The organism is Acidovorax sp. GW821-FHT10A04 (assembly GCF_059415825.1).
On the sequence record NZ_JBWKNZ010000005.1, the window covers coordinates 1 to 56254 of the forward strand.

Below are 56254 nucleotides of genomic sequence, written 5' to 3' on the forward strand. Positions count from 1 at the left end.
TTAGCTGCGATCAGCTGAGCCTTGAATTCTAGCACGGTTTTTTAAGTTCCGTCAAACTTTTTGGAAGTTTTTGATTCACTCAGCATCTCTGCCAACCACCATCAACCACCCCCACACACCTTCAAGTTCAACCACCTCTCAGCAGTCAGCTCTTGTCAGCGCAGCCTTAGATTGTATACCGAGAAATCAGCGACTTTTCTAAAACCACCGAAGTTTTTGCAAACTTCCTTCTTCATCCACCCAGACATCCCTAACAAGGACCTCCGTGCAGCGAAGCCCTCGACTATAGCACCACTTTACAGGGGCTGCAGGGAAAACCCGAAGAATTTGCGCCTTTGCCCAGGCTCACAGAGCCATCCCAGGGGCTGCAGACCCCAGGGAGGAGGCCCTCTTATATATAGCTACGCCCCCGCTCCAGGGCGCGCCGAAAAATCCCCAGGCGTAAGCCCGTGGCGTTGCAGCTTGTCGTACACCGTCTTGCGGGGCATCTGCAGCATTTCGGCTGCGCGTGCCACATTGCCCTGGGTCAGGCGCAGCGTATCGCGCAGCAGCTTGCGCTCGAAGGCATCGACCCGCGCCGCGAGCGACGGGGCCGAGGCATCGCCCTCCCCCAGCGGCTCCATGGGCAGGCCCAGGCACAGGCGCTCCGCGGCGTTGCGCAGCTCGCGCACGTTGCCGGGCCAGTCGTGGGCCAGCCAGGCGGCCAGGTCGCGGTCGGTCCATGCGGGAGCCGGCCGACCGTGGCGCGCCGCGGCCTGGGCGATGAAGTGGGCCATGAGCACGGGGATGTCCTGCGGGCGATCGCGCAGCGGCGGCAGGGCGATGCTGGCCACATGCAGGCGGTAGTACAGATCGGCACGGAACTGGCCCTGTGCGGCCAGCGCCTTGAGGTCCACCTTGGACGCCGCCACCACGCGGCAGGTGATGGGCACGCTCAGATTGCTGCCCAGGCGCTCGAGCTCGCGCTCCTGCAGCACGCGCAGCAGGCGCATCTGCAGGGCCTGCGGCATGGACTCGATCTCGTCGAGCAGCAGCGTGCCCTGGTTGGCATGCTCGATCTTGCCGATGCGCCGGCGCGTGGCACCGGTGAAGGCGCCGGGCTCGTGGCCGAAGAGTTCGCTCTCGATGATGCTCTCGGGCAATGCGCCGCAGTTGATGGCCACGAAGGGACCGCTGCGCCCGCTGGCGGCATGCAGCGCGCGCGCCACCACTTCCTTGCCGGCACCGGTCTCGCCGTGCAGCAGCACATCCACGCTGAGCGGCGCCAGGGCCGCCACCAGCCGGCGCACCTCGGCCATGCCGGGCGATGGGCCGACCAGCGTGGCCAGTGCATCGCGGGGATTGCGCTCGCGCAACTGGCGCAACTCTTCGGCCAGGGCTCGGCGCTCCAGCGCGCGCCGCACGGTGGCCACCAGGTGCTCGGAGGAAAAAGGCTTTTCGATGAAGTCATAGGCGCCGTCGCGCATGGCGTCCACGGCCAGGGCCACGTCGCCATGGCCGGTGACCAGCACCACGGGCAGGTCGGTGTCTTGCGCGCGCAGGGTGCGCAGCAGGTCCATGCCGCTCATGCCCGGCATCTGGATGTCGGTGACGACCACGGCGGGCCGGTCCTGGCCGAAGGCGTCGAGCGCGGCCTGCGCGTTGGCGAAGGCGCGCACCCCGATGTCGGCCAGCGACAGGGCCTGCGCGTAAGCGCGGCGCACCATGGCGTCGTCTTCGACGAGGTAGACGCACGGGCTGGCGTCTGGGGAGGGGGTCATGGAATGTCCTGTATCGCGGGGGTGGCGGCCACGCCAGGCACGCCTGGCAGGCCCACGGTGAATTCGGCGCCGCCTTGCGGCAGGTTGGCGGCGACCAGGGTGCCGCCCATGCCTTCGACGATGATGCGCGAAACGGCCAGCCCCAGGCCCAGCCCTTCGCCGGCCTTGGTGGTGTAGAACGGCTCGAACAGATGGGTCTGCACCTCGGGTGCCATGCCGCGGCCGGTATCGGCCACGCGCAGCTGCACGCGCCCATCGGCCTGCACCTCGGCGGCAAAGCGCACCTCGCGCACGGCCTGGTGCTGCACGGCGTCGAGCCCGTTGCGCAGCAGGTTCACCAGCACCTGCTCGAGCCGCGTGGCATCGGCCAGCACGCACAGCGCCTCGTCGAAGGCATCGACCGCGATCTGCGCATCCACCGCCTGGCAACGCGGGGCCAGCAGCAGCAGGGCATGGTCCAGGGCCTCGCGCACGCTGCAGGGGTGCAGGGCCGGCGGCTCCTTGCGCGCAAAGCTCTTGAGCTGGCGCACGATGCGGCCCATGCGCTCGGCCAGCTGGCCGATGAGGCGCAGGTTCTCGGCCACGTCGTCCCCGCGCTGGCGCTGGTGCAGGGCGATGGCGTTGTCCGACAGGGTCTGCAGGGCGGCCAGGGGCTGGTTGAGCTCGTGGCTCATGCCGGCCGCCATCTGGCCCAGCACGGCCAGCTTGCCGGCCTGCACCGCCGTGTCGCGCGTGCCGCGCACGATCTGTTCGGCCTGTTGCAGGTCGCGCACGCGGTCTTCCAGGGCGGTGTTCGCGGCAGTGATCTCGCGTGTGCGCTGGGCGATCTGCTCCTCCAGCATGCCATGCGCTTCGCGCAGGCGCTCGGCGTTGGCGGCGCGCTCGGCGCGGCCCTGCCGGTCGAGCCGGCGCAGCAGGGCCAGCCCGAGCACCAGGGCCGCGCACAGGCCGCCGGCCAGGCCGGCGACCAGCGCCTCCTGCCGGGCCGGGCGCTGGTCGGCCAGCAGCAGCATCTGCCAACCCAAGGGGCCCACGCTGCGCGCCGCCACGCTGAAATCGCGCTGCGGGCCCGCCTGCTGCAGGCGCAGGGTGTCGCCATCGACGGGGCGGGCGCCGCGGCCTTGCAAGGGGAGCAGCGGGTGGTTGCCATACTGTTGCACGCCCTGCAGGCGGGTGCGCACCTGCGCCGGGATCGGGGCCAGCGTGCGGTAGCGCCAGGCGGGCTCGGTGCTCACGAAGACCACGCCCTCCGCATCCGCCAGCAGCACGGTGTCGCCACCCTCGGCCAGCGCCGCCTCGAAGGCATCGAGCGAGATCTTGACCGCCACCACACCAGGCGCCGGCGCCTCGGGCGGCAGCGCCGAGGCCATGAAATAGCCCGCGCGGCCGGTCGTCACGCCCACGCCGAAGAAGCGGCCGACCTGCCCCTGCATGGCCGCCTCGAAATACGGGCGAAAGCGGTAGTTCTCGCCGACGAAGCTGCTCGGCAGGTTCCAGTTGCTGGCCGCCAGGGTGAGGCCTTCGGTGTTCATCACATAGGCCGTGTCCACCCCGGCAAGCGCCACGGCCGAGGCCAGGTAGGCGTTGGCGGCCTGCAGGTTCTGCGCCGTGGGTTGCTGCAGGGCCAGGTTGGTGCGGCTGTTGAGCGCCAGCAGCGCAGGCAGCGCCTCGTTGCGCTGCAACAGCGACTCCAGGCTCTGGGCCGCAAATGCCAGGCGCTGGCTGGCAGCGCGCTGCTGCGCGGCCAGTTGCGCATCGAGCGACCAGCGGTAGGCCAGCGCGCCTGCGAACACGCAGGCCAGCAGTGCGATGCCGGAGCTCAGGAGGGAACGGGTGGGTTTCAAGCGAGGGGCAAAAAAGATTCAACAGCGCAGCCACCATCCCGGGCGGCCAGGGCGCATTGTGCGCGGCCGCTGGCCCGCCGGCAGCGGGGCTATTTCGCTTGACAGGGCCTGCTGTCTGGAAATCCGCACAAAACGCTGATTCGCGTGTGGAAATCCGCCGCTTTTTCGGCACATCGGCGATGGCTGGCGCAGCCCCGACGCCGCCGCAAACCCAAGCCTGGCGCGGCCTGGGTGGCCGCAAGCACCTGGGTCGCGGCGCCTGGCACACAAGCTGCAAAACGCCAGGGCGGGCGGCACAGCCAACGCCGCCCGGCCTTTTCAACACCACAACCCGTCCGGAGACACCCTATGACGACATCCCCCTCCTTCAAGCTCGGCAGCGCCGTGGCCATTGCCGCCAGCCTGCTGGCCGGCGCCGCGCCCGCGCTGGCCCAGGACTACCCGAACAAGCCCGTGCGCCTGATCGTGCCCTTCGCCCCCGGCGGCACCACCGACATCGTGGCGCGTGTGGTCAGCCAGTCGCTGGGCACGGCACTGGGCCAGCCCGTGGTGGTGGACAACAAGGCCGGTGCCGGCGGCGTGGTGGGCGCGACCGAGATCGCGCGCTCCCCGGCCGACGGCTACACCCTGGGCGTGGCCACCGTGTCCAGCGTGGCTTCGGCCCCGGCCATCAACCCGGCGGTCAAGTACAACCCGCTCACGGACTTCACCTCCATCGTCAACATGGCCGCCACGCCGAATGTGCTGGCCGTGCACCCGAGCTTCGTGGCCAAGGACTTCAAGGCCTTCATGGCCGAAGTGAAGGCGCATCCCAACAAGTACTCGTTCGCCACCTCGGGCACGGGCGGCATCGGGCACCTGCAGATGGAGCTGTTCAAGTCGCTCTCGGGCCTGGAGCTCGAGCACATCGGCTACAAGGGTGCGGGCCCGGCCCTGAACGACGCGGTGGCCGGACAGGTGCCGATGATCTTCGACAACCTGCCCTCCGCCCTGCCCTTCATCAAGGAAAAGCGCCTGGTCGCGATTGCCGTGGCCGCGCCGCAGCGCCTGCCCTCGCTGCCCGACGTGCCGACCTTCAAGGAAGTGGGCTTCGAGCCCGTGAACCGCATGGCCTTCTACGGCATCCACGGCCCCAAGAACCTGCCGCCGGCGGTGGTGGAGCGCATCTCGCAGGCCGTGCGCAAGACGCTGGAAGACCCGGCCGTGAAGAAGCGCATCGAGGAAACCGGTTCGCTGGTGGTGGGCAACACCCCGCAGGAATTCACGGCCCAGACCAAGGCCGAGTTCGAGCTCTACAAGGGCGTGGTCGCCAAGCAGAAACTCAAGCTGGATTGACAGAGCGGCCTGCGGGGCGGCAGCCGCCCTGCATCGCCCGAAAAAACCGCCCGCGCCACACAGGCCCCGGGCGGTTTTTCACAGGAGGAAGCTCAGCGCGGGCCGGCAGGCGCCGGTGCCGAACGCACCCAGGCCACCAGGGGGGCCAGCAGGCGCGGCTTCCAGGACAGGGTGAAGGCAATGGTCAGCGCCGAGCCGGCCAGCACCATGAACCACACCAGCGAAGCCATGGAGCCGTGGTCCACGGACAGGCACACGGCCAGAGAGGCCGCCACCACGGCGGCGCCCAGCCAGCGCAGCAGCACCACCGTGCCACGGCCCGCAGGCACGGGGCCGCGCACCTGCTCCCAGTGCACGTCCATCGACAGCGCCAGCCAGGCCAGACCAGTCACGTTGGCCAGCAGGGCCACGAGATAGAGCAGCGCATCAGGCATTGGCGACCTCCGGCGACGAGCCCCCCGCGGCCGCAACCGTGGCGCCCATCTCGCGGCGCCGCAGCCTGCGGGCTGCAACCACCGCGAGCGCGGCGGCCGTCAGCAACGACAGGTCCACCCCCGCCACGGGCCAGTAGCCATTGCCGATGGTGCGCAGCAGGTGGTCGCCGGTGGTCACCCAGTTGAGCAGCACGGCCGCCACAGCCAGTGCAGCCACAGCCCAGCACTGCTCGGCCCAGGCCGGGGACATGCGCCCCTCAGCCATGGGCGCGGTGCGCCAGAGGGCGTGCGCGCAGGCCAGCACCCAGGCGCCCCAGAAGATGGTCTGCTCGACACTGCCGCGCGCCGGCAGGTCGGTGGGCAGCAGGCGGTTGCCGATCAGCATCGTGAAGGCCGCAATGAGCATGCCGGTGACGGTGGTGACGGCAAAGGCATCCACCCAGCGCGCCCCGCTCACGCCCTGCTTGGCATGCTGGCGCTTGCGCTTTTCCACGAAGAAGATGAAGCCCGTGGCAATGCACACGCAGCCCGAGAGCCCGCCCAGCACGTAGAGCCAGCGCAGGAGCCAATGGCGGAAGTGCTGCAGGTGCAGGCCCGTGAGGAAGTTGTTGATGCCGGCCACCACGGTGACGGGCGGGTCCTCGCGGATCAGCTCGCCCGTCAAGCCCTTGAAGTGGATGCCCTCGCCCGTAAGTGTCACGCGGTCGGTGCCGGCTCGGTACACGCTGACATAGGCGTTCGCATCGCCCACGTGCTGCACGGACAGAAAGCCCACGTCGCCCGCCATGCCCTTGGCGGCCCAGCGGCGCTGGGCCTCGGCCACCATGGCGTCCACCGACGCGAGGGTGGCGGGCACGCCGGCCTTCTCGTGCGGCAGGCCGGTTTCCTTGGCTTCGTGCTTTTCATGCAGCTCGTGCAGCGGGTCGAGCTGGGTGTGGGTGACGGGGAAATAGATGCCCCCGAAAATGACCAGCCCCGACAGCGCGAAGATGAAGTGGAATGGCAGCGCCACCACGCCCGTGAGGTTGTGCAGGTCGAGGGCGCTGCGCTGGGTGTGCTTCTTCGGGCGGAAGGTGAACAGCTCGCGGAAGATCTTGCGGTGCATGACCACGCCGCTGACCAGGGCCACCATCATGATGAGGGCGGCAAAACCGACGATCCAGTAGCCCAGGTTCTTCCACTCCAGGTGCAGGCTGTAGTGCAGCGGGTAGAAGAACTGGCTGCCGATCTTCAGGTGGTCGTCGGGCAGCGCCGCACCCGTGCGCGGGTCGATGGTGCGGATGCCGAAGACCTCATCGTCCTTGTTCTTGGCATTGGGCAGCTCGTGGCCCGAGAAGATGCCCAGCACCGGGTCGCGGTGGGTGGTGTAGGCGCCCCAGCGCTTGACCGGGAAGGTCTCGGCCATGGCGCCGTTGACACGGCTGCGCGCCTGCTCGATGGCCTCGGGCGTGGGCTTCATGTCCTGGAACACGGGCAGCAGGATCTTGTCGAACGAGGGCATGGGCTGCGGCGCAAAGCGCGTGCCGGGGATGGCCCAGCGGTCGATCTCGCGGTCGAACACCGACAGCGAACCGAAGAAGAACACCACCATGAGCACGAAGCCCATCACCAGGCCGAACCAGGTGTGCAGCCAGGCCATGGTCAGCCGGAAATTGGGGAACATCGAAAAATCTCCTGGCGCGCGATCCCTCTCTTCGGAACCGCGCCGCAAAAAAGGATCAGAGCAGGGCTCTCTGGACCAGGGACGCAGCCCCCGCCATCAGGGCACCGCCACCGGCCAGCACCAGCCACACGCGCAACAGGCTGGCGGAGCAAAAGGCCCACAGAAAAGCCACCAGCAGCACCACGAAGCCCAGGATGTAGCTCAGCGCCTCGGCGTCATGGAACGGCATGCCCGCCGCGAACATCGTGCCCACCACCAGCGCGATGAAGCCCCAGGTGAACGCGTAGCTGCCCAAGGTGCCCGCAGCGATGCGCGAGACGAGGTGCAGACGGGAAGCGGTGCTGGTGGCCATGGGGTGCTGGAGGGCGAATCAAGGAATGCGAGTGACTCGCGATTATGCAGTGCACCCCCGGGTAACCCCTTGGTGCGTAGGGGCTGCCGCGCTTCTTGCCGCGTCATGTCCGTAACACCCTGGCACTAACATTTCGTCACACATACACCAATACGCGGCACAATGGTCGCAACGCAGCACCTGTGGCCTTGCCTCTGAAGGCCACCCCGCTTCCATGCACAGCATTTCCTCAGAGAACGTCGTCGACCTGCTGCTCGACGCCGTCTGCATCGTGGACCCCGACAGCCGCGTGCTGTTCGTGAGTCCGGCATTCGAACGCATCTTCGGTTACCGGCCCGACGAAGTCGTAGGCCTGCGCATGCTGGACCTGGTGCACCCCGAGGACCGGGGCACCACCGAACGCCAGGCCCAGTCCATCATGCAGGGTGAACTGCAGTTGCATTTCGAGAACCGCTATGTGCGCAAGAACGGCGGCATCGCGCACATCCGCTGGACCGCGCGCTGGCTCGAGGAGCGGCAGGTGCGCCTGGCCGTGGCCCACGACATCACCGAGCGCAAGAACATCGAGGTGATGCACGCAGCCATCTACGCCATCTCGGAGGCGGCCCACACCGCCAAGGACCTGATCGCGCTGTTTGAGCACATCCACCAGGTCATCGGGCAACTGCTGGCAGCCGTGAACTTCTCGGTGGTGCTGTACGACGCGAACCAGGACCTGCTGAGCTACCCCTACCATGTCAACGAGCGCCACCCCACCCCCGGCACGCTGGCGCTGGCGGGCGATGCCCTGTGCGCCGAGGTCATCCGCAGCGGGCAGTCGCTGCTGCTCACCCCCGCCACCCGCGCCGCGCTGCCTGCCCACCTGCAGCCCGCCGCTGGCGAAGGGGCGCCCCTGTACTGGCTGGGCGCACCGCTGCACACGCACAAGGGTGCCATCGGCGCGCTGGTTCTGCAGAGCTACACCGAGCACGCACCCTACACCGAGAAGGACAAGGAGCTGCTGCAGTTCGTCTCCACCCAGGTCGCGGCGGCCATCGAACGCAAGCAGATGCACGAACGGCTGGCGCACATGGCGCAGTACGACCAGCTCACGCACCTGCCCAACCGCCAGCTGTTTCTGGACCGGCTCAAGACCGCCCTGGCGCGCGCGCGGCGCGACCAGAGCCTGCTGTCGCTGATGTTCATCGACCTGGACCGCTTCAAGGAGGTGAACGACACCCTGGGCCACGCCATGGGCGACCTGCTGCTGCAGCGCGTGGCGCAGCGCCTGCTCGAATGCGTGCGCGGCTCGGACACCGTGGCGCGCATCGGCGGCGACGAGTTCGTGGTGCTGCTCGAAGGCGGTCACGCGCGCGAGCACGCCCACGCCGTGGCCGAGAAGATCCTGGCGGCGTTCGGCCCCCCTTTCGACCTGGAGGGCCGGGCGGCGCACATACAGCCCAGCATCGGCGTCGCCATCTACCCCGACCATGGCCGCGAGGAGCACCACCTGCTGGTGCATGCGGACGAGGCCATGTATGTCTCCAAGAAGAACGGCGGCAACCAGGTGCACACGGCGCCGCCCCCGCAGTCGCCATCTCCAGCCCCCGCGGCCAACCAGTTCGCCTGATACGGCTGGGCCAGAATGCGGGTATGCCGCACCCACCCGAAGCACCAGCCCATGAGGACACCCCCACCCGCCGGCCCCGCCGTGGGCGGCTGCTGCGCGCGCTGCTCACCCTGGCCTGGGTGGTGCCAGCGGGGCCGGTGCTCACGCTGCTGCTGTTTCCCTGGTGGTCCTGGCTCGAAGCCACGACCGGCTGGGAATCCGTGGGCCACTCCGGGCCTGCGGACTGGTGCTACGTGGCGGTGTGGTGCGCGCTGTTGGCCCTGGCCGTGCTGGTGCCCAGGCTGGCCCGGCGATTCACACGCGCTTGACGACCTTCCCACCATGAACACATCTGCAGCAGCCCACACAGACGACGCACCGATCGAGGTGGTCGACTACCAGCCTGCCTGGCCGGCCCTGTTCGAGGCCGAGCGCCAACGGCTGCAGGAGGTGCTGGCGCCCTGGCTGGCAGGGCCGGTGGAGCATATCGGCAGCACCGCCGTGCCGGGCCTGCCCGCCAAGCCCATCATCGACATCATGGCGCCGGTGCACTCGCTGGCAGGGTCGACCGAGGCCATCGCCGCACTCGGCACGCTGGACTATCTGCACCACCCCTACAAGCCGCAGCAGATGCACTGGTTCTGCAAGCCCAGCCCGGCCCATCGCACCCACCACCTGCACCTGGTGCCCATGGGCAGCGCCCTGTGGCAGCAACGCCTGGCATTCAGGGATGCGCTGCGCGGCAGTGCCGGGCTGACCGCACGCTATGCGGCACTCAAGCGCCAGTTGGCGCTGCAGTACCGGCACGACCGCGAGGGCTACACCGAGGCCAAGGGGCCGTTCATCGCCGAGGTACTGGCCCTGCCCGGCCCAGGAAAGCCTGCGTAATCCCCTCGCCGCAAGCGGCCTCCGCGGGGGCCGAGGGCCACACACCGCACAATCGGCGCACTACAACCATCCCACGAGGGCGCCCTGCCCCGCCTGCCATGCTCTACGCCGCACTCAAGTTCGTCCACGTCCTGTCCCTCATCGTCTGGATCGGCGGCATGGTCTTCGCCCATTTCTTCCTGCGCCCCGCCACCCTCTCGCTGGAGCCGCCGCAGCGCGTTCAGCTGATGCACGACGTGCTGCAGCGCTTCTTCGCCGCCGTGTCGGTGGCCGTGGTGCTGGTGCTGGGCTCGGGCCTGTGGATGATCGGCAACGTGGCCCGGGCCGCAGCCCAGTCGGGCGGGCGCTTTGCCATGCCGCTGTCGTGGACGATCATGGCCACCATCGGCCTGGTGATGATGGCCATCTTCGGCCATGTCCGCTTTGCGCTGTTCAAGCGGCTGCGCGTGGCCGTGGCGACCGCGGACTGGGCGGCGGGCGGCAAGGCGCTGGCCTCCATCCGCACCCTGGTGGGCGTGAACCTGGCTCTGGGAGTGCTCACCGTGGCGCTCGTGTTCCTGCTGTAATCCGTATCCATGCACCTCACCCGGACCCTGCTGCTGCGCGTCTCCCTTGCGTTCATCGCGGGCGGCCTGCTGGCGGCCGGTGCCGTGTGGTGGGCCGCACGCGAGCGGGTGGCCCTGCTGCAAAGCGAGGTGCGCGCGCAAAGCCAGGAGCTGTTGGGCTATACGCGCTACACCAGCTACCTCACGGTGGGCAAGCAGTCGCTGGCCGAGCAGATGAAGCTGCTCTCGGCCACCGTGGTGCGCGAGGAAGGCAGCACGCAGATCATCGAGAAGTCGCTGCTGGGCCTGGCCTCCACGGGCGTGGTGGCGGTGACATACACGGCCGAGTACGCCTTCGGCTTCGACCTCGGGCCCGACCAGTACGACCTCAAGGCCACGGACAAGGGCATCGAGGTGCACGTGAACCCACCCCGGCTGGTGGCCACGCCGGCCGTCACCAACCTGCGCCACCGCGTGGTCTCGGGCGGCCTGCTCACCGACGAAAAGGCGGCCATCATCCGCTTGCAGGAAGAAGCCGCCAAGCGCGCCCGGCAACAGGGCCAGGCCATGGCCTCCGAGCCGGCGGTGGTAGCGCTGTGCGAGAAGAGCCTCACGGCGTTTCTCTACGCCTTTCTTGAAAAGCAGCCCGGCGTGAAAAGCGTGCCGCGCATCACGGTGGTCTACCGCCAGCCGCCCAAGGCGGCCTCCACCGCACAGTAGGCAGTAGGCGCAGCTCAGGGAACGAGCAGGTGCATCGAGTGCGCGGCCTGCAGCACCAGCAGCGCCGACAGCAGCGCGGGCGGCATCACCATCAGGCCAATCTTGAGGAACTGCCAGGCCCCCACGTGCAGGCCCTCGCGCCGCAGCGCGGCCAGCCACAGGATGGTGGCCAGCGAGCCCGTGACCGAGAGGTTCGGCCCCAGGTCGATGCCGATCAGCGCGGCCGCGCGCACAGTGCCTGACGCGGAAGCCGCGTCGAGCGAGGCCCCCGCCAGCAGGCCCGCAGGCAGGTTGTTGACCAGGTTGGTCGCCACGCCCAGCAGCGCGCCCAGCACCGTGCCCGCCCCTTGCGGCCAGGCAGCGGCGGCGTTGCGCAATGCCCCCGCCATCAGGCCCACCACGCCTGTGTGCTCCAGCGCCTGCACGAAGACGAACAGCCCTGCCACCAGCGGCAGCACGTCCCACGAGACGGAGCGCAGCGCCTGCCAGGGCGCACGCCCGCAGGCAAAGGCCAGCAGCGCCAGCGTACCCAGCGCGGCACCCAGCGTGGGCCAGCCCAGCGGGATGCGCAGCCAGGCACAGCCCACCAGCACCAGCACCGACACGGCCAGCCCGCCGGCCGCCACGCGACCGCCCAGGCCCAGCGGGTGTTCGGGCACCGTGGTGGCGATGGTCTCGGGGATGCTGCTTCTCAAAACCCAGCGCAGGGCCACATAGGTCACGCCGATGGAGGCCAGCGAGGGCAGCGCAAACAACGCCAGCCAGTGCGCCAGCGACGGCATGCCGCTGCCCCAGAGCACCAGGTTGGCGGGGTTGGAGATGGGCAGCACGAAACTCGCCGCATTGGCGATGAAGGCGCAGATGAACAGGTAGGGCAAGGGCGAGGCGCCCACGGCGCGCGCCACCGCGAACACCGCCGGGGTCAGCACCACGGCGGTGGCATCGTTGGACAGGAACACCGTGACCAGTGTGCCCACGGCATACACCCAGACGAACAGGCGCCGCCCCGAGCCCCGGGCCTGCTGGGCCGCGAGCGTGGCGAGCCAGTCGAAGACGCCTTCGCGCCGCGCCAGTTCGGACAGCAGCATCATGCCGGCCAGGAACAGGTAGACGTCGTGCCCGCGCATCACGCCCTCCCAGGCCAGGGCCGGGCTGAGCAGGCCGCACGCCAGCAGGATCAGCGCGCCGGCCACGGCCCAGACGGCCTCGGGCAGCCGGAAGGGCCGCACGATCACGGCAGCCGTGGCCACGCCGATGATGGCCCAGGTCCAGGGAGCGGCGGCCATCATGCGGCGGCCCCTTGGCGGCAGGCGGCGTGGCCAGGGAGATGGCACAAAGGCACGGCAGTGGCGGGACAGGGTTGCATGGGGGCGGATTCTATGCACTGCCTGCCCATGGCAGCCTGCCGCAATGCCCTTGCCGGTGCGCCGGGTCACAAGGCCCCTTACCATGTGGTCAAAAGAACGCGCCTGCGATGCGTTCCATAGGAGCCCTCCCATTGTTCGGATTTTTTGAGAAACGCGTAGCGCCCTACCCTGTCGAAGAACCCCATCTGCCGCCGAAGGACTTCATGGCCTTCGTGTGGGACGGCACGCGCGGCCTGCGCGGCTACGTGGTGGCCATGGCCGCGCTGTCGGCAGCCATCGCCATCTATGAAGCCCTGCTGTTCGCCGTGCTCGGCCACGTGGTGGACTGGCTCTCGAGCGTGCCGCCCGCGGCCCTGTGGGCCACACGCAAGACCGAGATCGTTGGCATCACGGTGCTGCTGCTCGCCTCCATCGCGCTGGTGGCCGTGCAGACCAGCGTCAAGCACCAGGTGCTGGCCATCAACTTCCCGCTGCGCCTGCGCTGGAACTTCCACCGGCTGATGCTGGGCCAGAGCATGGCCTTCTATGCCGATGAATTTGCGGGCCGCATCACCACCAAGATCATGCAGACCGCGCTGGCGGTGCGCGACATGATCTTCACAACCACCGACGTGGTGATCGGCATGGGCGTGTACCTGGTGACCATCCTGGCGCTGCTGGCGGGGTTCGATGCGCGACTGCTGGCGCCCTTCGTACTCTGGATGGTGGCCTACGGCCTGGCCTGCTGGTACTTCGTGCCGCGCCTGGGCAAGGTGGGCAAGGCGCAGGCCGATGCACGCTCGGCCATGACCGGGCGCATCACCGATGCCTACACCAACATCGCCACGGTGAAGCTGTTCTCGCACACCCGGCGCGAGTCGGAGTTCGCGCGCGCCGCGATGGACGCCTTCAAGCTCACCGGCTATGCGCAGATGCGCCTGGTGAGCCAGTTCGAGATCGTCAACCACATCCTGGTGGTGGGCATGATCCTGGGCGCCTGCGGCACTGCCCTGTGGCTGTGGTCGCTGGGCCAGGTGGGCGCCGGTGCCGTGGCCGCCGTGACGGCGATGACCTTGCGCGTCTCGGGCCATGCCCACTGGGTGATGTGGGAGATGACCACGCTGTTCGAGAGCGTGGGCACCATCCAGGACGGCATCAACACCCTGACGCGCCCGCGCGCCGTGGTGGACGCGCCCGACGCCAGGCCGCTGCAGGTGACCCAGGGAGAGGTGAAATTCGAGAGCGCGACCTTTGCCTATGGCAACGGCCGGCCGGTCATCGACGACCTGAACCTGACCATCCGCCCCGGTGAGAAGATCGGCCTGATCGGCCGCTCCGGGGCCGGCAAGTCCACGCTGGTGAACCTGCTGCTGCGCTTTCACGACGTGCGCTCGGGCCGGGTGCTGATCGACGGGCAGGACATCGCCCATGTCACGCAGGACAGCCTGCGCCGCTCCATCGGCATGGTCACGCAGGACACCTCGCTGCTGCACCGCTCGATGCGCGACAACATCCTCTACGGCCGCCCCGATGCCAGCGAAGAGGACCTGCAGGCCGCCGCCCAGCGGGCCGAGGCTGCCGAATTCATCGCCACGCTGAGCGACCTGCAGGGCCGCACGGGCTATGAGGCGCATGTGGGCGAGCGCGGCGTGAAGCTCTCGGGCGGGCAGCGCCAGCGCGTAGCCATCGCGCGCGTGATGCTCAAGGACGCGCCCATCCTGCTGCTCGACGAGGCCACCAGCGCCCTCGACTCCGAGGTGGAGGCCGCCATCCAGCAAAGCCTGGACGGCCTGATGCAAGGCAAGACCGTGATCGCGATCGCCCACCGCCTGTCCACCATCGCGGCCATGGACCGGCTGATCGTGCTGGATGCCGGGCGCATCGTCGAAGAAGGCACGCACGCGCAGCTGCTGGCGCAGGGCGGTGTGTATGCCCGGCTGTGGGGCCACCAGAGCGGCGGCTTCCTCGGTGAGACCGATGAGGAAGACCAGAGCGCGCTGATGCCTGGGTGACAGGCCAGGGCCTTCGCGACCCCGAAATTGGTGTTGACAGGCCCTAACGTGTCGCGCAGGCGGCTGCCTGCCCAGGCCGTGCGCCCTAACGTGCAGGGCACCGCGGCCATACCGGCTGCCCCTCATCGGAGAACCCCTGCATGATCAAGATCACGGCCCTGTACCGCTGGCACGAAGGCGCCCGCTTCGACCACGACTACTACCACGGCGAGCACATGCGCATTGCGCGCGAGGCCCTGGGCCCGCTGGGCCTGGTGCGACTGGAGAGCGACCGCGTCATGTACCCGGGCCCGCCGCGCCCGGGCCAGGTGGTGGCGCTGACCAATGCCTTCTTCGAGACGGCGGAACAGGCCCAGGGGGCGGCGCAAAAGACCGCGCCCGTGCTCACGGCGGACGTGCCCAACTACACCGACATCAAGCCCGAGTCGTACATGGCGCAGATGAAGGCGCACCCGTTGGGGGCCTGAGCCTACATGCCGCGCCGCTCCTTGGCGCGGTAGACCTCGATCGCGCCGACGGACCCCGCCTGGTTGCCCCAGCTGTTGCGCACGAAGGTGGCAACGGCGGCCACATCCTCGTCGCTCAGCACATGGCGAAACGGGGGCATGCCATGGGGGCGCGGGTTGCCGGCCGTGGCCGGCAGGTAGCCGCCCTGCAGCACCACGCGCACCAGGTTGGTGGTGTCGGCCAGCAGCACGGCGCGGTTGCCTGCCAGCGCCGGGAAGGCACCGGGCCCGCCCTGCCCCTGGCCCTGCTCGCCATGGCACTGCGCGCACTGCTGCTCGTAGACCTTGGCGCCGCGCGCCATGGCCGATGCGGCGGGTGGCGCAGCGGGAGGTGGTGACACGGTGTGCTGCTGCAGGTCCTGGAGGTAGACCGCCATGGCGCGGGCATCGGCATCGGTCAGGTACTGGGTGCTGCGGAACACCACCTCGGCCATGGGGCCCATCACCGAGCCGTGGGGTGCCACACCGGTCTTGAGCAGGGCCACCACGTCCTGCACCGGCCATTCCTTCACGCCAGCCTCGGCCGCGGCATTGAGCGCCGGGGCATACCAGTTCTGCACGGGGATCAGGCCGCCGTTGAAGGCCATGGCTTCCGTCGTGGCGCCCAGGGCGTTGCGCGGGGTGTGGCAGGCCGTGCAATGGCCCAGGCCGTTGACCAGGTAGGCACCGCGGTTGTACTCGGCCGTCTGCGTGGGTGCGACCAGCGCCGTACCCGGTGCGAAGAACAGCGCCCTCCACACGGCCAGCGCCGCCTGCGTGCTGTACGGAAAGCGCAGCGCGTGCGGCCGGTTGGCCTCGCCCACGGAGGGCAGGCTTTGCAGGTAGGCGTAGATGGCGTCCGAATCCTCGCGCGTGACCTGGGTGTAGTTGGGATAGGGAAACGCCGGGTACAGCAGGCGCCCGTCGCGCGAGCGGCCATGGTGCATGGCGCGCCAGAACTCGGCAGACGACCACTGGCCGATGCCGTGCGCCTTGTCGGGCGTGAGGTTGGAGCTGTGCACCACGCCGAACGGCGTCTCGATGCCGCGCCCGCCGGCAAAGGCGGCCCCGCCCTGCGTGGTGTGGCAAGCCATGCAGTTGCCCACGCGCGCCAGGTACTCGCCGCGCACCACCTGTTCGGGGGTGGAGACAAAGGCCTCCGGGCTGGAGGGCAGCGGCTCCTCGCCGCGCAGGTTCAAGGTGATCACCGCAGCAGCGCCGATGCCCAAGGCCGCCAGGGTGGAAGAGATCGTCCAGAGGATGGTTCGTGCGTTCATGGCCATGCCCCCTTCAGCGCCCGGTCGCCTGGACGACAGGTACGCCATCCACCCCGCCACAGCGCATCGGCATGGCACCGGCCAGGCTGGCGGCCGGTTTGCCACCGCCGGGCACGGGCTGGGCGGCCAGCCAGGCCGAGACGGCGCTCACGTCGTCGGGCGTGAGCTGGCGCGCGATGTCGGCCATGCAGTCGGGTGCGTGGGCGCGGCGCTGGCCGGTCTTCCAGGCACCGAGCTGGCTGTTGAGGTAGTCACGCGGCAGGCCCAGCAGGCCGGGGATGAAGGGGTTGACCCCGGTCATGGCCGGGCCATGGCACTGCACGCAGGCGGGAATGCTGCGCGCCGCATCGCCTTGCTGCACCAGCAGGCGGCCGCGCTCCAATGCGGCAGGCGGGGCCTGGGGTGCCGGTGGCGGCGGGTACGGCAGCTCCAGCGCCGCGAAGTGCGCGGCCATCTCGCGCAGGTAGTCGTCGGTCAGGTGCTCGATGAGACTCGTCATCTGCGGGTAGCTGCGCCGCCCCTCGCGGAAGTTGAGCAGCTGGTTGGCCAGGTAGCCGGCCGGCTTGCCTGCGATGCGCGGGAAGTAGCCCTCCTGGGTGGCCCGGCCTTCCTTGCCATGGCAGGTGACGCAGGCCAGCACGCGCGGCGCCATGCCGCTGGCGACGGAAGTGGCGGCCACAGGGGCCGGTGGGGTCGCCGGTTGCGCAGCCGCACAGCCCAGACTGGCGACCATCCACATCGGGACTAGAACAGGACGCAGCAGGCTGCGCAAACGATCGATCATGGGGCGACGACTTCTTTTTAGGATTGCAACGGACTCTACGCCTGTCCTCAAAAACAGTACAGATTCAGTTTCAGGTTAAAAATACGGATCAGTTTGTACTAGATCAAAATCGTCTTTGTATGAAACGTTATGAGCGCCACGCCGATGCCATCGCCCAGCTGATCCACAGCGGTGCGCTGCGCCCCGGCGACCGCGTGCCCTCGGTGCGCGAGTCCAGCCGCACCCGGGGCATCAGCCCGTCCACGGTGTTCGAGGCGTATTACCTGCTGGAGGCACAGGGGCTGATCCATGCGCGCCCGCGCTCGGGCTACTACGTGAGCGCCCATCTGCCCATGGCGGCCGGGCAGACGCCTCCGGCGGAGCCCCTGCCCTCGCAGCCGGCGGCCGGGTCCACCGGCGTGGCCATCAGCGACCTGGTCTTCGAGGTGCTGGGCTCGGCCCGCGACCGCGACCTGGTGCCGCTGGGCTCGGCCTTTCCGGGGCTGGAGCTGTTCCCCTTCGAGCGGCTGGCACGCTGCCTGTCGGGCGGCATGCGCAAGCTCGACCCCTGGAGCATCGTGCAGAGTCTGCCGCCTGGCGACGAGCGCCTGCGCCAGCAGATCGCGCTGCGCTACGGCCTGCACGGCACCGCGGTGGACACCGGCGAGCTCATCGTCACGAATGGCGCCATGGAGGCGCTCAACCTGTGCCTGGAGGCCGTGACCCGGCCGGGCGACATCGTGGTGGTCGAATCCCCCACCTTTTACGCCGCGCTGCAGGCGCTGGAACGGCTGAACCTGCAGGCCGTGGAGGTGGCGACCCACCCGCGCGAGGGCATCGACCTGGCCGCACTGGCCGAGGCCCTGGCGCGCCACCCGGTCAAGGCCTGCTGGCTGATGCCGAGCTTTCAAAACCCGCTGGGCAGCCTGATGCCCGAAGAGAACAAACGCGCCCTGGTGGCCCTGCTCGCGCGCCACCAGGTGCCGCTGATCGAGGACGACGTGTATGGCGAGCTGCACTTCGCCCCCGACCGCCCGCCCCCGGCCAAGGCCTTTGACACCGAGGGCCTGGTGATGCACTGCAGCTCGTTCAGCAAGTGCCTGGCGCCCGGCTACCGCGTGGGCTGGGTGGCAGCGGGCCGCTTTGCCGCCGGTGTGCAGCGCCTCAAGCTCATGACCACGCTGGCGGCGGCCGTGCCATCGCAGCAGGCGCTCTCCGAGTACCTGGCCCAAGGGGGCTACGACCGGCACCTGCGCCAGCTGCGGCGCAGCCTGGCGCGGCAGCAGGAGCGCGCGCTGGCCGGCATTGCGCGGCATTTTCCGGCCGGCACGCGGGTGTCACGGCCCGAGGGCGGCTACTTCCTGTGGGTGGAGCTGCCGCCCACGGTCGATGCCCTCACCCTGCACCGCCAGGCCCTGGCCCAGGGCATCAGCCTGGCACCGGGGCAGATTTTCTCGGCCGACCAGCGGTTTGCGCACTGCGTGCGCATCAACTACGGGCACCCGGCGCAGGAGCGTTTCGAAGAGGCGCTGGCCACCGTAGGGCAGCTTGCGGGGCAATTGGCGCAGGGTTGAGTTGTCCGCAGCGCTTTTTGGGGTGCAATGCAGCACACCCCGGTGTATCCAATGGAAAAACTTGTACGACAAGTGCTTGCATTTTGCTGACAAACCGCCGCCCGGCGTTGGATACGCCCAACTTCGGGTTCGCCCCTCTTCTGGCATGGCTATTGCACGGCATACTGACCGCCGTCCGGCTTGCGGGCCCCGCCAGGGCCGGCCGCACAGCAGCCATCCAAATCCGCCCACCATGCCACCACCCCAGCGTGCTCCGATCCTGACCGTGGAAGACGAAGACGACTGGATCGTCTCGTTTGCGTTCGGCCCCCAGGGCACCGACCGCCTGACGCTCAAGCGCACGCCCCGGCTGGAGTTCATGCTCCGGCCCGAGCAGCGCGGCGTGTTCGTCGGCGTTGGCATGGGCGGACGCCCTGCCCCGCTGGTCGCCGTGCAATGGGGCAGCAAGAGTGTGGACGTGGTGTCCACCGAACGCCGCTACAGCCTCGACATCAGCAAGGTGGACGGCAACCTGCTTGCCGCCGCGCTGCAGGTGCTGGGGAAGATGAACTTCGACCAGAGGTTTCAGCTGGCGGGGGTTTGAGGCAGCCAAGCGTGCGCGGCACTCAACGTGTCATTTTGAAATAGGCGGTGGTGACCGCGACTTGGTCTTCATCAAGCACGTTCTCCGCGCCGGAAAAGTCCATCCGGTCGTTGATGGGCCAGATGACTCCTGCCGCTGCGAGATTGGCCGCTAGGCTGATATCGCGCAAACTGCCAAAACGGGCATCGCTGCGGCCATCGATCTGCTGATCCAGAGCACCCGCCAGTGAATAAGTGACGTTGCGGATCACCATCACATTGCGCGGCAGCGCTACATAGGCCCCCACCGCCGCCCCAGGCTCCGACCACTGAACGCTCTGGAAGCAGACCTGCACCTCTTGCGGGTTGCCATTGCTGTCGAGGTAGACATAGCGGTCCTGCTGGCCTTCGGTACGCCCGGTGGGCACGCGAATGCCGGCGGCCAGGAAGGCGTTGATCATGGTGGCACCACACAGTGCCTGCTGCGCAGGAACCAAGGTACCGTTGACCTGGCCCGTAGGTGCCAAGGCGTTGTCACCGGGCGGCCGCCCCACGCCGTTGAAATACGCTTCGTACGCGAGCTGCCAGCCCTGAATGAAGTCGGTGGACAGCCGCTGGTTGGCGGCCGAGCGCTGCAGATCGCGGCCCACAGCCACGGCGCCGATCAGGAGGCCGATCACGACCAGGACGACGCTCAGCTCCAACAGCGAAAAGCCACGCTGGCGGCGCCGGGCCTTGTCGCGGGAATGTGGGTGATTGGATGAGGTCATGGTGCGTAACTCGGTAGTCAGTAGGTCATCAATGGCCAATGGCATCGGCCTTCAGCGCATTCAGGTTGACGTCGATGGACAGGTCGGTGATCGCCGTGGTGTGTGCTGCAAAATCGCTGAACACCTTCTCGGCCTCGGCCAGGGACAAGGCGGCATCGACCTGGGCGGCGATCGCGGCGACATCGCTGGCCACGGCCAGACCAATGCCCACGGCTGCCAGCGCGATCTGGAACGAGCGCGCTCCAACGCTCGCCGTGGTGTCGGCGACGGCAGACAACATTTCCTTGGCAGCGTCCAGGGTGCCCGCAGCGGCAGACAGAAGACCCGCAGCGGCCATGGCCACGTCGGCCCTGGCCAGCACGACAGCGATGTAGAGCTGGTCACGGTAATCGTACAAGGCGCGTTCGAGCACGAAGGCGCCCGTGGCTACGTTGAAGTGCGCATGCGACACCGCCGACAGCGAGGCACCGCAATGCAGTTCATCGAACAGCTCCGTAGGGCTGGCTGCGATCACGATGTCATCGTGCAGGTTGGTCACGGCGTTGCCCGGCGCCTCGAAGGTCGGGTCCGCGTTGGTCGCGGTGTCATTCGCCCCGTCAAACGCCTGACCGTTCCCGTTGGCATCCAACATGCCAGGGGCAGCGATCACGAAGGCCGCGGGGCGCCTTTGCGCGCCCACCTGGGTGGCCAGGAAACCGGCTGGCGCCACCACCGGCGTACTGGCCGTGTTCAGCGCCAGGCAGATATCGATCAGATTGACCGCCCCCGCACCGTCCGCCCCCGCCAGAGGGCACGGTTGGGTGGGCGGGCCTACCGCGCCCGGAGGCACGTTCGACGCCCTGCAATCAGGGTTCAGAGGCCCCGTGGGTCCGTCCACGTAGGTCTTGCCAAGCAGGCTGGTCAGGCTGGTCGTGACCTCCGGTACCGGAGGCGCATTGGGGTTGGGCGCCTCGGTATGGTTTTGCGGCTTGGGGTTGGGCGTGCGCACGCGCAGCGTGTTCATGCGGTCGCGCGGCGCGGCCAGGTCACGGTCTGCAAGAGCATTCGCCGTGGCTGCACCCGACGGCTGGCGGTACACGCCATAGCGCAGCATGCCCGCCTCCGGCCTTGGAAGGCCCAGCGTACGCCAGGGCAGAAAACCCACCTGGCCGCCACCCACGCAGTTCTCCACCCCCTGGAGGTTGTTGGCAGGGCACGGCAGGCGGTAGTTGGCATGCAGGAAGCCCACCAGCGCGTCACGCGACTGTTGCTGCACATCCATCTGCACTGAAGTCACCCGGTGCCGCTCGGACAGCTGCCAGAAGATGATGGCCGCCGGCAGGATCAGGCCCAGCGCCAGCAAGACCACCGAAAGCTCCACCAGGGTGAAACCCATCATGCGGTGTTTCATGGATTGAGCCCCTTCGCGTCCAGCAGCGTGGCGGAATTCAGCGCCTGGGTGAACGTGTCATACACATGTGCCAGATAAGCCCTTGAAGCCAGCTCCTTGGCGATGGAGTCCTGCTCCGCCTGGATGGCTTCCGTCAGATCCGTAGCCGCCAGACCGACCTCCACCGCAGCAGACGCGGCGTTGGCAATGGACAGTGCGACACCGGCGATGGTGAGCGCTTCGGTATTGGCCGCCGACGCGACAGCCAGCGCCGCGCTGCCCGCGGCCAGTGCCACATTCATGGCGGCCAGGATGACACCGGTCTCGGCGCTTTCCTTGGCCGCCTTGGCCTGGGCGATGTCAAAAACCCGCAGTGCCCAGTACCGCTGCACCACGCGGGCATTGTCGTACGCCGTGTAGGCCCCCTGCGCGGCGGCCTGCATGGCGCTCAGGCGGGCTACGCACCCGATGCGCGCAGACAGGTCGCTGGGCCCGACGCCCACGGCAAGGTCGTCGAAGGTATTGGTCTGGGCCCGCCCCGGAAAGTCGAAGGTCACCCCGGTGTTGTTGCCCTCGAAGACACCGTTCATGCCCGGATGCGCAATGATGAAAGCCAGCGAGATGGAGGTAGCGTCTACCGGGTTCGTGGCCCTCAGTACCCCAGCGGGTGGTGCTGCATCGGCCGCATAGCGGCGCAGCACACGGCACCAGTCGAGGCCATTGGTCGCCCCGTTTTGCAAGACCGCTGCGGGAATTGCGCCCGAGGTACCGCGCAGTCGGCCGAGCGCAGCATCCATCTCCGTGTTCTGCGGTACGGCCAGAATACCTTGCGTGTAGTCGAAGCCCAGCGTGGGCGAGACCGTGTTGGCAGGCGCGACTGCCAGGTTGTACGCACCGGCTTGATTGACACCATAGCGAAGCTGGCTGAACCGGCTGCTCAACCCCAGGTCACGCCACGGTAGCAGAACCGCGGCGGCATTGCCGCAGGCCTCGGCGCCGCCGGTGGTGGCTGCCGCACAGGGCAGCCGGCCCCGGGCCAGCACGAAGCCTTCCACCGCACCCTGGGCCTCGGCCAACTGACCCATGACGGCGGGGCGCTGCAGGGGTTCGCGCGTGGAGGCCACCCAGCGCCATGCGATGACGCCCAGAAGGCCGACGATGGCCAGGGACACTGCCAGTTCGACCAGCGAAAAACCCGCCTGGCGCAGGCGCCCGGGGCATTGCATGCTCTCGCTCATCGCGTGCCTCCCTTGCGATCCACCTGCTCAAGGATGGCTGCGGCCTGGTCGGGTGTCATGGGCTCCACCGATGGCCCGGTGATGTTGCAGGGCGCGTTGCCCGTGCCTGTCGGCAATTTTGCGACCATGTTGTTGGCATCCGCCAATCGCTGCAAGACAGCATCGCGCTTGCGGTTGAGCACGTCGAGTTCCTTCTGGAGCTTAACCGGCTTGAGCATCTTGGCATCCGTGCTGGGGCTGACCGTAGCCCCCGCGCCGAACAGGTCCGTCATGGCGTTGTTGAACGCAGTGGAAATATTGTTGCCGGCAGGATCCCCCACCAGGCACCCTGTCGTGCACCGTGAGCCAACCACGGCATTGCTGGCATCGAGAAGGTTGTACCGTGCCGCGCCAGTGACCAGCGTCGCATAGGCAGCCGCATACTCCGTCTTTTCCGTGTTGAACGTTGTATTGGCAGTGTTGCGAATGCCTGTCGCGGTGTTCAGCGCCGTCTGGGCCTTGAGTTGTTCGGCGACGGCTTTGTCGCGCACGGCAGTCAGGTTGGTGGTGTTCTGGGCCAGAGCGAGTTCAGCGGCTTTTCCGGAGCGCTTGTCCCTCAGGTCTTTCAGGGCCTTCACGACCAGCGGGTCCACGCTCGTCGGGTCAAGGGCTGCAATCTGCACATCCAGCGCCAAGATATCGGCGTTCAGTTGGGCAATGGTTGCTGCGTTGTTGGCCAGCGCGTTGTTGTACTTGGCGACTTCGGCATTCCAGTGGTTCACCAGGAGGGTCGCCTGGTCCATACTGGACTGCGCCAGTTCATAGGCATACGAGGCATTGCCCCACTCTTCCGTGGCCGCGAACAATGCGTTGATGTACCCGTCCAGCGTCGGAGTCCTTTGCCCTGCGTGGATTACGGTAAAGAGGGTGGCTTTGGCAATGTCCCTGTTGACTATGGCCGTAGCCAGCTCGTTTTGCTTGGCCACAATTTCTGCATCGACAGTCGCCAGCGCGGCTTGCGCAGCAGCCACTTCCGCGACTGCACGGTCCCTGGCCTCTTTCTGGCGATCATAGAAAGCCTGGTCCATCACGGGGCACAGTTGGGCCTGCGGCACCCCGCCGTCGGCAAGCCTCAGCGCCTGCCCGGCAATACCTGCGGCGACCGCATTGGCAGCAACGGCCAGCCCGTTGGCAGCGATGACCCCGGCCGTCAACGCAGCTGACGCTGTGTGCATCCCGGCGGCCGCACACAGGTTGACGGCAAGACCCAGAGAAGCGACGCACCCGACCCACTCCGCAGCCGCGTTGCCGGCATCGGATATGCCTTCGGCAATGGCCAGCGTGATCTCCAGACCGGTCATGACGGCAGCCAGGGTGGAGAAGATCAGCGCGCGCGTGGCAGACTCGATATTGTCGGCGCGCATTTCCCACACCGCTACGGACACATCATGCCCCAGGGCCACTGTGTTGATGGAGTCGATCAGCGGGTTGCAGTGAAAGGCGCTCTGCAGGCTGGCGTAGGAGCGCTCCAGCACTAGGTCGTTGTACGTGGCAAGCAGGGGCCGACGGCCCGGGTCTTCCATGAGGTTGAGATCGGCACCGGCGTTGGCGCCATCGAACAGGTTGCCGTCTCCATTGGCATCGCCATTGCCGGGATGGGCGATGGCGTAGGCGGTGGTACGCAGCGGCGACGCATTGAGCCGGGCCATGGTGGCGGTCAGGGTCGTCGTCCGCCCCACTTCCAGGCGCTGGCACAGATCGGTCAGGGTCAGGATGTCGGCAGGGTACGCGCCCGCGCCTGTTTCACGCATGTTGAAGAATGTCCAGGGCGCCGCATCGGGGTACTCCAGGGGCCTCCAAGAGTCAGTGAGCAGCGTCAGATCGTAGTCGCCCCCCTGGCGCTGCACCATGTAGCGCAGTTGGCCCACGTCAACGCCTGCATCGACACCCGCCAGGGCGAGGGTGACCGTTGGCAGCCAGCCGCTCTGGTTGCCTGCCCCGCAATCCGCCACGCCATCGCGGTCGATGTCGGGGCATGGCAACCTTCCGGTCACCGTGGCATAGGTAACGATGGCCTTGTCGGCCTGCGACAGTGCCTGGCGCTCCTGGCGGGAGGTGTCCACAGCAGTGCGCTCACGCCATTGCATGTAGCCAATGGCCGACAAGCCCGCCATCACCGAAATCAGCAGCAGCACCTGCACCAGACCGAAGCCACGCGAGCGCACGGGTGCTCGGCGTGGACGGTGGACTGTGGAATGGGTAGTCATGGAATCAATCAAGGCAAGTGCCACTCAGGGCAGGCTTCTGCGGAGCCAGCCGGCCAGTTGGCCGGGGGATTCGGCCACGACCACGTCGTCGGAGCCAAAGCGCAGGGGTGCCGAAGGGCTGGCGGCGCAGGCACTGCCGGGTGTGTGAGGGGCGTCGAAGCGATCGCCGTCGCCGCTCCTGTCCTGCAGCGGCACGATGACCCAGTAGGCGGCGGCCATGACCTGGTTGGCGGCGCAGTCGATGGCGCCGGCCACGCCGGCATCGCCCGTAAGGTATGTTCTGGCCGCTGAGAACGGCACTATGGCCGTGTTGGACGCATTGTTCAGGCCCGCAATGAGGTCAGTGACGTCACGGTAAGTCGGGACCGAACTGTTACCGGGCACTGCAGGATCCGGATCCCTCGTACGCTCCGTGACCACGGCAAGATCGGCATCCCTCCCAGGGTCGGCGAGGTTAGCAGCCCGGAACACTGAATAGCGAGCGAGAAACTTGTCCGTAGGCATCGGCAGGCCCAAACTCACGTAGGGGAACCAACCCACCTGGTTGCCGGCGGCACAGTTGCCGTTCGGCGGGTTCTCATATCCATCGGCCACCGCATCCGAGTCAGGACATGGCAGCCGGCCATGGCGCAGCGCAAAGGCCCGCACGATGGACTGAAGTTGCTCAGCCTCGGCCCGGCCGCGCTCGATCTCCTGCTGGGCAGTGACGGTTTCATAACCGCTGAAGGCAGCCCACGACATCAGGCCGGCCACCACCAGCGCAATGGCCATTTCCACCATGGAAAAACCGCCCTGCGCTGCGTGGTGCCACCGACTGGCGTGCCGACGGGATACCCGGGAGGTCATTGCGCCTTTCCTCCTGGCAAGGACGACGAGGCCGCAGCGGGCGCGGCTACGCCCGCTGGGACGTAACTCTGCAGGTTGCGCGCATCGGTGCTGACGCGCTCTCCGATGACCCGCAGTTCGGCCAGGATGGCTTCCTTTCGCGCCATGTCCTTGGGGGAGGTACCTTGGCCCATGCGTTGCAGCTCGGCGTTCAGGGCCTGCACCTTGGCGCTGCTGTCCAGCATGCTGCGCAGCGCCTGGAAATAACGCGGATCGAATCCCGGAGGAGACGCCGCCTCCAGCTCGTCCACCAAGGCCCTCATCTTTTCGGGTGATGCCTGCATCCCCTGCGCGCGCAGTGCATTGAATTCCGCGCGGACTTCGGCCAGACGCCGGCGACGCTCCTGGACCTGCGCCTGCGAAGCGGCGTTAGCCGGCTTGGGGACGGCAGGTGCCGAGGCGACTGGGGTGATTACCGCACGCGGGGCCACCACCACCGGGGGCTCCGTGTTTTCGGGCAAGCGTCCAGAGATCCACATGCCACCAGCCAAAACGGCCAGCAACAACAGGCCCAGGCCCGTGCCGATCAGTACTTCCTTGCGCATTCAGTGCCCTGCCCGGCATAACGGGCAGACCTCGTCAAAAGAACAGTTTCCAGAGCATCCCGGCGCAGTTTCTCGCGCCAGGATCGAAAAAACGGCCGACCGCATCATTGCCCACCCCCGAGGGTGTGCCCCACCGACTGCCGCACCAGGTCATACACCGGCAGCAGCAGCGCGACGATCAGGAACAGGAACAACGCACCGGCAATCAGGATGATCACGGGTTTCAGGATTTCGGCCAGCGACTTGACCACCACTTCCAGGCGCTTGCGGTAATCCTCGGCCAGATGGGCCAGTTGCTGGTCCAGGCTTCCCGACTCCTCCCCCACCGAGATCATGCGCACGGCCATGGCCGGGAACCCGCCCACGCGCCGCATCGACGACGACACCGATTCGCCGCGCGACACCGATTCGGCCACCTGGATCAGGCGGGTGCGGTAGTAGCGGTTCTTGGTGGCACGCCCCAGGATGCGCAGGCTGGACACCAGGTCCACCCCGGCCCGTACCAGGATGGAGAGGTGCTCCGTCATGTGCGCCATGCCCGAAGACACCAGCAGCGTGCGCGAGATCGGCAGGCGGTGCAGCAGGTTGTAGGTGGCCAGCTGGAAGCTTTCCGAACGCTTGAACAGCACGGTGAAGACGATGACCACAACGGCCACGACCAGCAGCACCCAGGGCAGATGGGTGGAGAGCATGTTCGCGAACGACACCAGGCCCTCGGTGATGGGTGGCAGCTTGGCCTGCATCTGCTTGAAGAGGCGGGCCATGTTGGGCACCACGTAGTAGATCCAGAAGATCGCCACGCCGATGATGGTGCTGAACACGAAGGCCGGGTAGATCAGCGCTGTCTTGATGTCGCGCTTGATGTTGATCATGCGTTCCACGTGCTCGGCCGCCTCACCCAGCATGCGGTCCAGCGTACCCGTCTGGTCGCCGATGGAGACCAGATTGCGCACGGTCTCGGGGAACACGTCGGGGTGGCGGTTGAAGGCCTCGGTCATTCCCACGCCAGCGTTCAGGTCGTCCAGCATGTTGCGCGCCACATAGGCCATGGCACGGTTGTCGCTGGTGTCACTTTCGTCCACCAGGGTCTGCAGCGCATCCAAAGCAGGCACCCCGGCACGCATCATGAGACCCATGTCGCGCAGGAAGCCCGCCAGGTCTTCGCCGCGCACCTGGCGGCGAAACAGGTGCATGAGCATCTCGGAGAAGAATGCCATCCAGCCCGGGAAGCGGAACAGGCTGAGCACCGTACCGTCGGTGTCCGACTCGATGCGCATGCGCACCGACACCTCGCGCTTGACCGCCAGGCGCAGCAGGCCCGAGCGCACGCCGCCATGCGGCAGCAGCACGCGGTAGTAGTAGGTATTGAGGGATGAGGCCATGGGTCGTGTCCGCCGAAACGGTTCAGTCCTCGCCTACCGTGCGCAGGATCTCGTCCATGGTGGTCTCCCCTGCCAGCACGCGGTTGCGCGCCAGGGTCAGGATGGGGCGCATGCCCGCCCCCATGGCACGCTGTCGAATCTCGGCACGCGTGGCGTCGGAGGCGATGGCATCGGCCAGGTCGCGGTTGACGACCAGCATTTCGTACACCGGCAGCCGGCCCAGGTAGCCCGAGTCACGGCAGTGGTGGCAGCCCACGCCGTGGAACACCTGCGGCGCCGAGTCGGGGTTGGTCAGGCCCAGCCAGCGGCGCTCGTCCTCCGTCGCCAGGCGGGGCTTGGCGCAGTGCGGGCAGATGCGGCGCACCAGGCGCTGGTTGATCACGGCGACCAGGTTTTCGGCGATGGTCTCGGTGTCCACGCCCAGCAGCTTCAGGCGCGGCATCACACCGAAGATGCTGCCCACGTGCAGGGTGGAGAGCACCAGGTGGCCGGTGGACGATGCATCCAGGGCCGCACGCGCGGTCTCGGAATCGCGGATTTCGCCCACCAGGATGATGTCGGGGTCGTGCCGCAGGAAGTGGCGCATGGCGTTGGCGAACTCATAGCCTGCGCGGCGGTTCACCTCAGTCTGGCAGGCCACGGGCACGCGGTACTCGACCGGATCTTCCACTGTGAGCACGTTGCGCTCGATCAGCGGCTGCATGCGCAGCGCGGCGTGCAACGTGGTGCTCTTGCCCGAGCCCGTGGGGCCGGTGATCAGGATCAGCCCGTGCGGCTTGGAAAACGCCTTGGCCATCACGGCCACGTCTTCCTGCAGAAAGCCCAGGTCGGCCAGCTTGTCCAGGCTGCTGCGCTCGGGCAGCAGGCGCAGCACCATGCGCTCGCCAAATTCGGAGATCAGCGTGGAGACGCGAATGGTGTAGTTGTGCTCCATCACCTGCGCGGTGAAGCTGCCGTCCTGCGGCAGGCGCTGCTCGCTGGCGTCCATGTCGGCCTGCAGCTTGACGTAAACCACCAGGCGGTCGAGTGCGGGCGACAGCGCGAACACGGGGCGCAGCACGCCGTCCACGCGCAGCAGCACCGAGCGGCTGCGCGCGGTGGGCGCCAGGTGGATGTCGGTGGCGCGCTCGCGCACGGCCAGGTGCAGCATGTGCTCGAGCAGGCGGGCGGGGCTGTAGGCGCGGTCGATGTCGGCTTCGAGCTTGCGCACCTCGCTCTCGACCAGACGGGTCGGCGGGTTGTCGGCAAAGTAGTAGTGCTGCTGGATGGCCTGGGCCACGCTGTCGAACTCGCCCTGGAAGAAATGGCAGGACTTGCCCAGCTTGCGCAGCACCAGTTCGCGCACGGCGTCGGGCTGGGCATCGCCCAGCACCACCTCGATCTGGCCTTCGTGCTCGCGCACGGGCAAGAAGCCGTAGGTCAGGCACAGCGAACGGTTGAAGACCGCGGCCACGGCCGGGTCGGGCTCGGGCATCTCGGCCGCGTTGATGAACATCAGCCCGCGCTGGCCGGCCAGCTGGCGTGCCACTTCGTTGGCGCTGGCAAAACCCAGTTCCACGAGCAGGTTGCCCATGGGCACCTTCTCGATCTTCTGTTTTTGCAGCACGTAGTCGATCGCCACAGGCGAGACGACGCCGGCGCTCACCAGGGCGGAGCCCAGGGAGGGGCTTTTCTCCTGCAGGGCAGCCAGACGCTCCACCGCAGAAGCGCCGGGCGGCAAATCGAGACTGGCGTTGTCCATCACGGTGTCAGCGGGCGGATACATGCGGATGCTGCTCCAAAATAAAGAAGGTCAGGTCGTCTGGCTTGCCCGTGGGGACCAGACCGTTTTGCTGCTGAAAGCGGGCGAGCGCCTCCCCCGTCTTGGAGCCGAAGAAGCCATCGTCCAGCTCGCGCGCATCCAGCAGGCCCATACTTTTGAGCTTGATCTGCACGCTGCGCGTGGCCTGCTGGGCTGCCAGGATGTGGCGCGCCTCGCTGCGGCCGAGCCACGCCACCCAGGCATCCTTGCCTTCGGTGAACCGGCAGACACGGGGGCTGACCTTGAGCGCATTGGCGGCATGGGGCTGCGGCAGGCGCTGCACCTGCAGCACGTCGTCGGCTGTGGCGGCGGCCTTGAGCTGGGCTTCGCAGGCCATGCGGGGAGTGGCTTCGGCCAAAGGCACGGGCGCGGAGGCCGCAGCCACGGAAGAAGGCTCGGCGGCAGCAGATGCGGCCACGGCGGGCACAGGCTGCGCCACTGCAGGGGCCTGCGCCGTGGGCGCCGCCATGGGAGCAGGTGCATCGGACTCGGCCTTGGGTACAACAGCCTGGGGTGCCCTTGCCGCGCTATCGGCCGCCGGTGGAGCACTGCCGCCAGACGACGACAGCCCCCAGCTGGCCAGGGCCACGGTGGCCGTGGTTCCAGCCGCTAGGCCGGCAGCGATCCAGGCCCAACGGCGGCGCGGGCGTGCGACGGCGACGGCGGCAGCGATCGTGGCGGCGTCATCGCCCAGGGCGGGCATGTCCGATACGGCCCGCTGTACCAGCGCCTCGGTGATCACCGAGCCGCGCGTGCTGGCCAGACCGTACAGGCAGCGGTCCAGCACCAGGTGGATCTGGCGCAGATTGCCCTGCGTCACGCGGTGCACGACGTCCACGGCAGCGGGCTCGATGGACAGGCGCCCTTCGGCCCCCGCCGCATTGACGCGAAAGTCGAAATACCGGGGCATTTCGTCCTTTTGCAGGCCCGACAGGCGGGCATGCTTGACGATGCGGCTCTTGAGCTGGCGCAGCTCGGGTGTGGCCAGGGTCTCTTCGAGCTCGGGCTGGCCCACCAACAGGATCTGCAGCAGCTTTTCCTGCCCTGTTTCGAGGTTGCACAGCAGGCGCACGAGTTCAAGCGACTGCACGCTCAGGTTCTGCGCATCATCGATCACCAGCAGGCTGGTTTCATCGGCCTGGTGGCGCTCGATCAGAAACTCCGTCAACCGGGCCAGGCCCTGCTCCACCGAGTCGCTGGGCGGCAGGCCAAAGTCACTCTGGATGGCCGAGAGCAGTGCGCTGTCCTGCAGGAAGGTGTTCAGGATCAGGGCCGAGCGGCAGTTCTTGTCCCTGAGGGTATCGAGCAGGCGCCGCACCATCGTGCTCTTGCCCAGGCCCACTTCGCCAGTGAGCAGCACGAAGCCCTTGCGTGCCTCGATGCAATGCGCGACCTCCGCGAAATCCTCTTCCAATCGGGGCGTAAAGAAGTACGACCCCGCGTCCGGCGTGGGAGGGAAGGGATTGCGCGACAGACCCAAGGTCGCGTAGACAGGGCTGATGCTCATTGGCGGGCATTGGGTGTGAACTGGGCCAGGGCCGAGCGCAGTGCGGCAGAGTCGGGGGACAGGCGCAGTGCCGTGTCCAGCGTCGCACGCGCTTCCTCGGGCTTGCCCTTGCGGCTGTGGATGCTGGCCAGGTTGATGGCGGCTTCTTCATCGCCGGGCATGCGGTCCAGGATGGCGCGGTACTGCTCGGCAGCGGCCGCATCGTTGCCGGCGCGCAGATCGAACCAGGCCTGGGCACGGATCAGTCCCAGGGAGCCAGCGGGCAGCCGCGCCTTGAGGGCCGACAGCTCTCGCTCGGCGTCGGCAGGCTGATTGTTCCTCATGGCAGCCACGAAGCGCGCAAAGCGCAACTCCACAGGCGTATCGTCCACCACGGGCGCGGGCGCTTGTACCTGCGCAGGCTGGACCTCGGCACGGGGTGTGCGGGCGGGGCGCGGTGCTGCAGCGGGACGAGGCATTGCCGGACGGACATCGGTCTGGCCGGTGGCGGCCTGTGTCACGACAGCGGGCGCAGGGGCAGCAACGACTGCCGCCGCTTGCACCGCGGGTGCGGGCACGGAAGGTGCCGTTGCAATGGCCTGGGGCGCCGGGGCCGGCGTGGCGACCGCCGTGGCTGCCACGGGTTGTGCGCTCGCCGCAGGCGCATCCACCACCGCGGTGGCCGCAGCTGCGGCAGGCACTTCGGCCTGGGGCAGCGGTGCCATCTGCGGGGTCGGTGCGGCAGCCGCTGCCACGGGTGGTGGCAGGGGCGCGGGTTGCCTCTGGCTTTGCCAGTACACCCAGCCCAGCCCACCGGCCGCCACCACGATGGCGAAGGCCAGTGCACCGTCGAGCCATGCAGGGCGACCGCCGCGCGGAGCGGTGGCTGCGCGTGGCCGTGCCACCGCCACTGCGGGCGCAGCAGGGGCCGGCGCGGCAGGCGCGTCCATGGATTTCAGTGCGTCGTGGATGAGGCTCATAGCACACGCACCCGCAGAACGATCACCAGCTCACGGCTGTTGTGTACCTTGTTCTCGTTGCCGAACAACTTGCCCAGCAGCGGCACGTCGGAAACACCTGGGGCACCACGGTCGTTGTTGGAGTTGCGCTGGTCGATCAGCCCGCCCACCACAACCACGTCGCCATCACCGACATTGAGCGTGGTTGTCAGGCCCTTGTAGCTGACCTTGGGCAGCGAAATGAGGTTCTCGCCCCCCACCGCCACCAGCTGCAGACTGGCCGGATCCACATCGCTCTGCATCGGGTTGAGCAGCAGCTCGATGCGGCCGTCTTCGCGCACCATGGGCAGCACGCCGACCATCACGCCCGAAAACACCGTATCGGTCTGCACGCTCGACGATGTGGTGGATGCGCCGCCACCGGGTACCGTCTGGGTGGAGGCCGATTGCGATACGTAGCGCGAACTGGTGCCCACCGACAGCAGTGCCGGCGTGCCATTGCGCACCTGCACGTTGGGATTGGACAGCACCTTGAGGTTGCCGAAGGCGCGCAGCGCGTTGATCACGATGCCGTAGTTGCTGCCCTGGTAGGACGCGCCGAAGGCAGGACCGGTCAGGCTGCCGATAAGCGCGGCAGGGATCGAGATGGCGCGTGCAGGGTAGCCGTTGCCCGCGTTGGGCAGCGTGCCGTTGCTGCCGCCCAGTTGCATAGGCGAGGAGCCGAAGCCCGTGGCCAGGCGGCTGCGCAGCGAAGTCCAGTCCACGCCGAACTCGAAATTGTCACCCAGTTGCACGTCGATCAGCTGTGCCTCGACATAGACTTGCTTGCCCAGCACCTTGTGGATCTGGGCCAGCATCTTTTCCACCGTACGCATCTTGGACGGGCGCGCCTTGACGTAGAGCGTGCCGGTCTGCGGGTTCAGTGTGAAACCGCCCTCTTCCTTGATTGTGGTCACCGACGGGCCTTGTGCCCCGGAACCCCGGGCCACGTTCGACGCGCCGGTTCCGTTGGGGGGTGGCGTCCCTGTCCAGGCAGAGGGCGTGGTAGGGGTATAGCCCGGCGCCTGGACGTTTGCGCCTTGCTGCTGCTGTTCCAGCCGGTCCTTGACATCGTCTTCCAGAAGGGCCTTGAGCGCGCTGGCCACGTCGGCGTAGGGATCGGCAGAGCTGCCGCCGGAACCCGACATGGTGAGGCTGCCCTGCTGGGCGCCCGAGCCGCCGCTGGAGCCACCACCGCCTCCGCCGCTGCTCCCACCGCCGCCGCCATTGCTGCTGCCGAACACATTGCCGCCCGACCCCATCTGGATGCTGGACTTGGTGTTCAGGAAGTTGAGCGAGAAGAACTTTTCCTCGGTCAGGCTCACCCGCAGCGTGTTACCGCGGAACTCGCCCGCCACATCGTAGGTGCGCATGACTTCGTTGAAGCCTTCGCGCAGGGTCACCTGGCGCAGGTACATGTCGGCCAGTTGACCGCCGCGCAGCACGTTGGGGTCCACGATCAGGTTGAGGTTGCCGGCATCGGCAAACGCCCCCAGGATCTGACTGATGCTGGCCTTGGACATGGCCACGTTGATCAACTTGCCTTCGAGGGGATCGAACACGGGTGCCATCGGTGCGATCACCGGTGCTGGGGCGGGCCTGTTCAGCTCCGCCAGCAGCAGTTGCTGGTGTTCCAGCAGACGCTTGGCCTCCTGCACGGCGTTTTCACGCATCCGGTCAGCGGCTTCGGTGTCCGGCGCGGGCAGGCTGGAGGCACTGCGCGGCGGATTGTTGGCGCACCCACTGAGAATGAGCGCGGCACACACCAGGGCCAGGGGCTTGAAGATCGGAGGATGGGTCATATCGCTGTCCTTGGCACCGCTTGGGTGAGTCATGGATTTCTTGAAAATGGGTTCGTTCTTCTGCGCGCGAAATTCAGGCGGCCGGGTAAATCCACAAGCCACAGCAGAACAGGGACACGGCCTTGCCTGCGTTCATCACGGCAAGCTCCTGATGGGGCCCTGGACGTTGTCCGGGGCTGTCCCGGGCACACCGGCCTTGAACTGCTGGCTGCTGATGCTCGCCAGCGAACCATCGGGCCAGCGCAGCGTTCCCACCCGCAGCCCGACCTCGGGCAAGGTCAGCGTCTGGCGGCCCAGGCGTTCGGAGATCACGACCCGGTTGGGCTCCACCTTGGTGATACGGCCGCCTTCGGGCAAGCGCGCACCCTGGCGGGCCAGGCGGTCGTCGATCACGACGGACTGGGTTTCCGCGGCCAGGTTGTCCAGGTGCAGCGACATCGAGCGCGCGGGCATCTGCACGCTGCCGACGATTTCGCGTCCCGGCGCGGGCAGCGCGATCAGGGTTTGCGGGTCCACGCCCCGGCTGGCGGCCTGTTTCTGGATGCGGGCCATGGCGTCGAAAGCCTCGGCCACGCGCGTCTGGTCGGTGCGCAGCGCTTCGGGCAGGGCCGCCAGCGACATCTCTGGCGGACGCACGTTGGGCGTGCGGGCCTGGACCAGTTGCACCACGCCGTACATCGCCCATCCGAGCAATGCGACGGCAACTACATTCAAGAGCAGTGCTGCGTATTTCATGGTTTCATGTTCCCGGGTGCGGCAGCCTTGGCAACCAGTTCATAGGAGAAAGCGCCTTGGGACGGCTCGGCGGGGTCCAATGCCTTTAGCGTCCAGCCGGCTGCGGACATCAGGCTCATCCAGCGGGTCACCGATGCTGAGGCGCCGGGTGCGACCACGCCATCCACTCGGAAGGCCCGCGCGCGGTTCGGGTTCTGGTTCTGCTGGGTCGCCTCCAGCTTCACACGCACGATGCGGATGTCACTGCCCGTGGAGGCCTTGAGCACGGCCAGGAAGGCCATGGGGTCGTAGCGGGCGCCCTCGTCCAGCGTGCGTGAAAAGTCCGCCACCGGCAGCAATTGCTGCGGGGCCTGAATGGTGCTCACCGCCTGGATGCGTTGCTGCATTGCCGCGAGCTGCGCGCGCTGGCTCTGACCTTCGTCGCGCTGGGCGTCGGCCTGCTGGCTGGTGAATGCACCCAAGGCAACCAAGGCCGCTCCGACCACTGCAGTGAGCGCAGTGATCGATGCCACCCAGCGCTCCGCACGCCAGGCCACGCGCTCTGCCAAGGGATTGAGGGCATGCCGGCCAGCAGCGTCGCGCGCCAGCGCGGGCATCACCGTCTGCACGCGTTCGCCAGCCAACGAGAGCTCCGCTGCCTGCATCACCACCGGTGCGCTACCCAGCACCCCTTGCAAGGCTGCAACACAGATCTCACCATCGGCGGGCTGGGTGCTCCACAAGGCCCCCCACTCCACCGCATCGGGCCCCAGGCGGCTGAGCAGCGCGCTCTGGTTGGCCACCAGCACCTGGGCAGAGCTGGTCATGGCCGACGCGCCCGAACCCAGCGCCTGGGTAGACGCGAACACCATGCCCTCTTCGCTCTGGGCAAAGCACATCAGGCGGCGCTGCGAGAGCAGCAGGCGCGCCTGGCCCACGTCCACGCCATTGCACAGCAGGCCACCGGTGGTCATCACCAGGCAGTGGTCGTTCTGCTCCTGCGCCCACTGCGAGCTGCGCTGCCACAGGTCCAGCGACACGGCAGAGAAGAAGGCCTGGAAGCCACCGGGCACCTTGACCAAGCGGTGCATGATGATGTGGGCCGAGCCCTCCACCAGGCCCTGCGTGCGCACGCGCTTTTCGATCAGCGCCGTGGCGTATTCGGACTTGCCCTCGAAACGCCAGACATCGGTGAAGACGTCGTCGAGGTCCAGCACCACCAGCGCGGTGTGCGTGAGCCGGGGCCAGGCAGGCACATCCTGCGCCTGGTGGCCATGGCAATGCACCCACCCGGCATTGGCGACGCGGTAAACATGTTCGGCGGCAGCGCTCATGGCATCGTCCTGGGCGGTGGGGCGACGGAAACCGTCTGGAAGTAGAGCGTTCCGCTGGCACCCAGCGTCAGTCCCTTGTCACCCGGTTGCGGCATCTGGAAAAGACCCGTTTCGGGTGACAGGGTGGCGACCTCGAAGAGATCGGCAACGAAGATGGATCCCGCGCCGCCGCGGCCGAGCTCGCCCAGGAACTGCGCAGCCTCCACGCGGGTGGCGGGCCCGGTCGTGCGGCGCAGCTTGCGCTCGCCCCACTGCGCGGGGTCGAACCCCAGGCGGTCTACCTGCTGCGCCACCTGCTTGAGCGACTGCACGAGGCGCTCGCGCTGCTCCACCTCGGGCATGAGGCTGCGGGCGCTGTCCAGGCTCTGGCGCAGTTGGGCCGCCTGCTGGCGCTCGAACGCCAGACGCTTGAGCCCACTGTGCGCCAGCCAGGCGCCACCCGCCAGCAAGGCGGTGGCCAGGGCCAGGGCCCCGAGCTTGACGGTACGAGCGCCGTTCAATTACTGCTCCATGATCCAGTGGGCGGTCAGCAGGATGACCTGGTCCTCGTCCAGCTTGCGGCCATCCGTCGTACCGCCGGCGTTACCGGCCGCGTTGATCACCGCCGGGCGCGTGTCGCTGGTGTTCATCTGGGTGCTGTTGCCAGCCACATTGATGGCCACGCCCTGGGTGTTGTTCGCCTCCCACTGGGTACCAGGCGCATTCGCTTCCGTCGAGGCGGTCTGGTGGGCCGGACGGCCCTGGATACGGAAGCGACCTTCGCGGGAATCGGGCTTGCCGTCGATCACCTGGTCCATATAGCGCGCCAGGTCGGGCGTGAGGCCGCGGATCACCATCACGTTGCCAGCGCCACTGGCCACGCCAGCGTCGTTGAACTGGAAGCAGACCTGCAGCTCGGCAGGGTTGCCGTTGGAGTCGATGTACAGGAATCGGTCTTCGTGCCCTTCACCACGGCCGGGAGGCATGCGCACACCGGCCTGGGTCATCAGCGTTCGCAGGTTCAGGCCTGCCAGCGCCTTGTCGCCCTGGCCGACGGTGTCTGCCGCATAGCCCTGCCCAGCGCAGATCTTGGCCCCGCGGTTGGTGAAACTGGCGGGGATGCCGGGCACGGCCATGGAGCCGGCACGGGCGCAGGCATTGCTGTTGTTGATCGAAGTTTCAGAACCATCAATCATGTACGTGGGGGCCTGCTGGCAATCGCCCACCACCACACCGGTGCGCTGGTAGTACTGGTCGTAGGACATCTTCCACTGGTAGGCGAACTTGTTGATCGCCTTCTGGTACTCGGCATTGCGCTGCACGTCCTTGGCAATGGCCACGGCACCAATGATCAGGCCGATGACGGCCAGCACGATGGCCAACTCGACCAGGGTGAAACCTTGCTGGACCTTGCGGCCGAGCTTGCGAAACGATTGCATCTGTTTCATCGAAATCTCCGACGAGGTGTGAGTGATGGGTTGTGAGAAAAGCGGTAGCAAGGCTGCTACCAGTTACTGGTTCATGCGGTAGATGGCGGTGACGATTTCCACCTGGTCTTCGTCCAGGCTCTCGTTGTTGTTGGTGCCGATCTTGTCGCGGTTGGTGCGGTTCCATTCCTGACCAGGCACATTGGGGGTACCGTTCAGAACACCCTCCCGGCGGAAGCGGCCTTCGCGCTCATCGGGCTTGCCGTCGATCATCTGGTCCAGCGAACGGGCCAGGTCAGGTGTCAGGCCGGTGATCACCATGACGTTACCCGCCCCATCCCCCACATCACCGACGCCCGCACCAGTAGCCATCGGCTTGTTCCACTGGAAGCACACCTGGATTTCCTGGGGATTGCCGTTGCTGTCGAGGTATACATAACGGTCTTCGAGGCCTTCGGCACGGCCTGGGGGCATCCGGACACCGGCACGTGTCATCAGCGTGCGCAGATCACGGTTCACATCCGTATCGAAAGCGCGGGTCATGTTCTGGCCCTTTGCACCTCGGCAAATGGCCGATGGAGCCGTCGCTCCAGTCATATCGCGGCCGGACCGGACATCGCCAGGCTTGGCGGCGGCAGCGATGAATGCAGCGCCGTTGACCATGTTTTGCGGAGCCGTCTGGCTATCGCCCAGCACCACGCCGTTGCGCTGGTAGTACTGGTTGTACGCCTGCTCCCACTGGTCGATGAACTTGTTCTTGATCTTGGTGTACTCGGCATTGCGCTGCACATCCTTGCCGATGGCGACAGCACCGATGATCAGGCCGATGACGGCCAGAACGACCGCCAGTTCGACGAGGGTGAAGCCTTGCTGGCGCGCCGAGCGCAGGCCACGTTGGGGTTTCTTGAAGAAGTTTTTCATGATGGTGTTCCCTGGCGCGGCTTACTGGTTCATCTTGTAGATGGCGGTCAGCGTGATGACCTGCTCTTCATCGCGCGAATTGCCGTCCGCCGGTGCGGCGGGTACGGCGCCCTGCCCGGAGGTGTTATTGACAATCCATTGCAGGCCCGGCTGGTTGGGTGTGCCGTTGGCGATACCCTGCCTGCGGAAGCGCCCTTCCTGCTCATCGGGCTTGCCGTCGATCATCTGGTCCAGCATGCGGGCCAGGTCAGGCGTCAGGCCAGAGATCACCATCACGTTGCCCGAACCGGCAGCCGTCGATGGCTTGTTCCACTGGAAGCAGATCTGGATTTCCTGGGGGTTGCCATTGGTATCGGTGTAGACGTACAGGTCTTCCTGGCCCTCAGCACGGCCTGGGGGCAAACGCACCCCGGCCTGGGTCATCAGGGTACGAAGCTGGCCTGCAACGGCACCGGCACGCACGTCCGCCACGGGAGCACGCTCGCAGACAGGCGCCGGTGCATTGACAGCAGCAAGACTCATGTCGCCGCCAGACAAAGGTGCAACGGCAGGCACCGCCACCGTGCCAAAGGCAGTGCCGTTGACCATGATCCGTGGCGCCACCTGGCTATCACCCACCACCACGCCCGTGCGCTGGTAGTACTGGTTGTAGGCCTGCTCCCACTGGTCAATGAACTTGTTCTTGATCTTGGTGTACTCGGCGTTGCGCTGCACGTCCTTGCCGATGGCGACGGCACCGATGATCAGGCCGATGACGGCCAAAACGACCGCCAGTTCCACCAGGGTGAAGCCCCCCTGTGCAGCCTTTTGGCCGGCCGAGCCATGTTTGCGCCGCGAAGGCAGGACGGAAAAAAATGGTCGCATGGTGTCCTCAGGCGTTGAAAAAAGGCATACAAAAAAAAGATTGCTGAATGTAACGACTGTAAACAATGCCTAACTGAAGTCAAGAAAAAAACAATCCATCGTTTGGGTGGTTTCTGGCCGTTTTTTCAACCCCGATCGCACTGGCCTGCACTGTTGAAAAAGGCTTTTTTCATAGGCAAATCCAAGGAAGAACAGGTTTTTTTCAGATCTCTCGAAGCGGTAGCGAAGCATCCCCCATCGCCTGGCAATTGGCCATAGTGCTTATGTATTAGAGAGACAACGAAACACAAAAGAAACAAATAAGTACTTTTTTTGATATATTTTATCTATCGCATTTGCACAGTGAATCGACCTGGTCGCGCCAAAAAATCTGGTAAGCACCTGCGCGATTCAAAAATGGGGGATGCGCGACACCGCATGCAGCCTGTTGCACAGGCCATGCGAAAGGGAAAGAGCCTCTTGTCAGAGGCCCGGGATACAGGCCTGTGCAAAGGCGCCGAACAACAGGCGAAGGAGGAACTCCCTGGCCAGAAGAGGTTCGCAGCGGTCTGGTGGCAAGGCCCTAAGAACCTGTCCCCGCGCCTGCGCGGTCAGGCGCCCTTGAGGCGAAAGCGCGCCACCACCTCGGTCAGGCGCCCGGCCTGGTCGCGCAGCGACTCCGATGCCGCGGCCGACTGCTCCACCAGTGCGGCGTTCTGCTGCGTCATGCCGTCGAGTTGCGAGATGGCGGTGTTCACCTCGACCACGCTCTGGCTCTGCTCCTCGATGGCGCTGGCGATCTCACCGATGAGGCTGCTCACGCGCTGCACCGAGCCCACCACCTTGTCCATGGTCTGGCCCGCCTCGCCCACCAGCCTGGCACCGCCCTCGACCTGGTCCACCGAGCTCACGATTAATTGCTTGATCTCACGGGCAGCGTGTGCGCTGCGCTGTGCCAAGGTGCGCACCTCCGTGGCCACCACGGCGAAACCGCGCCCCTGCTCGCCCGCGCGGGCAGCCTCCACGGCCGCATTGAGCGCCAGGATGTTGGTCTGGAACGCAATGCCATCGATGACACCGATGATGTCGCCTATCTTGCGCGAGGAGGTCTGGATGCCGTCCATGGTGCTCACCACGCGGGCCACCACCTCGCCGCCCGCCACCGCCACCTCCGACGCGGCCGAGGCCAGTTGGTGCGCCTGCTGGGCCGACGCCGAGCTCTGGCGCACGGTATCGGTTACCTGCTGCAGCGCGGCCGAGGTCTGCTCGATGCTGGCCGCCGCAGCCTCGGTGCGCACCGACAGGTCGTGGCCACCGCTGCTCACTTCCTGGCTGGCCACGGCAATGCTGTCGGCACTGCGCCGCACATCACTCACCGACGCATTGAGCGCCCCCTGCATGCGCGCCAGCGCCCGCAGCAGGTCGCCCAGCTCGTCGCCACGCGTGGAGCGCAACTCGCCAGTCAGGTCGCCATCGGCAATGCGGTCGGCAGTGCTGGCCGCAAAGCTCAGCGGCACGGTGAGCGAACGCGTCAGCAGCCAGCCCACCGCCGCCCCCATGGCCAGCGCGGCCACCATCATGAGCCAGATGCCCCACAGCACGGTGCGGTAGCTTTGCGCACCGGCCACATTGGCCTGCTCCACGCCCGCGTCGTTCACCGTGCCCAGCTTGCCGATGGCATCGGTGGTGGAGCGGAAGGCAACCCGCGAGTCGCCGCGCAGGTAGGCCATGGCGTCGTCGGTCTTGCCCTCGCGCAGCAGGGCCAGCAGCTTGCCCTGGGTGTCCTTGTAGCGGCCCACGGTGGTCTTGAAGGCCTCGAAGAGCTGCCTTTCTTCTCCATCCGAGAGCGTGCCCGCATAGGCCTCGAGCAGCTTGGGCACCAGGGTCCACTGCTTGTCGATGCGCGCGCTTTCGTCCTGGATGGTCTTGGCGTCGCCGCCCAGCATCATCTGCAGTTCGGCCCGGCGCATCTGGTTGAGCGCCTCGTTCAGGCCTGCAAGCTGCTGCGTGCTCGGCAGCCAGTTGGTGGCCAGATCGACCACGCTGCCCTGCACCCGGTTGACCCGGTTCACCGCGAACAGGCCCATGGCCAGCACCAGCAGCAGCAAGAGGCCAAAACCCAGGCCCAGACGCAAACCGACACGCAGATTCGACAGGGGCATGCTCGTCTCCTGAAAAGGTGGACGTGAAGAGCCCCCTGCACGCAGGGGCTCAGGGAACAGCGCTCGAATCAATATAGTTCATAAGCGGTAAATGTGCCATTTTGTAATGACCTACTGCAGCAGTTTGCGAATCACCCGGCACGGGTTGCCCGCCGCGAGAACGCGGGGCGGCACGTCGCGCGTGACCACGCTGCCCGCGCCGATCACCGCACCGTCGCCGATGGTCACCCCGGGGCAGATGATGGCGCCGCCGCCGATCCAGACGTCCTCGCCAATGGTCACGGGCAGGCACAGTTCGATGCCGGTGGCGCGCTCGGCGGGCGACAGGGGGTGCGATGCGGTGTAGATCTGCACGCCGGGAGCGCACAGGGTGCGCGCGCCGATGCGCACCGGCGCGCCGTCGAGCACCACGCAGTTGAAGTTGAAGTACGCGCCCTCGCCCAGCGTGATGTTGTAGCCGTAGTCGCAGTGGAAAGGCGGCGTGATCTGCACGCTGGCAGGCTGGCCGGGCAGCAGTTGCGCCTGCAGGGACTGCAGTTCGCCCGCCGCCTCGGGCCTGGCGTGGTTGATGGCATGGCACAGCTGGCGGGCACGCAGGCGATCGGCCACCAGTTCGGGGTCGGCGGCCTGGTACAGGGCGCCGGCAATCATCTTGCTTTTTTCAGAAGAGGTCATGGGGCCATTCTGGCCCCGGCGCTCAAGCCCTCGCGCCGGCCAGGGCCGTCCACTTGCGTTCGCTGCGCGCAGACTCGATCACCCGCTCGATGAAGCGCACGCCCCGCGCGCCGTCTTCCACGCGCGGGTAGTCGGCCGCCAACGGGTCGGCCGGCTGGCCTGAGGCATGGGCGCGGATGTCGGCGGCCACGCCCAGATAGACGTTGGCAAAGGCCTCGATGAAGGCCTCGGGGTGGCCCGAGGGGATGCGGCCCGCGCGCAGCGCCGACGGGCTGAGCCAGGGCGCGCCGCGCGTGAGGATGCGGCGCGGCCCGTCCACCGGGGAGTGCACCAGGTGGTTGGGGTCCTCCTGGCGCCAAGTGATGGTGCCCAGGGTGCCCGAGACCTGCAGGCGCAGGTCGTTCTCCAGCCCTGCGACCACCTGCGACGCCACGATCACGCCACGTGCGCCATTGGCATAGCGCAGCAGCATCTGCGTGTCGTCGTCGAGCCGGCGGCCCGCGCCGAAGGCGGTAAGGTCGGCGCACAGCCATTCGGGCTCCATGCCGGTCACGGTGGCAGCCAGGTTCTCGGCATGCGAGCCAATGTCGCCCATGGTGCCTGCGGCACCGCTGCGTGCGGGGTCCAGGCGCCAGTCGGCCTGCTTGTTGGCACCGCCCTCTTCCACCGCCGTGGCCAGCCAGCCCTGGTTGTATTCGACGGTGATCTTGCGCAGCGTGCCCAGGGCGCCGCTTTGCACCAGGTGGCGCGCCTCGCGCACCAGGGGGTAGCCGGTGTAGTTGTAGGTCACGCCGAACACGGTGCCGGCCTGGCGCACGGCGGCCACCAGCTCATCGGCCTGGGCGCTGGTGTGCACCAGCGGCTTGTCGCACACCACGTGGAAGCCCGCCTGCACGAAGGCCAGGGCCACCGGGTGGTGCACATGGTTGGGGGTGACGATGCTCACCAGGTCGATGCGCTCGCCCGGCGGGCGGCGCAGTTCGTCGGCCAGCAGGTCCTGCCAGCTGCCGTGGTTGCGGTCGTCGGCCAGGCCCAGGGCGGCGCCCGAGGCGCGGGCCCGGTCGGGCGAGGACGAGAGCGCGCCGGCCACCAGCTCGAACTGCCCGTCCAGCGCCATGGCCTTGCGGTGCACGGCGCCGATGAAGGCGCCGTTGCCGCCGCCCACCATGGCGTAGCGCAGCTTGCGTTCAGAGGACATGGAATCCCTTGTTGGTTATTTCGGTTGCTCGTCGCGGGCGAACACCGCATCGAAGGCGCCTGCGGCGGGCTTGAAGTCGAGCCGCTTGCAGAAGGCGGCGCTCTCGGTGGCACCATGCACGCGGTCCATGCGGCTGTCCTCCCACTCCACGGAGAGGGGGCCCTGGTAGCCGATGTCGTTGAGGGCGACGATGATGGATTCAAAATCGATCATGCCGCGGCCCACGCTGCGGAAGTCCCAGTGGCGGCGTGCGTCGCCAAAGCTGGTGTGCCCGCCGAACACGCCCACCGTGCCGTCGCCCTTGCCCCACCACACGTCCTTCATGTGGGCGTTGTAGACGCGGTCGGCAAACTGGCGGATGAACTTCACGTAGTCCACGCCCTGGTAGGCCAGGTGGCTCGGGTCGTAGTTGAAGCCGAAGCGCCGGTGGCCCTTCACGGCCGCAATGGCACGCTCGGCCGAGGCGATGTCGAAGGCGATCTCGGTGGGATGCACCTCGAGCGCGAAGTTGATGTCATGCTCCTCGAACACGTCGAGGATCGGGCCGAAGCGCTGGGCAAAATCGGCAAAACCCTTTTCCCAGTAGGCCTGGCTGGTGGGCGGGAAGGCATAGATGGCATGCCATACCGACGAGCCGGTGAAGCCCGTGACGGTCTTCACGCCGAACTTCGCCGCCGCACGCGCCGTGTCGGCCAGCTCGCTGGCCGCGCGCTGGCGCACGCCCTCGGGGTCGCCATCGCCCCACACATGGGGCGGCAGGATGGACTGGTGGCGCTCGTCGATGCGGTCGCACACGGCCTGGCCCACCAGGTGGTTGCCGATGGCAAAGCACGAGAGGCCATGCTGGGCCAGCAGCGCATGCTTGTCCTTCACATACTGCGGGGAGGCCAGTGCCTCCTGCACATTGAAATGGTCGCCCCAGCAGGCCAGCTCCAGGCCGTCGTAGCCCATGCTGCGTGCCAGCGGCGCCAGCTCGACCAGCGGCAGGTCGGCCCACTGGCCGGTGAAGAGGGTGACGGGTCTTGGCATGGGTGGGGCTCCAGGAAATGGGGGCAGCGCGTGCTGGGTCAGGCGGCCCATCGCAACAATCGACCTTGGTGCAGCAGCCGGCCATGGCACGGTCGCTGCGATGGGGGGCCAAGGCCCCCATCAGGCGTCCCGATCAGAAGGGAGAGTCGGGGAAGTAGAAGCTCTTGGCGTTTTCCTTGGTGATCAGCACCGAAGGAATGATGGTCGTGGGCGGCAGCTTGTCGCCCTTGATGCGCGCTTCGGCCGTGAGCTTGATCGAGTCGTAGATGAACTTGGGGCTGTACGACACGTTGGCCTGGATCAGCGGGTTGCTGCCGTCGGCCAGCGTCTTGATCATGCCCTTGGCACCGGCGCCGCCGAACACCAGCTTGATGTCCTTGCGCTTGGCCTGCTCAATGGCCTTGAGCACGCCCACGGCCATGTCGTCGTCGGCCGCCCACACGGCGTCGATCTGCGGGAAGCGGGTCAGGTAGTCCTGCATGACCTTGAAGGCGTCGTCGCGGTTCCAGTTGGCGTACTTGGCGTCCAGCAGCTTGATGTCGGGGTGGTTCTTGAGCACCGCGTTGAACGCGTCCATCCGCTCGTTGTCCAGCGTGGTGGCAATGCCGCGCATGGCCACCACATTGCCCTTGCCGTTCAGCGCCTTGGCGATGTACTCGGCCGGGATCTTGCCGAAGGCGGTGTTGTCACCGGCCACATAGGCGTCCTGCGCGCTGGTGTCGGTCAGGCCGCGGTCCACCACCGTTACGTAGACGCCCTTGGCCTTGACCTGGGCCACGGGCTTGGTCAGCGCGGCCGATTCGAAGGGGAAGATCACCAGGGCGTTGATCTTGTTGACCGTGACCAGGTCCTGCAGCTGGTTGGCCTGCTCGGGCGCGCCGCCGGCCGTCTTGACGATGACCTGCAGGCCGGGGTGGGCCTTTTCCAGGTCCTTCTTGGCCTGGTTGGCCCAGTACACGATGCCGCCCGTGAAGCCGTGTGTGGCCGACGGAATGGCCACGCCCACCACGACCTTGTTGGCCTGCGCCATGGCAGGGCCGGCCAGCGCCAGTGCGGCTGCGGCGCCCACGGCCGAGAGGGCCAGGCGGCGGGTGAAAGAAAGTTGGCTGTTCATGATGCGTTGTCTCCTGTTGCTGTGCTTTGATGAAAAAGGCCATGGAAGCTGGCCGGCTGGGGAACACGAAAGTCAAACGACCTACCGAAAAAACCAATCCAGAAAATCCATCACCGTTTGCCCCTTTGCATGAAGGCCACTGCGATGATCACGAAGCCCTGCACCGCCGCGTTCAGGTACACGCTGATGATGCTGGTGAGGTTCAAAATGTTGCTGATGACCGACAACAGGATGGCGCCCACCACCGTGCCGGTGATGCTGCCCGCCCCGCCCTTGAGGACCGTGCCGCCCACGATCACCGCGGCAATGGCTTCCAGCTCCCACAGCAGGCCCGTGGTGGGCGATGCCGAGCCCAGGCGCGGCACGTAGAGCAGCGTGGCGATGCCCACGCACACCCCGAGCAGCATGTAGGTCAGGATCTTGATCTTGTGCACGTCCACCGCGGCGTACTGCGCCACCTGCTCGTTGGAGCCGATGGCCTGCACGTAGCGGCCGTAGGCCGTGCGGTTGAGGATGACGCCGCCCACCAGCGCCACCAGCAGGAAGATCCACACGGGGATGGGCACGCCCAGCAGGTTGGCGTAGTACACAGGGCTGTAGAGGTCAGACAGATCGTTCTCCAGCGTGATGGCACCGCCGTTGGAGAAATACGTGAGGTAGGCGCGGAAGATGCCCAGCGTGCCCAGCGTCACGATGAAGGGCTCGATGCGCCCCTTGGTGATCAAGAGGCCGTGCACCAGCCCGAACACCGCACCCAGCACCACGGCCAGCGCCATGCCCACCACCACGGCGGCCATGGGCGAGCCCAGCACGGGCGCCATGGCGTTCATGAACAGGATGACCGAGCCTGCGATCAGCGCAGCCATAGAGCCCACCGACAGGTCGATGCCGCCCGAGATGATGACGAAGCACATGCCCACCGCGATGATGCCGATGAAGGCCGTGCGCGTGAGCACGTTCATCACGTTGTCGTAGGTGGCGAAGTTGCTGTTGAGCAGCGTGCCGGCAATGCACAGCAGCACCAGGCCGATGACCGGGCCCAGTCCGTGCAGCTTGCCCCACCAGGCGGTTGCGGCACCGTGGCGGCTGCCGGCCACCTGGGGGGTGGGGGCGTTTTCAGCGGGTACCTGTGGCATGGACGATCAACTCCTCTTCGGTCAAATGGGGTTCCTGGAGCGTGGTCTGCAAGCGGCCGGCGCGCATCACCGCCACGCGGTGGCACAGGCCGATCAGCTCCATCAGTTCGGACGAAATCACGATCACCGCCAGGCCCTGCTCCGCCAGGCGCTGCACCAGGTGGTAGATCTCGCGCTTGGCGCCCACGTCCACGCCGCGCGTGGGCTCGTCGAGCACCACCACGCTGGGGCCGGGGTGCAGCACCTTGGCCAGCGCGAGTTTTTGCTGGTTGCCGCCCGACAGCGACGACGCGCGCACGTCGAGCGAGCCGGTGCGGATGCCGAACTCCTGCACCGCATCGCGCAGCGCGGCCTGTTCGGCCGCCGGGTCGAGCCAGGGGCTGGCATAGCGCTCCAGCGCCATCAGCGTGAGGTTGGGCCGCAGGCTGAAGTGCACGTGCAGGCCCTTGCCCTTGCGGTCTTCGCTCAGGTAGGTCAGGCCATGGCGCGCGGCATCGCGCGGGCTCTTGAGCTGCACGGTCTTGCCCGCCAGCTCCACCGTGCCTGCCGAGCGCGGGCGCAGGCCCAGCAGGCCTTCGAACAGTTCGGTGCGCCCGGCGCCCACCAGGCCGGCAAAACCCAGGATCTCGCCGCGGCGCACCTCGAAATCGATGTCCTGCGCCCAGCCGGGCACGGTGAGGCCGCGCACCCTGATCGCGGGTTCGCCAGCCGGGGCCGGCAGCTTGGCGGGGAACAGGTCGGCCAGTTCGCGGCCCACCATCAGGTTGGCCATCTGCCGGCGCGTGACGCTGGCCGTGGGCTCGCGCGCCACCAGCAGGCCGTCGCGCATCACCACCACCTCGTCGGTGGTGCGCTCCACCTCGTCGAGCTTGTGCGAGATGTAGATGATGGTCACGCCCGCAGCCTTGAGCCCGGCCATCAGCGCGAACAGGCGCTCCGTCTCGCCCGGGGTCAGCGTGGCGGTGGGCTCGTCCATGATGAGCAGGCGTGCATTGCGGGCCAGCGCGCGGGCGATTTCCACCAGCTGCTTTTCGGCCACGATGAGCTTCTTCACGCGCGTATCGGGGTCCAGCGGCAGGCCGACCTGGGCCAAGGCAGCGCGGGTCTTCTCGCGCATGGCCTTGTCGTCCAGGAACAGGCCCTTCCTGATCTCGTGCCCGAGGAAGACGTTCTGCGCAATCGTCAGGTCGTCCGCCAGGTTGAACTCCTGGTGGATCAGCACGATGCCCTGGGCCTCGGCCGCGCGCGAGCCGCCACCGGGGGCGCGCACGGCGCCGTCCACCACCACCTCGCCGGTGGTCGGGCTTTCGTAGCCGGCCAGGATCTTCATCAGCGTGGACTTGCCCGCGCCGTTCTCGCCCAGCAGGCCGTACACGCGGCCAGGCTGCAGCGCGAAGCCCACGCCGTGCAGCACGCGCACGGGGCCGAACTCCTTGGTGACGTTGCGGAACTCGACGGCGACGCTCATCGTGCAGTCCCTCCCGAACGCGATGACTGGGCCATGCTCTCCTGCATGGCCAGCACCCCCGCGCCCACCACGCCGGCATCGTCGGCCAGGGGGGCGTACTGGATCTCCAGGTGGCGCGTGGACAGGGCCAGCGACCGGTGGTACACGCTCTGGCGCACCGAGGCCAGGAACAGCGGCCCCATGTCCGCCACCCGCCCGGCAATGAACACGTGCGACGGGTTGAAGAAGTTGACGATGGAGGCCAGCATCTGCCCCACCAGGCTGCCAGCGCGCTGGATGATGGCGTTGGCCGCCACGTCGCCCGCGCGGCTGGCCTGGGCCACGTCTTCGGTGGTCAGGGTGCCGGTGGCCTGCAGGCGCTCGGCCAGCAAGGCACTTTCGCCCGCCTGTGCCGCCGCCAGCGCCATGCGCGCCATGGCAGGCGCGGCGGCCATGGCCTCCACGCAGCCCTGGTTGCCGCAGTGGCAGCGCGGGCCGGCCTGGTCCACGCAGATGTGGCCCACGTCGCCGGCCGAGCCGTTGGCGCCCCGGTACACCTGGCCGTGGCAGACGATGCCGCAGCCGATGCCCGTGCCCACCTTGATGACCAAAAAGTTGGGCAGGTTGCGCTGCAGCCGCCACAGCTCGCCCAGCGCCATCAGGTTCACGTCGTTGTCCACGAACACCGGCGCTGCAAAGGCCTCGCGCAGGTAGTCGCGAATGGAAAAGCCGTCCCAGTCGGGCATCAGCGGCGGGTTGACCAGCTGGCCGCTTTCAAAGTCCACCGGCCCCGGCACACCCATGCCGATGGCGATGACCTGCGAGGCCGGCAGCCCGCAGCGCGCCATCAGCTCGCGCATCAGGCCGCGCAACCGCGCCAGGATCACGCCCGGGCCCTGGCGCACGTCGATGGGTTCGCGGTGCCGCGCCAGCACCGTCATGTCGGGCCGCATGATGGCCACCTGCATGCTGGTGGCGCCCAGGTCGGCGCCGATCACCACGCCCAGGGTCTCGCTCAGGCGCAGGGTTTCGGCACGGCGCCCGCCGGAGGACTCCTGCAGGCCCACTTCGTCGAGCAGGCCTTCGTCCAGCAAGGCCGCCACCATGGCGTTGGCCTTGCTCTTGGAATAGGCCAGCCGCTGCGCCAGCGCATGCCGCGACGCGCCCGCCGACCAGAAAATGGTCTGCAGAACGTCCAGGTCTTCAGTGCCGCAGTTGTGCCAGCGTGCCAAGGCTTGTCTCCTGTTCTTGTCATGGGATCCCAGGGGCCGTAGTGGGCCTTGCCTGGGTCACCAGCGCCTCAAATGGACGCGTTGGGCAAATACTATGCGGCCCACTTAGGCCACACAAGACTTAACTTGGACCTAATTTAGCCCAAAGTTCTTCATGGCTTTGTCACGGTGCCCGGCTCCACTGGGCAGCAGGCTGGAGTGCGCCTGCTTCACGCTGCTTGCCAGCTGCCCAAAAACCACCACCAACAGAGGGACCCATGACCTTGCGAATGATTGCCGCGGCCTGTGCCGCGCTGGCTGTTACAGCGGTTGCCTGCAGCAGCGGCGGCAGCGAGCCACCGTTCACCGTCAAGCTGATCGGCTTCAACGACTACCACGGCAACCTGGAATCCCCGGGCACCTTCGGCGCCAGTGCCGCCGTTCCGGCGGCCGAGCGCCCACCGGTGGGCGGCGCCGAGTTCATGGCGGCCCATGTCGCCAAGCTCAAGGCCCAGAACCCGAACAACGTGGTAGTGGGTGCGGGCGACTCGATCGGCGCCTCGCCGCTGATCTCCGCGCTGTTCCAGGACGAGCCTTCCGTGGAAACGCTCAACCGCATCGGGCTGGAGTTCAACTCGGTGGGCAACCACGAGTTCGACAAGGGCTCGGCCGAGCTGCTGCGCCTGCAGAACGGCGGCTGCAAGGCCGGCGAGCCCAACAGCTGCAAGGGCGCGGTGGCAGGCACGCCGGTGCCGTTCGAGGGCGCCAAGTTCAAGTGGCTGTCGGCCAACGTGATCGCCACCGCCACCGGCAAGCCCCTGCTGCCGGCCTATGGCGTCAAGGAGTTCAAGGGCGTCAAGGTGGCCTTCATCGGCATGACCTTCAAGGCGACGCCCACCGTCGTCACGCCCACGGGCGTGGCCGGTCTGGAGTTCCGCGACGAAATCCAGACGGTGAACAACCTGATCCCCGAGCTCAAGGGCCAGGGCATCGAAGCCATCGTCGTGCTGGTGCACGAGGGCGGTTTTCAGTCTGGCACGGTGTCGGACATCAACGGCTGCGAGGGCGCGCTCGCCGGCTCGGGCATCGCCACCCTGGTCAAGGGCCTGGACAACGCGGTGGACGCCGTGATCAGCGGCCACACCCACGCCGCCTACAACTGCAAGCTGCCCAACGCCACGGGCCGCACCATCCCGGTGACCAGCTCCAGCTCGTTCGGCCGCGTGCTGACCGATATGGACCTGACCATCGACCCGTCCACGCGCGACATCACGGCCATCGCCACCACCAACCGCCTGGTGGTGCGCAACGACCCCACGGTGCCGGCCGATGCAGCCGTCGCCAAGATCATCGCGGGCTACAACAGCCTGGTCTCGCCGATTGCCAACACGGTGATCGGTGCCATCGCCGCCGAGCTGCCCAACAGCCGCACCGATGGCGCCTGCAACATGCCGGCCGGCGATCTGGTCGCCGACGCCATGCTGGCGGCCACGCAGGGCCCCACGTTCGGCTCGGCGGTCATCGCCCTGATGAACGGCGGCGGCGTGCGCAACCCCGGCTTCACCTTTGCGAGCAGCGCGGTGGGCGAAGGGGCCGGCAACGTCACCTATGGCGAGGCCTTCACCACGCAGCCGTTCGGCAACAGCCTGGTTACCATGTCGCTCACGGCGCAGGACCTGAAGGACGTGCTGGAAGAGCAGTTCGCGGGGTGCAAGGGCCAGTCGACCACGGCCACGCGCGTGATGCTGCCGTCCAACGGCTTCAAGTACACCTGGGACGGCGCCAAGGCCTGCGGTGCGCGCGTGAGCAATGTCACGCTGCGCAACGGCTCTTCGACGGAGACCATCGTCGACGCCTCGGGCACGGTCGCCAGCCCGGCCAAGACCTACCGCGTCACGATGAACAACTTCATGGCCGACGGCGGCGACGGTTATTCCACCTTCCTCAAGGGCACCAACCGCCTGGGCGGCGCGCAGGACATCGATGCGCTCGTGGCCTACCTGTCCGGCTTCAAGGCGCCCAAGGCACCTTACACGCTGGGCAACAACCCCAACGATGCGGGCAGCGTGCGCATCAACCGCACCGGCACTGGCAGCAACGCCGCATGTCCGACCGGCGCCGTGACGTCCTGATCGGCCTGCTGGGGCTGGCAGCGGGCCCGTTGGCGGCGTCCCCAGCGTCCGAGGAAAAGCTCAAGGCGATCATGCAGGCGGCAGCCGCCCGCCCGCCCGACGCCGAGCGCCTGCGCGAACGCGAAGCCCTGCTGCGCGAAGCCGAGGCCGCGCTGGCGGCAGGCGATGCAGAGAAAGCCGAGCAGGGCTTCGACCGTGCCGCGCTGATCCTGCACTCTGCCGACACCGAGATGGGCCTGGTGCGCAGCTACATGCAGTCGGGCCAGTACCGGCGCGCGCTGGCGTTTGGCGCGCACACGGCGGGTGCGCACCTCGACGCGGTGGGCGGTGCGGCGCTGTACGCCTGGCTGCTGCACGCAGGCGGGCAGGATGTGATCGCCCGCAAGCTGCTGGCCGATGCCCAGGCGCGTGCGCCGTCGCAACCGCTGGTGGCCAGCGTGGGCCGTGAGCTGGCGTCGGGTGCGCCGCACGCGAGTGGTGAAATGCTGCTGCCACCCGCGCGGCTGGCGCCCTATGGCGATTCGACGGGGTTGCCACGCGGCGCGCACATGGTCGCAGCCGGCACGCTGGTGGATGAAGGCCGCACGGCGCTGGTGCCCGCGCGCGCCGTCGCCGGTGGCCGGCGGCTGTGGGTGCGCAACGGGCTGGGTCAATTGGTCCCGGCCTCCCCTCTACAGGGGCGCGGCGCGGGCGGCATCGCCCTGTTGCGCCTGGGCAGCCCGCTGCCCGCGCCGTCCCTGGGCATGGTTCCCGTTGATGTCTTCCCCGGCGCCGTGGCGTTCGCCGTGGGGTATGCGCAGGCCGGTGGCGCGGGGGCAGCGTGGCCCCTGCTGCGCACGGGCTTCGTCGGCGCCGCCAGGGATGCGCAGGGGGACCGCGACCTCGATCCGTCCATGCACCAGGGCATGGTGCCCGGCGGGCCCGTCTTCGACCAGGCTGGCCGCTTCGCAGGCGTCGCGCTGTCCGATGGTGCTGGCGTCAGGCTGGTGGCCGCGACCCGTTTGCGCGAAGCATTCGCAGGGCGCGTGGCGCTGCCTGTGTCCAGGGACGGCGGCCGCCTGGGGCCCGACGCGGTGTACGAAGCAGCGATGCGCAGCACCCTGCAGGTGATCGCCGCCCGCTGAGGCGGGCAAGCTGCAAGGCCTGCGCTTTTGCAGGCCCGTCTGCTGGCTGCGTGGTGGAACCCGGGTCGGCGCAGCCGCTACCATCTCGCAGCACACCCGAGCGACGCCACACTGCCCCATGATCACCCTTCAGAAATCCATTGCCCACGGCCTCTTGACCCTCGCCTGCCACGGCGATCTGGACCACCAGGGCCAATGGCTTCTGGACCTGATTGCCAGCCGGGACCACGCAGGGCCGGGTCTGGCAAGCGGCACGACGGTGCAGGTGGGCTGGTCGGTCCTGACCCTGGCGGCCACGGCCAACGGGGTATTGGAAGTCCGCGAGCCGGCCTTCGACACCGACCCGCTGACACTCACCCGGGCAGAGGTCTCCACCACCTTGCGCATCCTGGCGGCCCAGACCGACCTGCTGCGCCGCGTGGGGAGCGAAGGCCTGGCGGCGCGCTTCGACGACAAGGTGGTCGTACAAAAGGGCTGCCTGGCCGAACCCGGCATCTACGCCCAGCGGTCCGAACCCACACCGGGAGATTCCGGGTGGTATGTCGGGCTGGCCGATGGGCCCGCGGCGGCGGGCGCCGAGAACCTGGAAGCGATCCGGCTTCATCAACTGCTGGTGTTGCGCCCCCACCTGCTGGCAGCGATGGCGCTGCCCGTGGACTGGATCTGCGTGTGGCGGGGCGATGAACTGAGGGGGATTGCCGACGACCGCAACCAGGAGCGCTGGGCAACGGTCTGAAGCAATCTAGATGCTGCTGGAGTCCGTGGCGACCCAGTGAAAACTGCCCGACTCGCGCCGCCACCGGAAGTGGACCTCCAGGCCCAGATAGTCGCGATCATCTGCATTGAGCGCGTTCTGACGCTCAAGGCAGCGCACGAAATAGCTGAAGCACACCTCCCTTTGTCTGCCGACCTTCGCAAACCAGGGCTCGTCCTGAATCCAATAGCGCTCGGCAGACAGGTAGCACTCGCCGGTCAGCCTTTCCAGATCGGGGAATGCATTGCCAGCCGGCAACCCGCTGGCGTACTGCACCACCCGGCGCCACACCTCGGCCTCGATCACGGCGCGCAAATCCTGGAGGGCATCGTGATCCACATCCTCGAAGCGGTCGCACCGCTCCATGTCCACCGGTCCCGCCCATGGGGGGCGGGGAACAACGACAACGCGGGGCAGCGGCTGGGCGCGCAGCTCAGGCGGCTGCATGCAGGACATAGCAGACCCAAGGTTCCTGGCCCTTGGCCTTGAACACGGCAACGCCTTGCAGATAGTGCAGGGCCAGGGCGCACAACTCGTCCATGTCGCCAGGGCTGGCGCGCAGCTGCGGGGTTTCGAACACCTGGTAGCCGGTCTCCAGCGCCAGTTCCCTGACCCGGCCGGCCCTGCTCCTGGACAGCGCAGGGAAGGCGTCGTTGGCCCACACCCAGGCGAGACTTTCCGACGCGGGGAGGTAGGTGACGATGGGGGTCGCCTGGTACACGCAGGTCGCCTGGCCACCATCGCCGGTGAGTGTCAGCGTCGCCGTTTCCTCGTCGATGTTCCATGCAGAAAAGCCGGCAATGGCCTGGCTGAAGGCCTCCTGCCTGGCCCGGTACCCGTCCATGGCAATGCGCAGCAAGTCTGCAAACCTGGCGTCTGTGGTGTCCTGATGGTGGCGATGGAGATGCATGGGATTTCGGGCGATAGTATCCGGGTATGGTGGTGTGTCAGGCTGGACAGTACCCACCGGCCGTCCAACCCAGGCACTATCCCACGATCAGTACATTCCGCAAATTGTCCTGCACCTTCCCCCGTCGCTCTGCCCCTTGACCGCATGCCACATGCCGCAGTTCCCCGCTTCATCACCGCCAGGGCCCGGTGGCTGGCCTGGCTGTGCGTCCTGGGCGCCCTCACGGCGCCGGTTTCGCGCATGCTGCCGGCGGACCAGGTGCCCACACTGCAATGGCTGGTGGAACTGGCAGCCCATTGGCAATGGCTCTGCGCGGTGGTGGGGGCGATCTCGCTGGGGGTGCTGGCACTGGCGCGCCCCCCCAGCAGCATGGGCCGCGGGTGGTTGGCCCTGGCGGTGCTGGCACTGGGCGGTAGCTTCCTGTGGCAGCCGGCCATGCTGCCGCGTGGCGCCGAGCCATCGAGCCCCGACGCCGTGCTGACCGTGGGCAGCGCCAACCTCAACGCGTCGACCACCGACTTCGACCCGCTCACGGCCTGGCTGGCGTCGCCCAGTGCACCGGATGTGGTGTTCCTGCAGGAGTTCACCGAACTGGCCCACCAAGCGCTGGTGCGCAACCCCGCGGTGGCCGCGCGCTACCCCCACCGGCTGGCAGCCCCCCAGCCCGACCCCTTTGGCCTGGCCGTGCTGTCGCGCCATCCCCTGTCGGACCTGCAGACGCTGCAGCCGCAGGACCTGCGTGACACCCTGAGGCTGCGCGCTACCGTGGCCTGGAATGGCAAAGCGGTGCACCTGAGCGCGTTGCACCCCATGCCGCCGCTGGATGAAGGCTTCGCCCAGGCCCGCGACCGTGCCCTGGTGCAGGAGGCCGGGCGCCTGGCCCAAACCGGAGGGCTGGCCCTGCTGGCCGGCGACCTGAACACCACCCCCTGGGCACGCAGCCTGTTCACGGTGGAAGCCACCCTGCGCCGCGCCAATGGGGCTGCACCCAGCTGGCCCAACGCCTTTGGCTGGCTGTCGGTGCTGCCGCTCGACCATGTGCTGGCCTCGAGCGGCTGGCAGGTACTGAACTCGCGCACCGGGCCGGACCTGGGGTCGGACCACCGGCCCGTGGTGGTGCGCCTGACGCTTGCGCCTTAACCTGTTTTCCTCGCTGCCGGGGCTTTCTTTGCCGCAGGTGCCTTGGGCTTGGCCTTCTTCTGCGCAGCCTGCAATGCATTGAAATCCGCCGCCGCACGGAACAGTGCCTTCAAGGCTGCCTCGTTGACCACCTCGCCCTCGCGCACGTCGATGGCGCGCCGGGTGTTGCCCTCCAGGCTGGAGTTGAACAGGCCCTTGGGATCGGGCAGCGAGGCGCCCTTGGCAAACGTCATCTTCACGGCCTGCTTGTAGGTCTCGCCCGTGCACAGGATGCCGGCGTGGGACCAGACGGGCACGCCCATCCATTTGACTTCCTCGATCACATCGGGCACGGCCTCATGCATGAGCTTGCGCAGATGGGCCAGGGTGTCGCCGCGCCAGTCGGCCAGGTCGCGGATCTTGGCGTCGATGAGGGCGGATGCCGATTCACTTTGCCCGTCGGCCGGGGCCTGCAGCGCCGCGCTCTTGCCGTTGTTCTTGCGAGGGCTGGCCTTGGCGGGGGTTGCTGCCATTCGTGGGTCTCCTTGCGGCGGGCGGACGGCTGCCCGCGCCGCCGCAGTGTATCGGCTTGCAGGCCTGCCATCCAGCCGGTATCGCCACGGATCGACCATGTCCGACAGTCCCCAGGCTCCAATGCCTACACCCTGCGCCCGGCCATCCCCTAGCCTGTCATGGATGGATCAAGAACGGAGCACCCCATGAACGCCCCCAAGGACCTTTTCCTCCCGCAGGCCCCCTCCTTCCAGGACTTTCTGCGCACGCGCGAACGCATCTCCAACGACTACATCAACGGCCACCCCGGGCCGCTGAAAGACATCGCCACCCGGCAAGACCCCGCCACCTTCTTTCCGCCGAGCGGAACCACCGTCCAGGGTGCCGCCGAGGTGTCCCACAGCCACAGCCGGGGCGCGGGCAGCTTTCGCGACGGCAGCACAGGCCAGTTCGAGGTCATGCAAAGTGCCAGCAGCGGCACGCTGGCGTTCTGGACCGGCGTACAGCATGCCGAGGTGATGATGGACGGCAAGGAAGAACGCGTGTCCATGCAGCTGCGCACGACCGAGGTCTTTCGCCTGGAGGATGGCGAGTGGAAGCTGATCCACCGCCATGCGGATATGCGCAAGGACGGCGACGCAAAGAGCTGATGCTTTGCAGGACGTGCATCAGGCAGGCCTGGCCGCGACGGTCGCCTTGGCGGGCCGCCGTATGGTCCACAGCGCCGCCGCCATCAACACCACGCCGCCCAGTTGCACCGGGCTCAGCGTGCGCCCGTACACCGCCCAATCCACCAGCACGGCAGTGAGCGGGTAGACGAACTGCAGCACCGCGACCTTGCCC

The 56254-nt window shown here is 67.5% G+C and carries 52 protein-coding genes (1 of these 52 cut by a window edge); 15 read left to right on the forward strand and 37 right to left on the reverse strand.

What is annotated here, in order from left to right; translation table 11 throughout:
• Positions 1 to 401: 401 nt before the first annotated feature.
• On the reverse strand, positions 402 to 1760 hold the full coding sequence (locus AC07PF_RS12210) for a sigma-54-dependent transcriptional regulator (protein ID WP_494612025.1): 1359 nt from the start codon (positions 1758 to 1760) through the stop codon (positions 402 to 404).
• Positions 1757 to 3604 carry a sensor histidine kinase gene (locus tag AC07PF_RS12215; RefSeq protein ID WP_494612026.1) on the reverse strand — a complete coding sequence of 616 codons (1848 nt, stop codon included), beginning with the start codon at positions 3602 to 3604 and terminating at the stop codon, positions 1757 to 1759. The genes AC07PF_RS12210 and AC07PF_RS12215 overlap by 4 nt, the downstream gene beginning before the upstream one ends.
• A 348-nt stretch (positions 3605 to 3952) precedes the next feature.
• On the opposite strand from AC07PF_RS12215, the gene AC07PF_RS12220 reads away from it, so the two are divergent.
• On the forward strand, positions 3953 to 4939 hold the full coding sequence (locus AC07PF_RS12220; protein ID WP_494612027.1) for a tripartite tricarboxylate transporter substrate binding protein BugE: 987 nt from the start codon (positions 3953 to 3955) through the stop codon (positions 4937 to 4939).
• A 92-nt stretch (positions 4940 to 5031) separates the two neighbouring features.
• Here the strand turns inward: AC07PF_RS12220 and AC07PF_RS12225 are convergent, their stop codons facing one another.
• From AC07PF_RS12225 to AC07PF_RS12235, 3 genes are read right to left on the reverse strand one after another with little or no spacing between them, the layout of a single operon-like run.
• Positions 5032 to 5373 carry a DUF3325 domain-containing protein gene (locus AC07PF_RS12225; RefSeq protein WP_494612028.1) on the reverse strand — a complete coding sequence of 114 codons (342 nt, stop codon included), beginning with the start codon at positions 5371 to 5373 and terminating at the stop codon, positions 5032 to 5034.
• On the reverse strand, positions 5366 to 7036 hold the full coding sequence (locus tag AC07PF_RS12230; protein ID WP_494612029.1) for a PepSY-associated TM helix domain-containing protein: 1671 nt from the start codon (positions 7034 to 7036) through the stop codon (positions 5366 to 5368). Before AC07PF_RS12230 ends, AC07PF_RS12225 begins: the two co-directional genes overlap by 8 nt.
• A gap of 55 nt (positions 7037 to 7091) precedes the next feature.
• Positions 7092 to 7388 carry an iron uptake protein gene (locus AC07PF_RS12235; protein ID WP_494612030.1) on the reverse strand — a complete coding sequence of 99 codons (297 nt, stop codon included), beginning with the start codon at positions 7386 to 7388 and terminating at the stop codon, positions 7092 to 7094.
• 214 nt (positions 7389 to 7602) lie between these two features.
• On the opposite strand from AC07PF_RS12235, the gene AC07PF_RS12240 reads away from it, so the two are divergent.
• The 5 genes from AC07PF_RS12240 to AC07PF_RS12260 all read left to right on the forward strand — a co-directional run bounded on the left by AC07PF_RS12240 (position 7603) and on the right by AC07PF_RS12260 (position 11129).
• On the forward strand, positions 7603 to 8997 hold the full coding sequence (locus AC07PF_RS12240; RefSeq protein WP_494612031.1) for a sensor domain-containing protein: 1395 nt from the start codon (positions 7603 to 7605) through the stop codon (positions 8995 to 8997).
• 23 nt (positions 8998 to 9020) lie between these two features.
• A complete protein-coding gene (locus AC07PF_RS12245; RefSeq protein ID WP_494612032.1) occupies positions 9021 to 9305 on the forward strand; it encodes a hypothetical protein in 285 nt (94 codons plus the stop codon).
• A 13-nt stretch (positions 9306 to 9318) separates the two neighbouring features.
• Positions 9319 to 9864, forward strand: a complete 546-nt coding sequence (locus tag AC07PF_RS12250; protein ID WP_494612033.1) for a GrpB family protein — start codon at positions 9319 to 9321, stop codon at positions 9862 to 9864.
• 98 nt (positions 9865 to 9962) lie between these two features.
• Positions 9963 to 10430, forward strand: coding sequence for a CopD family protein (locus tag AC07PF_RS12255; RefSeq protein ID WP_494612034.1), 468 nt, complete (start codon positions 9963 to 9965; stop codon positions 10428 to 10430).
• 9 nt (positions 10431 to 10439) lie between these two features.
• Positions 10440 to 11129 carry a hypothetical protein gene (locus AC07PF_RS12260; protein WP_494612036.1) on the forward strand — a complete coding sequence of 230 codons (690 nt, stop codon included), beginning with the start codon at positions 10440 to 10442 and terminating at the stop codon, positions 11127 to 11129.
• A gap of 14 nt (positions 11130 to 11143) precedes the next feature.
• On the opposite strand, the gene AC07PF_RS12265 is transcribed toward AC07PF_RS12260, so the two are convergent.
• Entirely contained in the window at positions 11144 to 12418 is a 1275-nt protein-coding gene (locus AC07PF_RS12265) for an arsenic transporter (protein ID WP_494612038.1), read from the reverse strand.
• Positions 12419 to 12627: 209 nt separating this feature from the next.
• Here AC07PF_RS12265 and AC07PF_RS12270 point away from each other — a divergent pair, with 209 nt between their 5' ends.
• Both AC07PF_RS12270 and AC07PF_RS12275 read left to right on the forward strand, forming a co-directional pair.
• Positions 12628 to 14487 carry an ABC transporter ATP-binding protein gene (locus AC07PF_RS12270; protein WP_494612039.1) on the forward strand — a complete coding sequence of 620 codons (1860 nt, stop codon included), beginning with the start codon at positions 12628 to 12630 and terminating at the stop codon, positions 14485 to 14487.
• 140 nt (positions 14488 to 14627) lie between these two features.
• Positions 14628 to 14954, forward strand: a complete 327-nt coding sequence (locus AC07PF_RS12275) for an EthD family reductase (RefSeq protein WP_494612040.1) — start codon at positions 14628 to 14630, stop codon at positions 14952 to 14954.
• A 2-nt stretch (positions 14955 to 14956) separates the two neighbouring features.
• On the opposite strand, the gene AC07PF_RS12280 is transcribed toward AC07PF_RS12275, so the two are convergent.
• Both AC07PF_RS12280 and AC07PF_RS12285 read right to left on the reverse strand, forming a co-directional pair.
• Positions 14957 to 16249, reverse strand: coding sequence for a c-type cytochrome (locus AC07PF_RS12280; RefSeq protein ID WP_494612041.1), 1293 nt, complete (start codon positions 16247 to 16249; stop codon positions 14957 to 14959).
• 13 nt (positions 16250 to 16262) lie between these two features.
• On the reverse strand, positions 16263 to 17033 hold the full coding sequence (locus tag AC07PF_RS12285) for a c-type cytochrome (protein ID WP_494612042.1): 771 nt from the start codon (positions 17031 to 17033) through the stop codon (positions 16263 to 16265).
• A 119-nt stretch (positions 17034 to 17152) separates the two neighbouring features.
• Here AC07PF_RS12285 and AC07PF_RS12290 point away from each other — a divergent pair, with 119 nt between their 5' ends.
• Positions 17153 to 18586 (forward strand): aminotransferase-like domain-containing protein, encoded by a 1434-nt coding sequence (locus AC07PF_RS12290; RefSeq protein ID WP_494612043.1) that lies wholly within the window; start codon positions 17153 to 17155, stop codon positions 18584 to 18586.
• Between the two features lie 232 nt (positions 18587 to 18818).
• A complete protein-coding gene (locus tag AC07PF_RS12295; protein ID WP_007849188.1) occupies positions 18819 to 19169 on the forward strand; it encodes a hypothetical protein in 351 nt (116 codons plus the stop codon).
• A 22-nt stretch (positions 19170 to 19191) separates the two neighbouring features.
• On the opposite strand, the gene AC07PF_RS12300 is transcribed toward AC07PF_RS12295, so the two are convergent.
• From AC07PF_RS12300 to AC07PF_RS12420, 25 genes are all read right to left on the reverse strand, one after another.
• Positions 19192 to 19917 (reverse strand): prepilin-type N-terminal cleavage/methylation domain-containing protein, encoded by a 726-nt coding sequence (locus AC07PF_RS12300; protein WP_494609513.1) that lies wholly within the window; start codon positions 19915 to 19917, stop codon positions 19192 to 19194.
• A 28-nt stretch (positions 19918 to 19945) separates the two neighbouring features.
• Positions 19946 to 21307 (reverse strand): type II secretion system protein, encoded by a 1362-nt coding sequence (locus AC07PF_RS12305; protein ID WP_494612044.1) that lies wholly within the window; start codon positions 21305 to 21307, stop codon positions 19946 to 19948.
• Positions 21304 to 22524: a type II secretion system protein gene (locus AC07PF_RS12310; protein ID WP_494612045.1), complete on the reverse strand. Its 1221-nt coding sequence runs from the start codon at positions 22522 to 22524 to the stop codon at positions 21304 to 21306. The genes AC07PF_RS12305 and AC07PF_RS12310 overlap by 4 nt, the downstream gene beginning before the upstream one ends.
• Positions 22521 to 24770, reverse strand: a complete 2250-nt coding sequence (locus AC07PF_RS12315) for a hypothetical protein (protein WP_494612046.1) — start codon at positions 24768 to 24770, stop codon at positions 22521 to 22523. Before AC07PF_RS12315 ends, AC07PF_RS12310 begins: the two co-directional genes overlap by 4 nt.
• A gap of 24 nt (positions 24771 to 24794) precedes the next feature.
• Positions 24795 to 25550 carry a PulJ/GspJ family protein gene (locus AC07PF_RS12320; protein ID WP_494612047.1) on the reverse strand — a complete coding sequence of 252 codons (756 nt, stop codon included), beginning with the start codon at positions 25548 to 25550 and terminating at the stop codon, positions 24795 to 24797.
• A 62-nt stretch (positions 25551 to 25612) separates the two neighbouring features.
• Entirely contained in the window at positions 25613 to 26200 is a 588-nt protein-coding gene (locus AC07PF_RS12325) for a hypothetical protein (RefSeq protein WP_494612048.1), read from the reverse strand.
• Positions 26201 to 26304: 104 nt separating this feature from the next.
• Positions 26305 to 27582, reverse strand: coding sequence for a type II secretion system F family protein (locus AC07PF_RS12330; protein ID WP_494612049.1), 1278 nt, complete (start codon positions 27580 to 27582; stop codon positions 26305 to 26307).
• Positions 27583 to 27604: 22 nt separating this feature from the next.
• Entirely contained in the window at positions 27605 to 29347 is a 1743-nt protein-coding gene (locus tag AC07PF_RS12335) for a GspE/PulE family protein (RefSeq protein ID WP_494609508.1), read from the reverse strand.
• A complete protein-coding gene (locus AC07PF_RS12340; protein ID WP_494612050.1) occupies positions 29331 to 30890 on the reverse strand; it encodes an ExeA family protein in 1560 nt (519 codons plus the stop codon). The genes AC07PF_RS12335 and AC07PF_RS12340 overlap by 17 nt, the downstream gene beginning before the upstream one ends.
• On the reverse strand, positions 30887 to 31849 hold the full coding sequence (locus AC07PF_RS12345; protein ID WP_494612051.1) for a tetratricopeptide repeat protein: 963 nt from the start codon (positions 31847 to 31849) through the stop codon (positions 30887 to 30889). The genes AC07PF_RS12340 and AC07PF_RS12345 overlap by 4 nt, the downstream gene beginning before the upstream one ends.
• On the reverse strand, positions 31846 to 33669 hold the full coding sequence (mshL, locus tag AC07PF_RS12350) for a pilus (MSHA type) biogenesis protein MshL (RefSeq protein WP_494612052.1): 1824 nt from the start codon (positions 33667 to 33669) through the stop codon (positions 31846 to 31848). The genes AC07PF_RS12345 and mshL overlap by 4 nt, the downstream gene beginning before the upstream one ends.
• Before the next feature lie 135 nt (positions 33670 to 33804).
• A complete protein-coding gene (locus tag AC07PF_RS12355; protein ID WP_494612053.1) occupies positions 33805 to 34404 on the reverse strand; it encodes a hypothetical protein in 600 nt (199 codons plus the stop codon).
• Positions 34401 to 35717, reverse strand: coding sequence for a hypothetical protein (locus AC07PF_RS12360; RefSeq protein ID WP_494612054.1), 1317 nt, complete (start codon positions 35715 to 35717; stop codon positions 34401 to 34403). The genes AC07PF_RS12355 and AC07PF_RS12360 overlap by 4 nt, the downstream gene beginning before the upstream one ends.
• Positions 35714 to 36217 (reverse strand): hypothetical protein, encoded by a 504-nt coding sequence (locus AC07PF_RS12365; RefSeq protein WP_494612055.1) that lies wholly within the window; start codon positions 36215 to 36217, stop codon positions 35714 to 35716. Before AC07PF_RS12365 ends, AC07PF_RS12360 begins: the two co-directional genes overlap by 4 nt.
• Positions 36218 to 37144, reverse strand: coding sequence for a type II secretion system protein (locus AC07PF_RS12370; RefSeq protein WP_494612056.1), 927 nt, complete (start codon positions 37142 to 37144; stop codon positions 36218 to 36220).
• A gap of 63 nt (positions 37145 to 37207) precedes the next feature.
• Positions 37208 to 38044: a type II secretion system protein gene (locus tag AC07PF_RS12375; protein WP_007849248.1), complete on the reverse strand. Its 837-nt coding sequence runs from the start codon at positions 38042 to 38044 to the stop codon at positions 37208 to 37210.
• A 21-nt stretch (positions 38045 to 38065) separates the two neighbouring features.
• A complete protein-coding gene (locus AC07PF_RS12380) occupies positions 38066 to 38908 on the reverse strand; it encodes a prepilin-type N-terminal cleavage/methylation domain-containing protein (protein WP_007849251.1) in 843 nt (280 codons plus the stop codon).
• 590 nt (positions 38909 to 39498) lie between these two features.
• Complete coding sequence (locus AC07PF_RS12385; protein WP_494612057.1) at positions 39499 to 41049, reverse strand: methyl-accepting chemotaxis protein; 1551 nt, start codon at positions 41047 to 41049, stop codon at positions 39499 to 39501.
• Positions 41050 to 41160: 111 nt separating this feature from the next.
• Positions 41161 to 41724, reverse strand: a complete 564-nt coding sequence (locus AC07PF_RS12390) for a sugar O-acetyltransferase (protein ID WP_494612058.1) — start codon at positions 41722 to 41724, stop codon at positions 41161 to 41163.
• 22 nt (positions 41725 to 41746) lie between these two features.
• A complete protein-coding gene (locus tag AC07PF_RS12395) occupies positions 41747 to 42922 on the reverse strand; it encodes a Gfo/Idh/MocA family protein (protein ID WP_494612059.1) in 1176 nt (391 codons plus the stop codon).
• Between the two features lie 15 nt (positions 42923 to 42937).
• The gene (locus AC07PF_RS12400; RefSeq protein WP_494612060.1) at positions 42938 to 43951 is read right to left on the reverse strand and encodes a sugar phosphate isomerase/epimerase family protein; all 1014 of its coding nucleotides are present in this window, start codon (positions 43949 to 43951) and stop codon (positions 42938 to 42940) included.
• A 133-nt stretch (positions 43952 to 44084) separates the two neighbouring features.
• Positions 44085 to 45065, reverse strand: a complete 981-nt coding sequence (locus AC07PF_RS12405) for a substrate-binding domain-containing protein (RefSeq protein ID WP_494609496.1) — start codon at positions 45063 to 45065, stop codon at positions 44085 to 44087.
• Positions 45066 to 45175: 110 nt separating this feature from the next.
• Positions 45176 to 46201 (reverse strand): ABC transporter permease, encoded by a 1026-nt coding sequence (locus AC07PF_RS12410; protein WP_186458039.1) that lies wholly within the window; start codon positions 46199 to 46201, stop codon positions 45176 to 45178.
• Positions 46182 to 47669, reverse strand: coding sequence for a sugar ABC transporter ATP-binding protein (locus AC07PF_RS12415; RefSeq protein WP_494612061.1), 1488 nt, complete (start codon positions 47667 to 47669; stop codon positions 46182 to 46184). The genes AC07PF_RS12410 and AC07PF_RS12415 overlap by 20 nt, the downstream gene beginning before the upstream one ends.
• Entirely contained in the window at positions 47666 to 48880 is a 1215-nt protein-coding gene (locus AC07PF_RS12420) for an ROK family protein (protein ID WP_007849284.1), read from the reverse strand. The genes AC07PF_RS12415 and AC07PF_RS12420 overlap by 4 nt, the downstream gene beginning before the upstream one ends.
• A gap of 257 nt (positions 48881 to 49137) precedes the next feature.
• Between AC07PF_RS12420 and AC07PF_RS12425 the strand changes: the two genes are divergently transcribed.
• The 3 genes from AC07PF_RS12425 (at position 49138) to AC07PF_RS12435 (ending at position 52851) form a co-directional block, all read left to right on the forward strand.
• Positions 49138 to 50991, forward strand: coding sequence for a bifunctional metallophosphatase/5'-nucleotidase (locus AC07PF_RS12425; protein ID WP_494612062.1), 1854 nt, complete (start codon positions 49138 to 49140; stop codon positions 50989 to 50991).
• A complete protein-coding gene (locus tag AC07PF_RS12430; RefSeq protein WP_494612063.1) occupies positions 50964 to 52115 on the forward strand; it encodes a hypothetical protein in 1152 nt (383 codons plus the stop codon). The genes AC07PF_RS12425 and AC07PF_RS12430 overlap by 28 nt, the downstream gene beginning before the upstream one ends.
• A gap of 118 nt (positions 52116 to 52233) precedes the next feature.
• On the forward strand, positions 52234 to 52851 hold the full coding sequence (locus AC07PF_RS12435; RefSeq protein WP_494612064.1) for an immunity protein Imm33 domain-containing protein: 618 nt from the start codon (positions 52234 to 52236) through the stop codon (positions 52849 to 52851).
• Positions 52852 to 52857: 6 nt separating this feature from the next.
• Here AC07PF_RS12435 and AC07PF_RS12440 read toward each other — a convergent pair whose 3' ends face one another.
• Both AC07PF_RS12440 and AC07PF_RS12445 read right to left on the reverse strand, forming a co-directional pair.
• Complete coding sequence (locus AC07PF_RS12440; protein ID WP_145698712.1) at positions 52858 to 53325, reverse strand: hypothetical protein; 468 nt, start codon at positions 53323 to 53325, stop codon at positions 52858 to 52860.
• Complete coding sequence (locus AC07PF_RS12445) at positions 53303 to 53728, reverse strand: DUF6882 domain-containing protein (RefSeq protein ID WP_494612065.1); 426 nt, start codon at positions 53726 to 53728, stop codon at positions 53303 to 53305. Before AC07PF_RS12445 ends, AC07PF_RS12440 begins: the two co-directional genes overlap by 23 nt.
• 195 nt (positions 53729 to 53923) lie before the next feature.
• Here AC07PF_RS12445 and AC07PF_RS12450 point away from each other — a divergent pair, with 195 nt between their 5' ends.
• A complete protein-coding gene (locus tag AC07PF_RS12450) occupies positions 53924 to 54919 on the forward strand; it encodes an endonuclease/exonuclease/phosphatase family protein (protein WP_494612066.1) in 996 nt (331 codons plus the stop codon).
• Here AC07PF_RS12450 and AC07PF_RS12455 read toward each other — a convergent pair.
• The gene (locus tag AC07PF_RS12455; RefSeq protein ID WP_494612067.1) at positions 54916 to 55431 is read right to left on the reverse strand and encodes a DUF1801 domain-containing protein; all 516 of its coding nucleotides are present in this window, start codon (positions 55429 to 55431) and stop codon (positions 54916 to 54918) included. The genes AC07PF_RS12450 and AC07PF_RS12455 overlap by 4 nt on opposite strands.
• 186 nt (positions 55432 to 55617) lie before the next feature.
• Between AC07PF_RS12455 and AC07PF_RS12460 the strand changes: the two genes are divergently transcribed.
• Positions 55618 to 56061: a YybH family protein gene (locus AC07PF_RS12460; RefSeq protein WP_494612068.1), complete on the forward strand. Its 444-nt coding sequence runs from the start codon at positions 55618 to 55620 to the stop codon at positions 56059 to 56061.
• Between the two features lie 18 nt (positions 56062 to 56079).
• Here the strand turns inward: AC07PF_RS12460 and AC07PF_RS12465 are convergent, their stop codons facing one another.
• On the reverse strand, positions 56080 to 56254 hold the end of the coding sequence (locus AC07PF_RS12465; protein ID WP_494612069.1) for a DMT family transporter. The gene runs 800 nt beyond the window's last position; 175 of the gene's 975 nt are visible here — the last part of the coding sequence; its start codon lies beyond the right edge, outside the window; its stop codon occupies positions 56080 to 56082.

Coding starts and splice junctions, on each gene's coding strand:
- AC07PF_RS12210 (WP_494612025.1), bottom strand. CDS start 1,760: ATGACCCCCTCCCCAGACGCCAGCCCGTGCGTCTACCTCGTCGAAGAC.
- AC07PF_RS12220 (WP_494612027.1), top strand. CDS start 3,953: ATGACGACATCCCCCTCCTTCAAGCTCGGCAGCGCCGTGGCCATTGCC.
- AC07PF_RS12225 (WP_494612028.1), bottom strand. CDS start 5,373: ATGCCTGATGCGCTGCTCTATCTCGTGGCCCTGCTGGCCAACGTGACT.
- AC07PF_RS12230 (WP_494612029.1), bottom strand. CDS start 7,036: ATGTTCCCCAATTTCCGGCTGACCATGGCCTGGCTGCACACCTGGTTC.
- AC07PF_RS12235 (WP_494612030.1), bottom strand. CDS start 7,388: ATGGCCACCAGCACCGCTTCCCGTCTGCACCTCGTCTCGCGCATCGCT.
- AC07PF_RS12240 (WP_494612031.1), top strand. CDS start 7,603: ATGCACAGCATTTCCTCAGAGAACGTCGTCGACCTGCTGCTCGACGCC.
- AC07PF_RS12245 (WP_494612032.1), top strand. CDS start 9,021: ATGCCGCACCCACCCGAAGCACCAGCCCATGAGGACACCCCCACCCGC.
- AC07PF_RS12250 (WP_494612033.1), top strand. CDS start 9,319: ATGAACACATCTGCAGCAGCCCACACAGACGACGCACCGATCGAGGTG.
- AC07PF_RS12255 (WP_494612034.1), top strand. CDS start 9,963: ATGCTCTACGCCGCACTCAAGTTCGTCCACGTCCTGTCCCTCATCGTC.
- AC07PF_RS12260 (WP_494612036.1), top strand. CDS start 10,440: ATGCACCTCACCCGGACCCTGCTGCTGCGCGTCTCCCTTGCGTTCATC.
- AC07PF_RS12265 (WP_494612038.1), bottom strand. CDS start 12,418: ATGATGGCCGCCGCTCCCTGGACCTGGGCCATCATCGGCGTGGCCACG.
- AC07PF_RS12275 (WP_494612040.1), top strand. CDS start 14,628: ATGATCAAGATCACGGCCCTGTACCGCTGGCACGAAGGCGCCCGCTTC.
- AC07PF_RS12280 (WP_494612041.1), bottom strand. CDS start 16,249: ATGAACGCACGAACCATCCTCTGGACGATCTCTTCCACCCTGGCGGCC.
- AC07PF_RS12285 (WP_494612042.1), bottom strand. CDS start 17,033: ATGATCGATCGTTTGCGCAGCCTGCTGCGTCCTGTTCTAGTCCCGATG.
- AC07PF_RS12290 (WP_494612043.1), top strand. CDS start 17,153: ATGAAACGTTATGAGCGCCACGCCGATGCCATCGCCCAGCTGATCCAC.
- AC07PF_RS12295 (WP_007849188.1), top strand. CDS start 18,819: ATGCCACCACCCCAGCGTGCTCCGATCCTGACCGTGGAAGACGAAGAC.
- AC07PF_RS12300 (WP_494609513.1), bottom strand. CDS start 19,917: ATGACCTCATCCAATCACCCACATTCCCGCGACAAGGCCCGGCGCCGC.
- AC07PF_RS12305 (WP_494612044.1), bottom strand. CDS start 21,307: ATGAAACACCGCATGATGGGTTTCACCCTGGTGGAGCTTTCGGTGGTC.
- AC07PF_RS12310 (WP_494612045.1), bottom strand. CDS start 22,524: ATGAGCGAGAGCATGCAATGCCCCGGGCGCCTGCGCCAGGCGGGTTTT.
- AC07PF_RS12315 (WP_494612046.1), bottom strand. CDS start 24,770: ATGACTACCCATTCCACAGTCCACCGTCCACGCCGAGCACCCGTGCGC.
- AC07PF_RS12320 (WP_494612047.1), bottom strand. CDS start 25,550: ATGGTGGAAATGGCCATTGCGCTGGTGGTGGCCGGCCTGATGTCGTGG.
- AC07PF_RS12325 (WP_494612048.1), bottom strand. CDS start 26,200: ATGCGCAAGGAAGTACTGATCGGCACGGGCCTGGGCCTGTTGTTGCTG.
- AC07PF_RS12330 (WP_494612049.1), bottom strand. CDS start 27,582: ATGGCCTCATCCCTCAATACCTACTACTACCGCGTGCTGCTGCCGCAT.
- AC07PF_RS12335 (WP_494609508.1), bottom strand. CDS start 29,347: ATGTATCCGCCCGCTGACACCGTGATGGACAACGCCAGTCTCGATTTG.
- AC07PF_RS12340 (WP_494612050.1), bottom strand. CDS start 30,890: ATGAGCATCAGCCCTGTCTACGCGACCTTGGGTCTGTCGCGCAATCCC.
- AC07PF_RS12345 (WP_494612051.1), bottom strand. CDS start 31,849: ATGAGCCTCATCCACGACGCACTGAAATCCATGGACGCGCCTGCCGCG.
- mshL (WP_494612052.1), bottom strand. CDS start 33,669: ATGACCCATCCTCCGATCTTCAAGCCCCTGGCCCTGGTGTGTGCCGCG.
- AC07PF_RS12355 (WP_494612053.1), bottom strand. CDS start 34,404: ATGAAATACGCAGCACTGCTCTTGAATGTAGTTGCCGTCGCATTGCTC.
- AC07PF_RS12360 (WP_494612054.1), bottom strand. CDS start 35,717: ATGAGCGCTGCCGCCGAACATGTTTACCGCGTCGCCAATGCCGGGTGG.
- AC07PF_RS12370 (WP_494612056.1), bottom strand. CDS start 37,144: ATGAAACAGATGCAATCGTTTCGCAAGCTCGGCCGCAAGGTCCAGCAA.
- AC07PF_RS12375 (WP_007849248.1), bottom strand. CDS start 38,044: ATGAAAAACTTCTTCAAGAAACCCCAACGTGGCCTGCGCTCGGCGCGC.
- AC07PF_RS12380 (WP_007849251.1), bottom strand. CDS start 38,908: ATGCGACCATTTTTTTCCGTCCTGCCTTCGCGGCGCAAACATGGCTCG.
- AC07PF_RS12385 (WP_494612057.1), bottom strand. CDS start 41,049: ATGCCCCTGTCGAATCTGCGTGTCGGTTTGCGTCTGGGCCTGGGTTTT.
- AC07PF_RS12390 (WP_494612058.1), bottom strand. CDS start 41,724: ATGACCTCTTCTGAAAAAAGCAAGATGATTGCCGGCGCCCTGTACCAG.
- AC07PF_RS12395 (WP_494612059.1), bottom strand. CDS start 42,922: ATGTCCTCTGAACGCAAGCTGCGCTACGCCATGGTGGGCGGCGGCAAC.
- AC07PF_RS12400 (WP_494612060.1), bottom strand. CDS start 43,951: ATGCCAAGACCCGTCACCCTCTTCACCGGCCAGTGGGCCGACCTGCCG.
- AC07PF_RS12405 (WP_494609496.1), bottom strand. CDS start 45,065: ATGAACAGCCAACTTTCTTTCACCCGCCGCCTGGCCCTCTCGGCCGTG.
- AC07PF_RS12410 (WP_186458039.1), bottom strand. CDS start 46,201: ATGCCACAGGTACCCGCTGAAAACGCCCCCACCCCCCAGGTGGCCGGC.
- AC07PF_RS12415 (WP_494612061.1), bottom strand. CDS start 47,669: ATGAGCGTCGCCGTCGAGTTCCGCAACGTCACCAAGGAGTTCGGCCCC.
- AC07PF_RS12425 (WP_494612062.1), top strand. CDS start 49,138: ATGACCTTGCGAATGATTGCCGCGGCCTGTGCCGCGCTGGCTGTTACA.
- AC07PF_RS12430 (WP_494612063.1), top strand. CDS start 50,964: ATGTCCGACCGGCGCCGTGACGTCCTGATCGGCCTGCTGGGGCTGGCA.
- AC07PF_RS12435 (WP_494612064.1), top strand. CDS start 52,234: ATGATCACCCTTCAGAAATCCATTGCCCACGGCCTCTTGACCCTCGCC.
- AC07PF_RS12440 (WP_145698712.1), bottom strand. CDS start 53,325: ATGTCCTGCATGCAGCCGCCTGAGCTGCGCGCCCAGCCGCTGCCCCGC.
- AC07PF_RS12450 (WP_494612066.1), top strand. CDS start 53,924: ATGCCACATGCCGCAGTTCCCCGCTTCATCACCGCCAGGGCCCGGTGG.
- AC07PF_RS12455 (WP_494612067.1), bottom strand. CDS start 55,431: ATGGCAGCAACCCCCGCCAAGGCCAGCCCTCGCAAGAACAACGGCAAG.
- AC07PF_RS12460 (WP_494612068.1), top strand. CDS start 55,618: ATGAACGCCCCCAAGGACCTTTTCCTCCCGCAGGCCCCCTCCTTCCAG.